At 67.2% G+C, this 57,105-nt stretch carries 47 protein-coding genes and 1 pseudogene; 20 read left to right on the plus strand and 28 right to left on the minus strand.

The annotated features are described in order from the left end of the window. Positions 1-100: 100 nt before the first annotated feature. Positions 101-382 (minus strand): annotated as a pseudogene (locus tag QMO14_RS20160) (LysR family transcriptional regulator); the annotation flags it as partial. A 94-nt stretch (positions 383-476) separates the two neighbouring features. Here QMO14_RS20160 and QMO14_RS20165 point away from each other — a divergent pair. After that, on the plus strand, positions 477-1,667 hold the full coding sequence (locus tag QMO14_RS20165) for an MFS transporter (RefSeq protein ID WP_301509244.1): 1,191 nt from the start codon (positions 477-479) through the stop codon (positions 1,665-1,667). Between the two features lie 38 nt (positions 1,668-1,705). On the opposite strand, the gene QMO14_RS20170 is transcribed toward QMO14_RS20165, so the two are convergent. After that, positions 1,706-4,471: a diguanylate cyclase gene (locus QMO14_RS20170; protein WP_301509246.1), complete on the minus strand. Its 2,766-nt coding sequence runs from the start codon at positions 4,469-4,471 to the stop codon at positions 1,706-1,708. 252 nt (positions 4,472-4,723) lie between these two features. Next, entirely contained in the window at positions 4,724-5,476 is a 753-nt protein-coding gene (locus QMO14_RS20175; RefSeq protein ID WP_301509248.1) for an FMN-dependent NADH-azoreductase, read from the minus strand. 99 nt (positions 5,477-5,575) lie between these two features. On the opposite strand from QMO14_RS20175, the gene QMO14_RS20180 reads away from it, so the two are divergent. Then, positions 5,576-6,502 (plus strand): LysR substrate-binding domain-containing protein, encoded by a 927-nt coding sequence (locus QMO14_RS20180; protein WP_301509250.1) that lies wholly within the window; start codon positions 5,576-5,578, stop codon positions 6,500-6,502. Between the two features lie 120 nt (positions 6,503-6,622). Here QMO14_RS20180 and QMO14_RS20185 read toward each other — a convergent pair whose 3' ends face one another. Next, positions 6,623-6,823, minus strand: coding sequence for a hypothetical protein (locus QMO14_RS20185; RefSeq protein WP_301509252.1), 201 nt, complete (start codon positions 6,821-6,823; stop codon positions 6,623-6,625). Between the two features lie 173 nt (positions 6,824-6,996). Here QMO14_RS20185 and QMO14_RS20190 point away from each other — a divergent pair, with 173 nt between their 5' ends. Then, positions 6,997-7,728 carry a hypothetical protein gene (locus QMO14_RS20190; RefSeq protein ID WP_301509253.1) on the plus strand — a complete coding sequence of 244 codons (732 nt, stop codon included), beginning with the start codon at positions 6,997-6,999 and terminating at the stop codon, positions 7,726-7,728. 10 nt (positions 7,729-7,738) lie between these two features. Here the strand turns inward: QMO14_RS20190 and QMO14_RS20195 are convergent, their stop codons facing one another. From QMO14_RS20195 to QMO14_RS20205, 3 genes are all read right to left on the minus strand, one after another. Next, positions 7,739-8,011: a general secretion pathway protein GspL gene (locus QMO14_RS20195; RefSeq protein WP_301509254.1), complete on the minus strand. Its 273-nt coding sequence runs from the start codon at positions 8,009-8,011 to the stop codon at positions 7,739-7,741. Positions 8,012-8,032: 21 nt separating this feature from the next. Next, complete coding sequence (locus tag QMO14_RS20200) at positions 8,033-8,281, minus strand: hypothetical protein (RefSeq protein WP_301509255.1); 249 nt, start codon at positions 8,279-8,281, stop codon at positions 8,033-8,035. Positions 8,282-8,559: 278 nt separating this feature from the next. Then, on the minus strand, positions 8,560-9,462 hold the full coding sequence (locus QMO14_RS20205; protein ID WP_301509256.1) for a LysR substrate-binding domain-containing protein: 903 nt from the start codon (positions 9,460-9,462) through the stop codon (positions 8,560-8,562). A 135-nt stretch (positions 9,463-9,597) separates the two neighbouring features. Here QMO14_RS20205 and QMO14_RS20210 point away from each other — a divergent pair, with 135 nt between their 5' ends. Continuing rightward, a complete protein-coding gene (locus QMO14_RS20210; RefSeq protein ID WP_301509258.1) occupies positions 9,598-10,266 on the plus strand; it encodes an FMN-dependent NADH-azoreductase in 669 nt (222 codons plus the stop codon). Between the two features lie 10 nt (positions 10,267-10,276). Here the strand turns inward: QMO14_RS20210 and QMO14_RS20215 are convergent, their stop codons facing one another. From QMO14_RS20215 to QMO14_RS20310, 20 genes are all read right to left on the minus strand, one after another. Further along, positions 10,277-11,182 carry an SDR family oxidoreductase gene (locus QMO14_RS20215; RefSeq protein ID WP_301509259.1) on the minus strand — a complete coding sequence of 302 codons (906 nt, stop codon included), beginning with the start codon at positions 11,180-11,182 and terminating at the stop codon, positions 10,277-10,279. Between the two features lie 81 nt (positions 11,183-11,263). Continuing rightward, positions 11,264-12,202, minus strand: a complete 939-nt coding sequence (locus QMO14_RS20220) for a glutathione S-transferase family protein (RefSeq protein ID WP_301509260.1) — start codon at positions 12,200-12,202, stop codon at positions 11,264-11,266. 29 nt (positions 12,203-12,231) lie between these two features. Then, positions 12,232-13,875 carry an isovaleryl-CoA dehydrogenase gene (locus tag QMO14_RS20225; protein ID WP_301509261.1) on the minus strand — a complete coding sequence of 548 codons (1,644 nt, stop codon included), beginning with the start codon at positions 13,873-13,875 and terminating at the stop codon, positions 12,232-12,234. A 38-nt stretch (positions 13,876-13,913) separates the two neighbouring features. Next, complete coding sequence (locus QMO14_RS20230; protein ID WP_301509263.1) at positions 13,914-14,930, minus strand: NADP-dependent oxidoreductase; 1,017 nt, start codon at positions 14,928-14,930, stop codon at positions 13,914-13,916. Positions 14,931-14,962: 32 nt separating this feature from the next. Beyond that, a complete protein-coding gene (locus tag QMO14_RS20235) occupies positions 14,963-15,427 on the minus strand; it encodes a PaaI family thioesterase (RefSeq protein WP_301509264.1) in 465 nt (154 codons plus the stop codon). Between the two features lies 1 nt (position 15,428). Continuing rightward, a complete protein-coding gene (locus QMO14_RS20240; RefSeq protein ID WP_301509266.1) occupies positions 15,429-16,226 on the minus strand; it encodes an SDR family oxidoreductase in 798 nt (265 codons plus the stop codon). A 28-nt stretch (positions 16,227-16,254) separates the two neighbouring features. Beyond that, complete coding sequence (locus tag QMO14_RS20245; protein ID WP_093306839.1) at positions 16,255-16,557, minus strand: Dabb family protein; 303 nt, start codon at positions 16,555-16,557, stop codon at positions 16,255-16,257. 11 nt (positions 16,558-16,568) lie between these two features. Further along, on the minus strand, positions 16,569-16,832 hold the full coding sequence (locus tag QMO14_RS20250) for a hypothetical protein (RefSeq protein WP_301509271.1): 264 nt from the start codon (positions 16,830-16,832) through the stop codon (positions 16,569-16,571). Next, entirely contained in the window at positions 16,832-18,685 is a 1,854-nt protein-coding gene (locus QMO14_RS20255) for an acyl-CoA dehydrogenase (RefSeq protein WP_301509273.1), read from the minus strand. The genes QMO14_RS20250 and QMO14_RS20255 overlap by 1 nt, the downstream gene beginning before the upstream one ends. 170 nt (positions 18,686-18,855) lie before the next feature. Then, positions 18,856-20,031, minus strand: coding sequence for an acetyl-CoA C-acyltransferase (locus QMO14_RS20260; RefSeq protein ID WP_301509274.1), 1,176 nt, complete (start codon positions 20,029-20,031; stop codon positions 18,856-18,858). Positions 20,032-20,086: 55 nt separating this feature from the next. Continuing rightward, positions 20,087-21,562, minus strand: coding sequence for a M20 family peptidase (locus tag QMO14_RS20265; protein WP_301509276.1), 1,476 nt, complete (start codon positions 21,560-21,562; stop codon positions 20,087-20,089). A 39-nt stretch (positions 21,563-21,601) separates the two neighbouring features. Further along, a complete protein-coding gene (locus QMO14_RS20270; RefSeq protein WP_301509278.1) occupies positions 21,602-23,707 on the minus strand; it encodes a 3-hydroxyacyl-CoA dehydrogenase NAD-binding domain-containing protein in 2,106 nt (701 codons plus the stop codon). Positions 23,708-23,950: 243 nt separating this feature from the next. Further along, positions 23,951-24,646, minus strand: a complete 696-nt coding sequence (locus tag QMO14_RS20275) for an ABC transporter ATP-binding protein (protein ID WP_301509281.1) — start codon at positions 24,644-24,646, stop codon at positions 23,951-23,953. Between the two features lies 1 nt (position 24,647). Further along, on the minus strand, positions 24,648-25,418 hold the full coding sequence (locus tag QMO14_RS20280) for an ABC transporter ATP-binding protein (RefSeq protein WP_301509283.1): 771 nt from the start codon (positions 25,416-25,418) through the stop codon (positions 24,648-24,650). Next, positions 25,415-26,743, minus strand: coding sequence for a branched-chain amino acid ABC transporter permease (locus QMO14_RS20285; RefSeq protein ID WP_301509285.1), 1,329 nt, complete (start codon positions 26,741-26,743; stop codon positions 25,415-25,417). Before QMO14_RS20285 ends, QMO14_RS20280 begins: the two co-directional genes overlap by 4 nt. Positions 26,744-26,747: 4 nt before the next feature. Beyond that, positions 26,748-27,701, minus strand: a complete 954-nt coding sequence (locus QMO14_RS20290; protein WP_301509286.1) for a branched-chain amino acid ABC transporter permease — start codon at positions 27,699-27,701, stop codon at positions 26,748-26,750. A gap of 233 nt (positions 27,702-27,934) precedes the next feature. Then, positions 27,935-29,167, minus strand: a complete 1,233-nt coding sequence (locus QMO14_RS20295) for a branched-chain amino acid ABC transporter substrate-binding protein (protein WP_301509287.1) — start codon at positions 29,165-29,167, stop codon at positions 27,935-27,937. 198 nt (positions 29,168-29,365) lie between these two features. After that, complete coding sequence (locus QMO14_RS20300; protein ID WP_301509289.1) at positions 29,366-30,595, minus strand: branched-chain amino acid ABC transporter substrate-binding protein; 1,230 nt, start codon at positions 30,593-30,595, stop codon at positions 29,366-29,368. 143 nt (positions 30,596-30,738) lie between these two features. After that, positions 30,739-32,382, minus strand: coding sequence for a 3-(methylthio)propionyl-CoA ligase (locus QMO14_RS20305; RefSeq protein WP_301509291.1), 1,644 nt, complete (start codon positions 32,380-32,382; stop codon positions 30,739-30,741). 114 nt (positions 32,383-32,496) lie between these two features. Then, the gene (locus QMO14_RS20310) at positions 32,497-34,254 is read right to left on the minus strand and encodes a carboxylesterase/lipase family protein (RefSeq protein WP_301509313.1); all 1,758 of its coding nucleotides are present in this window, start codon (positions 34,252-34,254) and stop codon (positions 32,497-32,499) included. Positions 34,255-34,490: 236 nt separating this feature from the next. Here QMO14_RS20310 and QMO14_RS20315 point away from each other — a divergent pair, with 236 nt between their 5' ends. The 6 genes from QMO14_RS20315 (at position 34,491) to QMO14_RS20340 (ending at position 39,292) form a co-directional block, all read left to right on the plus strand. Then, positions 34,491-35,570 carry an AraC family transcriptional regulator gene (locus tag QMO14_RS20315; RefSeq protein ID WP_301509314.1) on the plus strand — a complete coding sequence of 360 codons (1,080 nt, stop codon included), beginning with the start codon at positions 34,491-34,493 and terminating at the stop codon, positions 35,568-35,570. A gap of 63 nt (positions 35,571-35,633) precedes the next feature. Beyond that, the gene (locus tag QMO14_RS20320; protein WP_301509292.1) at positions 35,634-37,115 is read left to right on the plus strand and encodes a YdiU family protein; all 1,482 of its coding nucleotides are present in this window, start codon (positions 35,634-35,636) and stop codon (positions 37,113-37,115) included. Beyond that, on the plus strand, positions 37,112-37,522 hold the full coding sequence (gene msrB / locus QMO14_RS20325; RefSeq protein WP_301509294.1) for a peptide-methionine (R)-S-oxide reductase MsrB: 411 nt from the start codon (positions 37,112-37,114) through the stop codon (positions 37,520-37,522). Before QMO14_RS20320 ends, msrB begins: the two co-directional genes overlap by 4 nt. 21 nt (positions 37,523-37,543) lie before the next feature. After that, positions 37,544-38,089 carry a septation protein A gene (locus tag QMO14_RS20330; protein ID WP_301509296.1) on the plus strand — a complete coding sequence of 182 codons (546 nt, stop codon included), beginning with the start codon at positions 37,544-37,546 and terminating at the stop codon, positions 38,087-38,089. Positions 38,090-38,091: 2 nt separating this feature from the next. Beyond that, entirely contained in the window at positions 38,092-38,370 is a 279-nt protein-coding gene (locus QMO14_RS20335) for a BolA family protein (protein WP_301509316.1), read from the plus strand. A 136-nt stretch (positions 38,371-38,506) separates the two neighbouring features. Next, the gene (locus QMO14_RS20340) at positions 38,507-39,292 is read left to right on the plus strand and encodes a peptidylprolyl isomerase (protein WP_301509299.1); all 786 of its coding nucleotides are present in this window, start codon (positions 38,507-38,509) and stop codon (positions 39,290-39,292) included. Between the two features lie 73 nt (positions 39,293-39,365). Here QMO14_RS20340 and purL read toward each other — a convergent pair whose 3' ends face one another. Beyond that, positions 39,366-43,334 carry a phosphoribosylformylglycinamidine synthase gene (purL, locus tag QMO14_RS20345; RefSeq protein WP_301509317.1) on the minus strand — a complete coding sequence of 1,323 codons (3,969 nt, stop codon included), beginning with the start codon at positions 43,332-43,334 and terminating at the stop codon, positions 39,366-39,368. A gap of 156 nt (positions 43,335-43,490) precedes the next feature. Here purL and map point away from each other — a divergent pair, with 156 nt between their 5' ends. The 10 genes from map to QMO14_RS20395 form a co-directional block, all read left to right on the plus strand. After that, the gene (gene map, locus QMO14_RS20350) at positions 43,491-44,315 is read left to right on the plus strand and encodes a type I methionyl aminopeptidase (protein WP_081269432.1); all 825 of its coding nucleotides are present in this window, start codon (positions 43,491-43,493) and stop codon (positions 44,313-44,315) included. 22 nt (positions 44,316-44,337) lie between these two features. Continuing rightward, complete coding sequence (locus QMO14_RS20355) at positions 44,338-46,944, plus strand: [protein-PII] uridylyltransferase (RefSeq protein ID WP_301509300.1); 2,607 nt, start codon at positions 44,338-44,340, stop codon at positions 46,942-46,944. A 27-nt stretch (positions 46,945-46,971) separates the two neighbouring features. Next, on the plus strand, positions 46,972-48,009 hold the full coding sequence (locus QMO14_RS20360; protein ID WP_301509302.1) for a sensor domain-containing diguanylate cyclase: 1,038 nt from the start codon (positions 46,972-46,974) through the stop codon (positions 48,007-48,009). Positions 48,010-48,236: 227 nt separating this feature from the next. Then, the gene (gene bcsD / locus QMO14_RS20365; protein ID WP_301509304.1) at positions 48,237-48,710 is read left to right on the plus strand and encodes a cellulose biosynthesis protein BcsD; all 474 of its coding nucleotides are present in this window, start codon (positions 48,237-48,239) and stop codon (positions 48,708-48,710) included. Then, on the plus strand, positions 48,707-49,114 hold the full coding sequence (locus tag QMO14_RS20370; RefSeq protein WP_301509305.1) for a hypothetical protein: 408 nt from the start codon (positions 48,707-48,709) through the stop codon (positions 49,112-49,114). The genes bcsD and QMO14_RS20370 overlap by 4 nt, the downstream gene beginning before the upstream one ends. Before the next feature lie 2 nt (positions 49,115-49,116). Continuing rightward, positions 49,117-49,917, plus strand: a complete 801-nt coding sequence (bcsQ, locus tag QMO14_RS20375) for a cellulose biosynthesis protein BcsQ (RefSeq protein WP_301509306.1) — start codon at positions 49,117-49,119, stop codon at positions 49,915-49,917. An 8-nt stretch (positions 49,918-49,925) separates the two neighbouring features. After that, positions 49,926-52,094, plus strand: a complete 2,169-nt coding sequence (gene bcsA / locus QMO14_RS20380) for a UDP-forming cellulose synthase catalytic subunit (protein ID WP_301509307.1) — start codon at positions 49,926-49,928, stop codon at positions 52,092-52,094. Next, complete coding sequence (gene bcsB / locus QMO14_RS20385) at positions 52,091-54,409, plus strand: cellulose biosynthesis cyclic di-GMP-binding regulatory protein BcsB (RefSeq protein ID WP_301509309.1); 2,319 nt, start codon at positions 52,091-52,093, stop codon at positions 54,407-54,409. Before bcsA ends, bcsB begins: the two co-directional genes overlap by 4 nt. A gap of 7 nt (positions 54,410-54,416) precedes the next feature. Next, entirely contained in the window at positions 54,417-55,679 is a 1,263-nt protein-coding gene (bcsZ, locus tag QMO14_RS20390; RefSeq protein WP_301509311.1) for a cellulose synthase complex periplasmic endoglucanase BcsZ, read from the plus strand. Continuing rightward, positions 55,655-57,105: tetratricopeptide repeat protein (locus tag QMO14_RS20395; protein WP_301509312.1), on the plus strand; the 1,451-nt coding region annotated here is incomplete at its 3' end. The genes bcsZ and QMO14_RS20395, both read left to right, overlap by 25 nt.

Consider the following 57,105-nt stretch of genomic DNA (forward strand, 5'->3'; position numbering starts at 1 on the left):
CTTCCCGAGGCCCTGTACGCCGAAGCGGACAGGTCGGACTTCTTCATCAATCTTTCGAGGCTCTCATGCAACTCCTTCATCTCGACTCCAGTGTGCTCGGCGGCGCGGCGCCGGCGGCGGCGCAGCGCTCGGCCTCGTCCATGTCGGCCAGCACGCGCAGGCTGCGCTCGTAGAACTCGGTGCCCTCGGGCGTGAGTTGCAGCTTGCGTGTCGAGCGGTGGACCAGCTGGATGCCCAGGCGCAGCTCGAGCCGCGCCACAAGCTTGCTCACGGCCGAGGGCGTCATGCCCAGCAGGCGCGCGGCGGACGAGAAACCGCCCGACTCCACCACCTGCACGAAGGCTTCCATTTCGCCGGAGCGGTTGACCTCGATGCGTGGCATGGCTCCTTCTCCATTCTGTGACTTCAAATCACAAGTCTATGTAGCCGTGGCATTCTAGTCATCGATGGCATTCGTCCTCACAGTACAGGGCATCATGCCAATCGCTCTACTCGCCCTCACCGCCGGTGCCTTCGGAATAGGCACCACCGAGTTCGTCATCATGGGCCTGCTGATGCAGGTCTCGACGGATCTTCACGTCTCCATCACGGCCGCCGGCCTGCTGATCTCGGGCTATGCGCTCGGGGTGGCGGTGGGCGCGCCGGTGCTCACCATCGCCACCCGCAAGCTGCCGCGCAAGACGGTGCTGCTCGCGCTGATGGCGATCTTCACGCTCGGCAATCTCGCCTGTGCCCTCGCGCCCAACTACGAAATGCTGATGGCCGCGCGCGTCGTCACCTCGCTGGCGCACGGCACCTTCTTCGGCGTCGGCTCGGTGGTCGCCACCGGGCTGGTGGCGCCGGAGCGCCGCGCCTCGGCCATCGCCATCATGTTCACCGGCCTGACCGCCGCCACGCTGCTCGGCGTGCCGGCCGGCGCATGGCTGGGCCTGCATTTCGGCTGGCGTTCGACCTTCTGGGCCGTCACGCTGATCGGCGTGCTGGCCTTCGCGGTGCTCTCGATGTTCGTTCCGCGCGTCAAGGACGAGGCCAAGGCCGTGCCGCTGCGCGAGGAACTGGGCGTGCTGGCGCGTCCGCAGGTGCTGCTCGGCCTGGCGATGACGGTGCTCGGCTTTGCCGGCGTGTTCGTGGTCTACACCTACATCCAGCCGCTGCTCACCCAGGTCACCGGCCTGTCGGAATCGGCGGTGTCGCCGATCCTGCTTGTGTTCGGCGGCGGCCTCGCGGTCGGCAACCTGCTCGGCGGCAAGCTGGCCGACCGCGCGCCGATGGCGGCCGTGTTCGGCACGCTGGTGGCGCTGGCGGTGGTGCTCGGCGCGATGCAGTTCACCATCGGCACGCCCTTCACCGCAGTGGTGTTCGTCGGCCTGCTGGGCGTGGCTTCCTTCGCCACCGTGGMGCCGATGCAGCTGCGGGTGTTKGAGAAGGCTTCCGGAGCCGGCCAGAACCTGGCTTCGAGCCTGAACATCGCGGCGTTCAACCTGGGCAACGCGCTCGGCGCCTGGGTCGGCGGCGTGGTGATCGACCATGGCCCCGGCCTGCGCGCACTGGGCTGGGTGGCCGCGCTGCTCACGCTGATGGGGCTGGCCATCGCGCTGTGGAGCCGCGCGCTCGACAGGCGCGAGCCGCGCAACGCGCCGGCCGATTGCGCCTCGGCCCAGGCCTGAGCTTTGCGGCGGTCGCAGCGATGAGCAGGAAAGCCCGCTCAGTGCTCCAGCCGCGTCGGCGAACCGCTGTGCGAGCCGCCCGACTGCATGAAGAACGCGAACCTGTCGCGCCCCGCCGCCTTGGCGTTGTAGAGCGCGACGTCCGCGCGCGCCAGCAGTTCCTCGGCCGTGGCCGACGAGCCGGTCGCACGGTGGAAGGTGATGCCGATGCTGGTCGTGACGTCGACACGCTGGCCGTCCACCACGAAGGGCGGCGTGTGCACGCGGTCCACGATCTTTTCCGCGACCACGGCCGCCGCCTCCGGCGTGCCCAACCCTTCCAGCACCAGCACGAATTCGTCGCCGGCCAGCCGCGCGACCATGTCGGTGCCGCGCACGCAGCCCCGCAGCCGCTGTGCATATTCGGTGAGCACCGCGTCGCCCACCGCGTGGCCCATGGTGTCGTTGATCGCCTTGAAGTGGTCGATGTCGAGGAACATCAGCGCCATCGCGTGGCCGGTGAGCTGGCTGCGCAGCACCGCGTCGGGCAGGTATTCGTTGAAGGCGAGGCGGTTGGGCAGGCCGGTGAGCGTGTCCAGCCGCGCCAGCTCGATGAGCTTGTGCTCCACCACCTTCAGCGCCGTGATGTCCAGCGCCAGCGAGAAGATGCCATGCGTCAGGCCGTCGGTGCGCACGTCGGGCACGTAGATGACCTGCGCGACGCGCTCGCTCCCGCCGCGCTGCATGCGCGCCTCGAACTCCACGCGCTCGCCGGCCAGTGCGCGCGCGAGCATCGGCTGGCGCGACACGTACACCTCGCGGCCCGACACCTCCTGCATGTGGCGCCCCAGCACCTGCGCCGGGTCGAGCCCGAGCCATTCGCGGCTGGTGGCGTTGGCGAAGGTGATCTTCTCCTCGCGGTCGATGTAGGTGATGAGCGCCGGCATGTTGTCGGTGATGGCGCGCAGGCGCAGCTCGCTCTCGGCCTGGCGCAGCTCGGCCTCCTTCAGCGCCGTGATGTTGAAGGACATCAGGTAGAAGCCCACCACTTCGCCGCGCAGGTTCTTGTCGGGAATCAGGTTGACCTGGAAGTAGCCCTGGCGGCCGTGCAGCGGCGCGCGCACCGGAAAGCGCACCTTCTTGCCCGAGAACATGACCGGAAGGTACGGTTTGAGCTGGGAATAGATCGTCCGGCCCAAGGCCGAGCGCAGCGTCGTGCCCAGCAGCGGCGCCTTCTCGCCAAGGCCCGCCATCTGCCGCGCCCGGATGTTGGCGAACAGGCAGTTCTGCTGGCGATCGAAGTAGCCCACCAGCGCCGGGATGCTGTCGGTCACATCGCGCAGGCGTGTTTCCTGTTCACTCAGGGCGCGGCGGATGTTGGCTTCCTCGGTGATGTCGAAGGTCATCGAGAACACGCCGCACACCTTGCCCTCGGCGTCGAGGTCGGGGATGTAATGCGCCTTGAAGGTGCGCTCGCCGATGCCCAGCGCCGGGTCGCCGGATTTCTCGAGGATCACCGTCTCGCCAGCCAGCGCGCGCACGATGTGCGGCTGCACGACCGCGAAATCGGCCGGCCCGCGCACCTCCGGCATCAGGCGGCCGACGAGCGGACCGCTGCCGCCGTGCAGCGCCCGCACATGCGCATTGACGAAGGTGTAGCGCAGGGACGCATCGATGTGCGACACCATCGCCGGAATGCTGTCCGCGATGATGCGCACCCGCGCCTCGCTGTGCGCCAGGCTGCGCTCGATGGCCCGCCGCTGCGCCATCAGGTCGTCGAAAGTGCGCGCGAGATCGCCGATCTCGTCGGCGGCATAGCTGCGGTGCGCCACGGGTGTCTCTTCTTCGATCTGAGAGCCCCCCCGCTGGGTGGACTGCATGTGCCGGTGCAGGTCCGTAAGCGGCGTCAGCTGCCGGCGCACCACGGCCAGCGTCAGCGCGCCGGCGCACAGCGCGAGCACGAACGCCCCGATCCACGCACCGCGCTCGATGGCGTTGATGCTCGCGAAAGCCTCGCTGCGCGGGTACATGGCGCCGACGATCCAGTTCGCCTGCACCATGCGGTCGAAGGCGTAGAGGCTGGGCACKCCGGCTTCGTTGACGCCCTCGCTGGAGCCCTGGAAGCCGGCCATCGCGCGAAGGATCTGGGCGTCGCCGCCGCCACCGTTGGCCTGAACGTGGATCAGGATGCGCGAGGCGTTCGGATGGTCGACCACGATGCCGTCCACCGTGGTCACGAACAGGTAGCCGGTCTTGCCGAACTTCACGTCGGCAAGCGAGCCCAGCACGCTGCGGTCCTTCAGGTTGATGGCGCCGGAGATCACGAATCTCACCTGGCCGGCGCCATCGAACACCGGTTCGGTGATGGCCACCTGCGCCAGCCCATTGAGCCGGTTGCGGTACGGCTCGGACACAAGGCCGGTCCTGGAGGCGACCGTCTGCTGGAAATAGGGCCGGTCCTTGACGTTCACCTTGCCGATCGCCTGCGCGCCGTTCAGGTTTGCCACCAGGTTGCCTTCCATGTCGAGGAAGGCGACGTTGTCGAAGGCCTGGCGCAGCGAGGCGTGCCGCTCGACGAAGGCCTGCAGCGCCGCCGAACCCTGGAAGTCCTGCGCCTCCACGCTGCCGCTGAAGGTCTGCAAAAGGATGCGGCGGCTGCCGAATTTCTGGTCGATCGCGTCCGCGATGGCGTCGACCCGGGCGAACTCCTCGGCCGCGATCGAGGCACGCATGCTGCTCTTGACCAGATGGAGCGCGAAGGTGGCGATCGCGAAGGTGGCCAGCAGGACCACCGCCGCCACGCCCAGGCTCAGGCGTGTGTGCAATCCGAACCGGAATTTCGAGGGACCTGTTTGATTCATTGAACTTGCTCGGGGCCGGTACGTTGCCGGCGGCGGGTTTCCCGCCCTCCGAGTATCGGTGGGTTCGGGTTGCCGCGGAAGATGCAGGATTTGCGCCGCGCGGACACGGGCGACCTCAGCCGCCGCTGCGACGCTTCTCGCTCCCGGCAGCGAGACTGCGCCGTACCACTCGGTCCGGTAGAGGAGCCCGAGCCATGCAATCCCGCCCCTCGACTTCTACAAGGCCGCTGCCGACGCACGCAGGGCGATGGTCGGCTTCGAAGAGGCCATCGACAGCAAAGCTTCGGCAGGCTCGAGCAGCGCGTCGACCAGTTCGTCCACGCGCCGCTCCGCGCGGCGCATCGACTGTGCGAGTTGCTCGCCGCCGAACTCGTCGGACTCCACCGCCGCCTCGTACACCTGCGTGATGCCGAGGTAGCCGAGCGCCGAGCGCACGCTGTTCTCGGTGTGGTTGAGGTGCGCGATGCGCCCGCCTTCTTCGTAGCCATGGTCGCCGCGCGCGCCCAGCAGAACCACGCGCTTGCCCGCGTCCGCCAGCATCGGCCAATACGGCACCGCGCCGCGAGAGCGGTCGAAGCCGAAGGTGCGGCCCACGCGCACGATGTTGTCGATCCACGCCTTGAACTGCGCGGGCACGCTGAAGTTGTACATGGGCAGACCGACCACGATCAGATCGGCCGCGACGAGTTGATCGACCAGCCGGTCGCTCTCGGCGAGCACCTCGGCCATCCACGGCTCGCGACCGCCGGGCGGCGTGAAGGCCGCGTGGATCCATCGCCCGCTGACGTGCGCGGGCGGCTGCTGGCCCACGTCGAGGTAGTCGACGCGATCGTCTGGCCGCGCCTCGAGCCAGCGCTCGACGAAGCGCGCGGAAAGGCGGCGGGTGTGCGAGCCGTGCAGGTCGGTGTCGGAGCGGCCCGGCCGGGCGCTGGCGTCGATGTGGAGGATGTTCGTGATTGCGCTCTTCATGGGTGAGTTTCCTTCTTTCGTTTTGCGCTGCCAGAATGGTGCGCAGGCCACGAATCTAGGATTGCAGGACTGATTCTACAAACGATCATTTCTCTACACATGAACGAGATTGGCTCATCTGTACGCAGGGTGCGCAGACTGCCTCCGCTGCTTTCGCTGCGCGCCTTCGAGGCCGCGGCGGCCCACCTGAGCTTCCAGCGCGCGGCGCAGGAGCTTTCGGTGACGCCATCGGCCATCAGCCACCAGGTGCGCGCACTCGAAGCGTCGCTCGGGCAGCCGCTCTTTCGCAGGCTCACGCGGCAGCTCGCACTGACGCCCGCGGGGCAGCGGCTCTTCGACGATCTGCGCACTGGCTTCGACCTGCTGGAAGCCGGCATCGACAGGCTGCGCCGCCCTTCCGCCTCGCAGGCCGTGACCCTGAGCACCAACACCGCCTTCGCCGCGCGCTGGGTGCTGCCGCGCGTGGAAGCATTCCGCAAAGCCTGCCCCGGCATCGAACTGCGGCTGCATGCGAGCGACACCCTGGTCGACATCGCGCGCGGCGAGGCGGACATCGCGGTGCGCTCAGGCAACGGCAACTGGCCGKGGCTCGTGTCGCGCGAACTGATGCGCGAGCGCTACGCGCCGCTGTGCAGCCCAATGCTGGGCCTGAACGACGTGGCGGACCTGCCGAAGCACCGCCTGATCCACTGCGACTGGCAGCCGCAGGCGCTGGCCCCCGCCGTATGGCCGCGATGGTTCCGCGAAGCCGGCATCGCACCGCCCAGGGGACGTGCGATGAAGGCGTCGGGCCTGTCGTTCTCCGACGAAACGCACGCCATGCTGGCCGCGCTCGCCGGGCACGGCGTGGCGCTGCTGAGCCTCACGTTGTCCGCCGAGGAACTGCGCGGTGGAGCGCTCGTGCAGCCCTTCGGGCCTGCGCTGGACACGGGCAGCTACTTTCTGGCCGTCGCCAATGGCAGGGAGGACGAGCCGGCGATACGTGCCGTCTGGGAGTGGATCTCGTCGCAGGCTTCGGCAGGCTGAACCAGCCTTCGCAATGCGCTGACGCTGACGCTGCCGGTGCAGGCGATGCCCGCGTCCTCGTGGAAATGAACAAAAGCCTCCCAAGGAGGCCTTCATGGCGAAACGACACCCGGCGCGGACTCAGCGCGTCTTGCTAAGCAGCGTCGGCACCACGTAGCCGTCTCGGTAGACCGCCTCGATGGTCCCGTTGACCTGGTCGGAGGAATGCGCGGTCACGAATTTTTCCTCGGTCACGCGGTAGACCACCATGGTGCAGGACGAGTGCTTGCTCAGCGTGCGGGCCACGCCGGTGGCCTGCCTCAGGGTGGGGTAAGTCTCCATGGGGGCGCTTTCTCGTCTGCTTGATATCCACTCAAATGTTAACTCTTAGGTACTCAAATATTCCTAAGGGTATTTTCCGAGCGCCAACAACGCGGATTTTCCTCAAGGCATTGACAACGGAGGCCCGCAACGCCCCGGGGCACGGGCAGCGCGCTCACTACACTGCCCTTCCGATGTCCCGCCCAGCCACCTTGCAGCCCGTGCCGATCTCCTTCTTCCAAAGCGGCGAACTGCTGCGCAGCCGCAGCGTGAGCGACGTGGTGCTGGCCGGCATGGTGGACGTACCGATGCCTCCCACCCGTCTGCTCGCCGACTGGGACCGGGAGATCTCAGCGCAGCTCGCGCTGGAGCCCGGAGACGTGGAGCCTCTGCCCCTCGCACGGGCCCGCACGCGCTGGCCGGACTACCGGCTCTGCGTCCAGGCCGCGTCCGACTGGGCGCAGGCGCAGGGCCTGCCCGGGGTGCTTGCCTCCAGCGACATCGCCCTGATGGCCTGCCGCGGCGCGAAGTACCACCACGACGGCATGCAGTACGGCTTCGCGGCGTTCTGCAATCTCTTCATGAGCGAGGACAAGGGGCTGGACCTGCACTTTCCCTTCGCAGGCCGGCGCATTCCGCTCAGGCGCGGGACGATGGCGATCTTCGATACCGGCCAGCCTCACGCGGTGATCCGGCGCGGCAGCAGCGGCTTCGACGCAGCCGGCTTCGCGCATGGCAGCGACGGCAATCTGGTCTTCCTGACATGGGAGCTCCCCATCGAGGACGCCTCCGTGGCGAAGGCGTTGCGGATCGAGTTCGACATCGCTGCACCGAATGCGGCGCAGCCTGATGAGGCATCGCTCATCCTGGACGGCAAGCCGGCCGTCGTACACCCTGCTTCCGGCCAGTGGATGCGCGACGACTGACCGATTTCGCTCAGCGCTCCTGTGAAACGGCAGCAGCACTGGCGGCAAGCCCGGCCAGGCATTCCCTGACCGCCTGAAGCGGCGTCTTCTCATGGCAACGCGCCGCGGCCTCGCGCGCGACGGCTTCGCTCAGGCGCCGCTGCTGCGCGGCCTCGACCTGCAGTTCGACGATCCCTTTCATGAGCAAGGCCAGCACGATCAGCAGCCCGATCGCCGCACCGAGGAATGTCAGGCGCCAGTTGCCCATGCGAAGGCTGGGGGCCGTGCCAGGCTCGCCGGCCATGCGTTCTTCCGCCGGGGCCATCTATTGCGGCAGGCCCGGGAAGAGCCACATGCTCAGCCCGAGGATCAGCCCGATCCCGAGGAGCACGATGGCGGCCGTGGTGAACACCGATGCCGCGACGATGTTCTGGACGAAGAGAGCCATCAGCACGAACCCCACGGCCGCGACGAAGCACACCACGACCGGCAACACCGCCCTGAAGGCAGCGCCGCGCCCGGGCACGGACGGTTGTTCGTCCGGGCCGCCTTCGCGCAGGAACGGGGTTCGCATGGGTTTCCTCCTCTTCGCGATATCTCGCGTGTATGTGTGTCGTGTGCGATGAGGAAGGCGGGCTGTTCGGGACAACCTTTTCTGACCTTCATCAAAGAAAGTTTTGGAAGGTTAGGGAAAAGATTCAGCGGGGCTAAGGGATTACTGCGCGAACGTTGCGCATGAGAAGAAGCTCGGCGAACAAAGCTCGACGGCCTGCGCAATAGTTGACAACCAGCAGGCCAACTCTAGAAGCGCAAGCTGGCAGCCGCCAGTGCCGAAAGTCACTGCGGGCGGAGTCAGGCGCTGTCGCCTGGCGGCTGCAGCGCCCTCACCCAGTCGAAAACCGCCGCCACGGCCGGCTCGTCGCGCCGCTCCTTCGGGCAGACGAGATGGAACGGCAGCCCCGGCAGTTCCGGCCCGAAGGGCCGCACGAGATTGCCCGCGCGCAGTTCGTCGGCGATCAGCGCAAGGCTCATCAGCGCGACGCCCTGTCCCTGCAGCGCGGCCGACACAGTGTGCGTCTCGTCGGAGAACACCGGGCCGGCCGACACGTCGAGACCCGGCACCTGCGCCTCCTGCTGCCATGCGGGCCACGTGCCCGGCTGGGTCTTGCTGCCCGGCACCTCGAAGTGCAGCAGCGTATGCCGCACCAGATCGCCGGGGCGGCGCAGCTCGAGCGCGGGGCTGCACGCCGGTGCGAAGACGTTGTCGAACAGCTTCTGCGACACCATGCCCGGCCACTGCCCGCGGCCGTAGCGGATGGCGATGTCGGCGGTGGTGCCGTCGAGCGGCACCGCGTCGTGCGATGCATGGATGCGCAGGTCGAGCCGCGGATGCAGCGCGCGCAGTGTGCTCACGCGCGGCAGCAGCCATCGCGCCGCGACCGCCGGCGTGGTCGACAGCGTGATGGCGGTTCGCCCGGATGGCGCACGCAACCGTGCGACTGCATTCGCCATCGCGTTGAACGATTCACCGAGCACCGCCTGCAGTTCCCTGCCCTGCGGCGTGAGCACCAGTTGCCTCGGCTGCCGGATGAAGAGCGCCACGCCCAGCGCATCCTCGAGCTGGCGCACCTGGTGGCTGATGGCCGTGGGCGTCACCGACAGCTCATTGGCCGCGAGCTTGGCGCTGCAGTGCCGCGCGGCGGCCTCGAAGGCGCGCAGCGCCGCCAGCGGAGGGAGTTGGCGAAGGTTGGCCATGGATGAATCTATTTTTCAGCAGCGCAAAGAAATCGTCGTTTGTCGCCTTGACGGTGCGTCGATAAATTTCTCTCCATGCCAGGCAGACAGCTGAATTCTCTTCATCCAACCCTTCATGTCAAAGAGGACCGCACCATGACCACACTGCTCCACATCGATGCCAGTGCCCGCCCCGGCCGTTCGGGCACGCACGTTCACGGCTCGCATTCGCGCCGCCTCAGCCATCACTTCGTGTCGACCTGGCGCGCAGCCCGGCCCGGCGACGAAGTGATCTACCGCGACGTCGGCGCCACGCCGCCGGGCAACGTCACCGGCGAATGGATCGCCTCCGGCTATTCGCCGGCCGAGCAGCGCGAGCCATGGATGCACGCGGTGCTCGCCGAAAGCGACGCGCTGATCGCCGAGGTCCGCCGCGCCGACGTGCTGGTGATCGGCGTGCCCATGTACAACTTCGGAATGCCYGCGCCGCTGAAGTCATGGATCGACAACATCGTGCGCATCGGCTCCACCTTCGACTTCGACCGCGCTCGCGAGAACCCCTACGTGCCGCTGCTGGCCGAGCGCCATCGCCGCACGGTGCTGCTCACTTCATGCGGCAGCAGCGGCTACGGGCCGGGCGGCTTCCAGGCGCGGATGGACCTGCTCACGCCGGGCGTCACGAGCCCGCTGGCGCTGCTGGGATTGACCGAGGTCCACAGCATCGCGATCGAGCATGCGGAGGATCACGGCGATCTGCTCGACCGCTCCATCGCCAGCGCGCTTGCCAGTGTCGAAGCGCTCGTGGCCGAACTGCAGGCCGGCTGAACGCCCCGGCTCAGGCCGAGCGCAACTGCTCGCGCAGCTTCTGCCCGATTTCGGGCCGCTCGAGGAACGGGTCCGCGGGATTGGTGATGGAGACGATGTTCTCCATCCGGCTGCGCACGTTGCCCAGCGCCTTGGGGTGGCTGAACACGTAGAACTGGTTGTCGCTGATGGCTTCGAACACCTTGGCGGCCACTTCGGCGGCCGTGATCTTGCCGCTGCTGACTGCCTTGTTGCTCATCGCCTGGCCGATCAACTGGCTCTTGGTGAGTTCGCTTTCCTTCGGCGCATCCGGACGATTACGCTCGCTGCTCGTGATGCCCGTGGGCACGAAGTACGGGCACAGCAGGCTCGCGCCGATCTGGTCGGTGACGAGGTTCAGGTCCTGGTACATCGTCTCGGTGAGGCTCACCACCGCGGCCTTCGCGGCGTTGTAGATACCCATGTTGGGCGGCGTGAGCAGGCCGGCCATGCTGGCGGTATTGGTCACGTGGCCACGGTAGGACGGGTCTTTCGCGGCGGCTTCCAGCATCATCGGCACGAACAGGCGCACGCCGTGGATCACGCCCCACAGGTCCACGCCCAGCACCCAGTCCCAGTCGGCCACGGTGTTCTCCCACACCAGGCCGCCGGCGCCCACGCCCGCGTTGTTGAACACGAAGTGCGGCGCACCGAAGCGCTCCTTCACGGCAGCGGCCAATGCCTCCATCTGCGCCGCGTCCGACACGTCGACCTTGCGCGCCAGCACCTGCACGCCGGCCGCTTCCATCTCCGCCTGGGCCTTGTCGAGCGCATCCTGCTGCACGTCGACCAGCACGAGGTTCATGCCGCGGGCGGCGCCGATGCGCGCGCACTCCAGGCCGAAGCCCGAACCCGCGCCGGTGAGAACGGCGGTCTTGCCCTTGAAGTCCTGAATCATTGGGTGCTTTCCTTTGGTTGACTCTGTGCCGTCTATTGGACCGCTTCAGACGGAGAACGGCTGTCGTTCGCGTGACGCGAGTCAGCCCTCGGCCTTCTTCAGCACATACCCGATCCGCGGAAAGTGCACATGCACCGTGCCCACGCGCTCGCTGCTGCGCTCCAGCGTGTAGTGCGTGCGCGTGGCGGCCACCAGCGTGCCGGGCGTCTCCTCGAGGCCGAAACTCTCGGCGCGGATAGTGACGGCGCTGCCCAGCGGAATGCCGTGGTCGTCCTGAAAGGTGCTGTCGGTCAGCAGCGAGTGCGGCGTGGAGGCCTTGGCGATCTCGATGGCCTCCGCGCTCGTGAATTTCTCGGGCACGCCGTGGCCGATGGCGGCCATGCGGTCCATCCAGTCGACCACCGCGGGCGTGAGGTCGAGGATGGTTCGCACCGACTCGATGCGCCGCGTGTACCACAGCGGGTGGTAGGCCGAGAAGTCGGCGATGCTGGGCACCTCGCCCAGCAGGTAGGGCTTCTCGTCGAGCATGTCGGAGAGCCTGCGCAGGTACGACTTGTAGGCGCTGGTGGCATCGGCCGGGCGCAGGCGGGTCATGTTGCCGGCGCTCATCCTGCCGCGGTCTTCGCCGAAGGCCTTTGCGGCTTCCGGCGGTGCCTTGGCGAACACTTCGGCCGCGCCCCTGGGCTGGAGGTTCCATGCCATGGCGGCCCAGAACAGCGTGGTGTCGGCCCATTGGGCGAGGATGCGCGACATGCCCTTCTCGGGCTCTGGGTAGAGCGTGGGCGTGGGCTGCAGGTGCTCCAGCACGTCGGCGATGAGCGCGCTGTCGCAGTAGATGTCGGCGCCGATCTGCAGGAATGGCGTCTTGCGGTAGCCGCCGGTGAGCGCCTCCACGTCGGGCTTGGGCATGATCGGCGGGATGAAGACCGACTTCCACGGCAGCTTCTTCGCGCCGAGGATCAGGCGCACCTTCTCAGAGAACGGCGAGGTGAGGTAGTGGTGGAGGATCAGGTCGGCCATTGTGTTTCCCGTGGGGTTGTCGTTGTGTTTCAGTGCGGCTGGGCGCGCTGGATGATCGAATCGAAATCGGTGCCTGTTCCCAGCGTACCGAAGGCATTGCCCCAATCGCCGCCGAGCCTCGACGCACAGAACGCGCCGGCAACCGCAGGCGGCGCGGTCTGCACCAGCAGCGCCGCCTGCACGGACAGCGCGACGTCCTGCGCGAGGCGGCGGGCCTCGGTTTCGGAGGCCATTGCTTCGATGCGCGCCGGTAGCGCGTCGGTGAGGCGATCGAGCGCGGCGTGCTGGCCGCGCGCCGGTGCCAGCTCCTTCGCCAGTGCGGCCACCGCGTCACCCTTGCGCAGCCCGCGCAGCAGGTCAAGCGCCATGATGTTGCCCGCGCCCTCCCAGATGGAGTTGAGCGGCATCTCGCGGTAGATGCGGGCCATGACGCCTTCGCCGCCCTCCTCCACGTAGCCGTTGCCGCCAAGGCACTCCATGGCTTCCTGCGCGAAGGCGCTGCCGCGCTTGCAGATCCAGAACTTGGCGACCGGTGTGAGCAGCCGGGCCATCAGGCGCTCGTGCTCGTCGGCCTGGTTGTCGAAGGCCCTCGCGAGGCGGATGGCGAGCGCGGTGGCGGCCTCGCTCTCCAGCGCCAGGTCGGCCAGCACGTTCTTCATCAGCGGCTGGTCGATCAGCGGCTTGCCGAAAGCCATGCGCTGCGCGGCGTGGTTGAGCGCGAGGGCCAGCGATTGCCGCATCAGCCCGCTGGTGCCCAGCGCGCAGTCGAGCCGCGTCATCGTGCCCATCTCGAGGATCTGCGGGATGCCGCGCCCCTCCTCGCCCACCAGCCATGCGGTGGCCCCGTGGAACTCGACCTCGGAGCTCGCGTTGGCCTTGTTGCCCAGCTTGTCCTTCAGCCGCTGGATGCGGATCGCGTTGCGCGAGCCATCGGGCAGCACGCGCGGCAGGAAGAAGCACGAGAGCCCGGCCGGCGCCTGAGCGAGCACCAGGAAGGCATCGCACATCGGCGCCGAGAAGAACCACTTGTGGCCGGTGATGGCGTAGCGCTCGCCCCAGGCGTCGCTGGTGCCTTCACGCACGGCCTGCGTGGTGTTGGCCCGCACGTCGGAGCCTCCCTGCTTCTCGGTCATGCCCATGCCCATGGTCACGCCGGGCTTGTCGCCGAAGGGCTTGAGCGCCGGGTCGTACCAGAGGCTGCCGAGCTTCAGGCCCCAGTCGGCATGCACCGCCGCATTGCCGCGCAGCGCGGGCGTGACGGCGTAGGTCATGGAGATGGGGCAAAGGATCGACGGCTCCAGCTCGGTGAAGAGCATGAAGCCCGCCGCGCGCAGCACATGCGGCGAGGCCGAGGTGCCCGTCCAAGGCGTGCCGTGCAGCCCGGCGCCCACGGCGGCGCTCATCAGCGCGTGGTAGCTCGGATGGAACTCCACCTCGTCGATGCGCCGGCCGAAGCGGTCGTGCGTGTGCAGCTCGGGTGTGTGGACGTTGGCCAGCCGCGCATGCGCCTGCATGCCGGCCGAGCCGAGGGTGGCGCCAAGTTCGTGCAGTTGCGTGGTCTGCAGCGCGGGCGCGTTGAACTTCAGTGCATCGCGCAAGGGCCGGTTGGTGTCGAAGAGGTTGTAGTCCACCAGCGGCGTGGGCTGGTTGAAGACCTCGTGTGTCGCTTCCATTTCCGGCCTCCTTGCCGTGCGTTCAGTTCATCGATGGATCAGAAGACCTTGACGAGCTGCTTGCCGAGATTCCTGCCCTTGAGCAGGCCCAGGAAGGCTTCCGGCGCCGACTCGATGCCCTGCGCGATCGACTCGCGCGGCTTGAGCTTGCCGGTGGCCACCAGCGTGCCCAGCTCGGTCAGCGCCTCGGGCCACACTTCCATGTGTTCGCTGACGATGAAGCCTTCGATCTTCATGCGGTTGATGAGGATCAGAGCCGGGTTCGCCAGCGGCAGCGGCTGGCCGTCGTAGCCCGCGATCATCCCGCACAGCGCCACGCGCGCGAAGGCGTTGGCGCGCAGCAGTACCGCGTCGAAGATGTAGCCGCCGACGTTCTCGAAGTAGCCGTCGATGCCGTTCGGGCAGGCTTCCTTGAGCGCCGCGCTCATCGACTTGACGTCGGAGTGCTGGCGGTAGTCGATGCAGGCGTCGAAGCCAAGCTCGTCGGTCACGTACTTGCACTTGTCGGGGCCACCGGCAATGCCGACCACGCGGCAGCCGCGCGCCTTGGCCAGCGCACCGAAGGCGCTGCCCACCGCGCCGCTGGCGGCGGTGATGACCATGGTTTCACCGGCCTTGGGCGCAATGATCTTCACCAGCCCGTACCAGGCCGTGACGCCAGGCATGCCGACCGCGCCCAGGTAGTGCGACAGCGGCACGTGCGTGGTGTCGACCTTCTTCAGCGCGCCGGGCTGCGAGGCATCGACCACGCTGTATTCCTGCCAGCCGCCGAAGCCGACCACCTTGTCGCCCACGGCGTACTTGGGATGCTTGCTCTCGACCACTTCGCCGACGGTACCGCCCTGCATGGTCTGGCCCAGCGGCTGCGGCTGCGCGTAGCTCTTGGAGTCGTTCATGCGCCCGCGCATGTACGGGTCGAGGCTCAGGTAGTGGTGGCGCACCAGGACCTGGTTGTCCTTGAGCGCGGGGGTCTCGGCGGTGACGAGCTTGAAGTTGCCGGCAACGGCCTCGCCTTCGGGGCGGTTGTCGAGATGGATCTGCTTGTTGATGGGCACGGAAGTCTCCGGAAAAAGTTCAGTCTGTAACGTCAGTCAGTCGAAGGCGGACGCATCTCGTTGGCGCTGGCCGGGCCGGTCGGCAGCCGGCGCTTCACGTACTTGAAGGTGCCGGTGGCGTGGGCGCACACGCGTTCCTGCTCGTCGTAGATTCTGGCTTCGGTGAAAGCCAGCGTCGCCGTCCTGTGAATGAGCGTGCCGCGCGCGTGCAGCGGGCCGACCGAGGGCTGCATGAAGCTGGTCTTCATCTCGATGGTGACCACGCCCGTCTCGGGCGCCACGCTGCGCGCGGCTGCTGCCATGGTGATGTCGAGCAGCGTCATGCAGGCGCCGCCGTGCGTCACGTCGAAGGTGTTCAGGTGCTCGGGCTTCGCCGTGTAGATGATCTCCGACTCGCCGCCCTCGAACTTCGTCAGCTCGAAGCCGAGGTGGCGCGCGAAGGGGATCTGGCTCGTGTACGAGCGGATGTTGATGTCGCTGGAGTCTGGAGAAGACATGTCAGGCCGCACCCAGCACCACGCTCACGCCGCCGTCCACGGCCAGCCACTGGCCGGTGATGTGCTTGCCGGCGTCGCTCGCGAACAGCAGCGTCAGGCCCTTCAGGTCTTCCTCGTCGCCCAGGCGTCCCAGCGGCGCCTGCGCCGCCATCTTCTCCTCGCCCAGCGACTTGATGAGGCCGGCGGCCATCTTCGTCATGAAGAAGCCCGGGCAGATGGCGTTCACGTTGATGTTGTACTTGCCCCATTCGGCGGCCAGCGTGCGGGTGAAGCCGATGACCGCGGTCTTGGAAGTGTTGTAGGCCAGCGTCTGCATCTCGGGCGGGTTGCCGTTGAGGCCGGCGATGGAGGCGATGTTGATGATGCGGCCCGCCTTCTTCGGGATCATGTAGCCGTTGGCGATCTGCTGCGACAGGATGAAGTACCCGCGCACGTTGAGGTTCATCACCTTGTCCCAGGCCTCGACCGGGTGGCTTTCGGCCGGCGCGCCCCAGCTGGCGCCCGCGTTGTTGATGAGGATGTCGACCGCGCCCATGCGCTGCAGCGTCTCGTCGGCCAGGCGGCGGGTGTCTTCCTCCTTCGAGCAGTCGGCGGCAATCCAGCGCGCGTCGATGCCTGCGGCCTGCAGCTCGGCGGCGGCCTGCTCCAGGTCGTCGGCCTTGCGCGAACTCAGCATGATCTTCGCGCCAGCCTCGCCCAGCGCATGGGCCATCTGCAGGCCCAGGCCGCGCGAGCCGCCAGTGATGAGGGCGGTCTTGCCGGTGAGGTCGAAGAGTTTCTGGACGGTGCGGGCGGTCATGGGTTGTCTCCGGGGTTCGGGTTTTGGATCAGATCTCGTAGTCCATGCATTGACGGGCTTCTCTGACTGCGCCGATGAACGGCTTCAGGGCCACGTGCTGCGGATGGTCCGCATAGGCCGCAAGTGCGGCGGCGTCGGTGAATTCCGAGTACAGGACCAGGTCGTAGGTGGCTTCCAGCCCGGGCTGGGCGATGGCCACCTCGAAGCGCAGCGTGCCGGGCGACAGCTTCGCGCAGGCATCGAGCAGCGCCTTGGCCTTGAGCAGGTTGGTCGCCTTGTCGGCGCCCTCGGCGTGCTCCTTGAACTTCCACATCACGATGTGCTTGAGCATGGCGGGCCTCGTTACTTGCCTGGAGGAGTGTTGGGAAGGCGCGAGCGCACGTAGATCAGCACGAAGCCGACCAGCGCCACGATGCCGCCGGGCACGGAGATGGACCAGCCCAGCGCCGCGTCGGTGCGGCCGGTGGCGATGCCCAGGATCACGACGAACAGGCCGCCGTAGATCAGGATCCAGATCCATTTCTCGAGCCGCGCATGCGGCTTCGGCGGCTTGGCGGCAGGGGTGTTGCTGCTGGGGGTGGGGTTCGGCGAATCGGTAGTGGCCATCAAAAGGCGTCCTCGGGCAAAGCTGTACAGGTCGGATCACGGGTTTCGACCACGTTGAGCCATGCGCCGATTTTCGGCAGCTCGTAGTGGAAGAAATAGTCCGTGGCGCCGATCTTGCCAGCTGTTACCGCCCTCGCCTTTTCCGCGTCGGTTTCCAGGGCCCGCGCCGCCACGTCCAGCCAGATCCAGGCCAGCACCGTGTGGCCGAAGGCCTGCATGTAAGGCACCGCATTGGCCAGCGCGTCAGCCGGGTCGCCCGTGGACCAGGCGGCCTCGGTGGCGCTGCCGATGCGCTGCAGCGCGGCGCCCAGCGCCTTGGCGTGGGCCGCCAGCGCCGGCACCTTGGCCGCACGGCCGATGGTGCCGGTCATGCGCGCGGCCAGCAGCTGCAGGCCGCGGCCCTTTTCCATCAGCACCTTGCGGCCCAGCAGGTCGGCCGCCTGGATGCCGTGTGTGCCCTCGTGGATCATGTTCAGGCGGTTGTCGCGCCAGTACTGCTCCACCGGAAAGTCGCGTGTGTAGCCGTAGCCGCCATGCACCTGGATGGCCAGCGAATTGGCCTCCAGGCACCACTCGCTGGGCCAGCTCTTGGCGATGGGCGTGAGCACCTCCAGCAGCAGGCGCGCGTCGTCGGCGGACTGGGCGTCGCCGGTCTTCTGCTCGTCGACCAGGCGGGCGCAGTAGAGCTCCAGCGCCAGCGCGCCTTCGCAGTACGCCTTCTGCGCCAGCAGCATGCGGCGCACGTCGGCGTGTTCGATGATGCGCACCTGCGGCGCGGCCGAGTCCTTGGCAACGGCCGTGCCTGCGGCCTCGGGCTTCTTGACCAGGCGGCCCTGCGGCCGGGTCTTCGCGTATTCGAGCGAGGCGTGGTAGCCGGCCATGCCGAGCATGGTGGCGGCGGTGCCGACGCCGATGCGTGCCTCGTTCATCATGTGGAACATGCAATGCAGGCCCTTGCCGGGCTCGCCCACCAGGTAGCCCACCGCGCCGGCCTTGCCGTCGACCGGGTACTTGCCCTCGCCGAAGTTCAGCAGCGTGTTGGTGGTGCCGCGCCAGCCCAGCTTGTGGTTGAGGCCCGCGAGCGCCACGTCGTTGCGCTGGCCTGTGAGCTGCCCTTTCGTGTCGACCATGCGCTTGGGCACGATGAACAGCGATATACCGCGCGTGCCGGGCACCAGCTTGCCGTTCTCGTCGGGAATCTTGGCCAGCACGATGTGCACGATGTTCTCGGTCAGCTCGTGGTCGCCCGACGAGATCCACATCTTGTTGCCCGTGAGGCGGTAGCGCGGGCCCAGCGGGTCGTTGCGGAAGTCGTCGCCATCAGGCACGGCGCGCGTGGCCACGTCGCTCAGCGAGGAGCCTGCCTGCGGCTCCGACAGGCACATGGTGCCCGCCCAACGGCCCGAGAACTCGTTCTTGGCGAACACTTCCTTTTGCATCTCGGTGCCGTGCACCATCAGCAGGTTGGCGTTGCCGCTGGTGAGCATGTTGGAGCCGATGCTCACCGAGGCCATCGCGAAGAAGCTGTTGGCCGCCGCCTGCAACGTGTAGGGCAGCTGCATGCCGCCGATGTCGTAGTCCTGCGCCGCGCTCATCATTCCCGACTCGACGAAGGCCTTGTGCGCATCGTGCGTGGCCTGCGGCAGCACGACCTTCTCGCCGTCGAAATGCGGCTCCTGCGTGTCCACCGTGCGGTTGAACGGCGCGTACTTCTCGCGCGCGATGCGCTCGCAGGTGTCGAGCACCGCATCGAAGGTTTCGCGCGAATGGTCGGCGAAGCGCTCGCGCTGGTTGAGGGATTCGGCGTCGAGCCAGTCGTAGAGCAGGAAGTCAAGAGTGGAACGCAGGCTCATGGTCGGGTCTTGATGTTGAGACTACCGACTTCCACCGGCAGCGCTCGTCGGCCGGCGAAGCCGGGCCCATTCGTGGAACACCGCGGAACCGGCTCAGCCGGGCCGCTGGTGTTGCCCCCGGAAGGGGGTTGGCGAAGGCGACACGCAGTGCGCCGCAGACTGGGGGAGAGTCAGAGAACTTCGAAGACGCCAGCGGCGCCCATGCCGCCGCCGATGCACATCGTGACCACGACCTTCTTCGCGCCGCGGCGCTTGCCTTCGATGAGCGCGTGGCCCGTGAGGCGCTGGCCGCTCACGCCGTAGGGGTGGCCCACGGCGATGGCGCCGCCGTTCACGTTCAGGCGGTCGCCCGGAATGCCCAGCTTGTCGCGGCAATAGATGACCTGCACGGCGAAGGCCTCGTTCAGCTCCCACAGGTCGATGTCGTTGACCGTGAGGCCCAGGCGCTTGAGCACCTTCGGAATGGCGAAGACCGGGCCGATGCCCATCTCGTCGGGCTCGCAGCCGGCCACGGCGAAGCCGAGGAACCGGCCCAGTGGCTTCAGGCCCTTCTGCTCGGCATACTTCTCGTCGACCACCACGCAGGCGCCGCCGCCGTCGGAGAACTGGCTGGCATTGCCGGCCGAGATCACGCCGCCAGGGATGGCAGGACGAATGCCGCTGATGCCTTCCTTCGTGGTGCCCGGACGGATGCCTTCGTCGTTCTCGACGGTGACTTCCTTGGTGCGCAGGCCCATCACGGGGTCGGCCACGCCGGCCAGCACGGTGATGGGAGCGATCTCGGCCTTGAAGAGACCGGCTTCCAGCGCGGCGGTGGCACGCTGCTGGCTCTGCGCGCCGTATTCGTCCATGGCGTCGCGGCCGATGTTGTAGCGCTTGGCGACCTGCTCGGCCGTCTGCAGCATGTTCCAGTAGATCTCCGGCTTGTGCTTCACGAGCCACGGGTCGGCCAGCATGTGCTTGTTGGCTTCGTTCTGCACGCACGAGATGCTCTCGACGCCGCCGGCCACGTACACCTCGCCCTCGCCCGCGATGATGCGCTGGGCGGCGGTGGCGATGGTCTGCAGTCCCGACGAGCAGAAGCGGTTGATGGTCATGCCCGAGGTGGTGATCGGCAGGCCGGCGCGCAGCGCGATCTGGCGAGCGATGTTCGAGCCGGTGGCGCCTTCGGGCGTTGCGCAGCCCATGATGACGTCATCGACCGTGGCGGGGTCGATGCCGGCGCGCTGCACGGCGTGCTGCACCGCGTGGCCGCCGAGCGTGGCGCCGTGCGTCATGTTGAAGGCACCCTTCCAGCTCTTCGCGAGCGGCGTGCGGGCAGTGGAAACGATGACGGCGCTGGTCATGGTGAGGTCCTTTGAAGCAGATGGAAGGGAAAAGAGATTGCTGTGGCGGTTGTCGTCATTGCGCCGGAGCAGTGTTGGCGTTGCTCAGGAGCTGGCGGTAGAAGCCGATCATCTCGCCGTAGTTCGAGATGGCCAGGCGTTCGTTGTTGCCGTGGAAGCGCGCCAGGTCTTCGTTCTTCATGCGAAACGGCGAGAAGCGGAAGACGGCGTCGCTCACGATGCTGAAATGGCGCGAGTCAGTGGCGGCGGTCATGAGGCCGGGGGCCACCACCGCATCGGGGAAGCTCTGGCGCACGGCCTGCTGGATCGCGCGGTAGCCGGTGCTGTCGGTCGGCGACACTGGCGAGGGCTCGGAGTTGCCCGGGTAGGCCTTGATCTTGATGTCGTCGTTGCCCAGCGCCTTGCGCAGGTGCGCCTCGGTGCTGGCGATGGTGTCGCCCGGCAGGATGCGGAAGTTGACAGCGGCCTCGGCGCGGCCGGGCAGCACGTTGTCCTTGTTGCCCGCGCGCACGATGGTGAGCGCGGTGGTGGTCCGCAGCATGGCATTGCTGCTCGGGCTCTTCTCGAGGATGCCACGCACCAGCGGCTCGGTGAGCCACAGGTTGGAGAGCATCACGCGGTTGACGCCGCTCATTTCGGGCGCGAGCGTGCCGAACATCTGGCCTGCGACACCCTTGATGCCGCCGGGCATCGGGTTGGCTTCGAGCCGCGCCAGCGCCGCGCTCATGCTGCCGATGGCGCTGTGCTGCGGCGGCATCGACGAATGGCCGGGAACCGTGTCGAGCGACAGGAAGAAAGTGGCGTAGCCCTTCTCCGCCAGGCCGATGAGCGCCGCCGGCTGCTTCASGCCCGGCAGCACGCCGTCGAGCACCAGCAGGCCTTCGTCGAGCACCCAGTCCAGGCGCACGTTGCGCGACTTGAGCAGCTCGGCGATGGGCAGCGCGCCGCGCAGGCCGCTCACCTCCTCGTCGTCGCCCATCACTAGATAGACGGTCTGCCTCGGCTTGAAGCCGCTGCCGATGAGCAGCTCGATGGCTTCCATCTGCGCGAACAGGTTGCTCTTGTTGTCGAGCGTGCCGCGGCCCCAGATGAAGCCGTCCTTGATCTCGCCGGAGAAGGGGTCGACCGTCCAGGCTTTTTCAGTGCCCGGAGCGATGGGCACCATGTCCTGGTGCGCCATCAGCGCGATGGGCTTGGCCTGCGGGTCGGTACCGGTCCAGGTGTAGAGCAGCGCCTTGTTGCCCACCACTTCCTTCTTCAGGGTGGCGTGAACCTTCGGGAACTGCTGCTCCAGGTAGGCATGCAGCTTGTCGAACTCGGCCGCGTTGGCGGCCGGGTCGTCGAGGCCCGACACCGTGCGGAACGTGATCGCGGTGGACAGCCGCTTGGCGGCCGCCTGCAGGTCGATGTCCAGCTTGGGCGCGGGCGCCACCGCCAGCTGCTGCGACGGCGTGGTCCAGGTCTTGACCGCCACTGCGGCCACCAGCAGCACGATGGCCAGCAGCAGCCCGAGGAAGATGCGTTTCAACATTGGCGGTCTTGATCCCGGCTCAAGTTCAGCGCGTCGCCATCAGCCGAAGGACTTGCCTTCGGCCACCAGCTTCTGGATCAGCGGGGCGGGCTGCCAGAACTCGGCGTCGTCTCGCGGGTTCTTGGCGAAGCGCTTCATCGTCTCGGCCACGTTGTACAGGCCGATCTGCGACGCGTAGTGCATCGGACCGCCGCGATAGATCGGGAAGCCGTAGCCGGTGAGATACACCATGTCGATGTCGCCCGACTTGGAGGCGATGCCGTCTTCCAGGATGTGCGCGCCTTCGTTGACCAGCGCGTACACCAGGCGCTGCACGATTTCATCGTCGGAGATCTTGCGCGGCGTGATGCCCAGTTCCTTGCGGTGGTCCTCGATCATCTTGTTGACGAGCTCCGACGGAATGGCGTCGCGCTTGCCGGCCTGGTAGTCGTACCACCCTGCCCCGGTCTTCTGGCCGAAGCGGCCCAGTTCGCAGAGCTTGTCGGCCGTGCGGCTGTACTTCATGTCGGCACGCTCGACGGCGCGGCGCTTGCGGATCGCCCAGCCGATGTCGTTGCCGGCCAGGTCGCCCATGCGGAACGGGCCCATGGCGAAGCCGAATTTCTCGATGGCCTTGTCGACCTGCTGCGGCGTGGCGCCTTCGTCCAGCAGGAAGCCGGCCTGGCGGCTGTACTGCTCGATCATGCGGTTGCCGATGAAGCCGTCGCACACGCCCGAGACCACGGCCGTCTTCTTGATCTTCTTGCCAATGGCCATGACCGTGGCCAGCACGTCCTTGGCGGTGGCCTTGCCGCGCACCACTTCCAGCAGTTTCATCACGTTGGCGGGGCTGAAGAAGTGCATGCCGACCACGTCCTGCGGACGCTCGGTGAACGATGCGATCTTGTCGACGTCGAGCGTCGAGGTGTTCGAGGCCAGGATCGCGCCCTTCTTGGCGACGCGATCGAGTTCCTTGAACACTTTTTCTTTCACGCCGATTTCCTCGAACACGGCCTCGATGATGAGGTCGGCGTCCTTCAGGTCGTCGTAGCTGAGCGTGGTGCTCAAGAGCGCCATGCGCTGCTCATATTTGTCCTGCTTGAGCTTGCCCTTCTTGACCTGGGCTTCGTAGTTCTTCTTGATGGTGGCGATGCCGCGGTCGAGCGCCTCCTGCTTCATCTCGAGGATCTTCACGGGGATGCCCGCGTTCAGGAAGTTCATCGAGATGCCACCACCCATGGTGCCGGCGCCGATCACGCCGACCGACTTGATCTCGCGCTTGGGCGTGTCTTCGGGCACGTCGGGGATCTTGCTAGCGGCGCGCTCGGCCATGAACAGGTGGCGCAGCGCCAGCGATTCCGGCGTGAACATCAGCGAGGTGAAGATGCGGCGCTCTTCGGCCATGCCCGCGTCGAACTTCATCTTGGTGGCGGCCTGCACGGCATCGACGCACTGCAGCGGCGCGGGATAGTTCTTCGACATGCCGCCAACCATGTTCTTCGCGAACTGGAAGTAGGCATCGCCCTGCGGGTGCTTGCACGGGAGGTTGCGCACGAGGGGCAGATCCTCGCCCGTCTTGCCGGCCACGCTCTTGGCGAAGGCCACGGCCTCGTCGAACACCGACTCGGCGGAAGCCGCGAGCTTGTCGAACAGCTTCTGGCCGGGCACCGATGCGAGTAGTTCGCTCTTCACAGGCTCGCCGCTGACGATCATGTTCAGGGCCGTCTCGACGCCGAGCACGCGGGGCAGGCGTTGCGTGCCGCCCGCGCCGGGGATCAGGCCCAGCTTGACTTCGGGCAGCGCCACGCTGGTACCGGGAGCAGCCACGCGGTAGTGGCAGCCCAGGGCCAGTTCGAGGCCGCCGCCCATGCACACCGAGTGGATCGCGGCAACGATGGGCTTGGGAGAGGCTTCGAGCGCAAGGATCACGCTCAGCAGGTTGGGCTCCTGCAGCGCCTTGGGCGTGCCGAACTCCTTGATGTCCGCGCCACCCGAGAACGCCTTGCCGGCGCCGGTGATGACGATGGCCTTGACGGCGTCGTCGGCATTGGCCTTCGACAGGCCGTCGGTGATGCCGATGCGCGTCGAGAAACCGAGACCGTTGACCGGAGGGTTGGTCATTGTGATCACGGCGATATCGCCGAGCACTTTGTATTCAGCCGTCATGCTGCGTTCCTTGGTGTGTGAAGAAAAAGAAGAAAAAGCACGAGTGTTCTTTTTCAAGGGATTCTAGGCGTTTCGCGTGGCCCAACAATGGCACGCAGTCGCTGTAGAGACAAGGCCGCCCACCGAGAGCGGTGCGGGACTTATCGGGAAACACCGCGGAACCGGCTTTGCCGGGCCGCTGGTGTTGCCCCCTGCAAGGGGGTTGGCGAAGCGACACGAAGTGCGCGAAGCCTGGGGGTTGGCCTAGACCTCCAGCCACTCCTTGCGGGTGGTGGCATCTGCGCGGAGGCTGTCCGGCGTGCCGTCGAACACGATGCTGCCGTGGCCCATGACGAGCGCGCGGTCGGAAATCTGCATCGCGATGGTGAGCTTCTGCTCGATCAGCAGCACCGAGATGCCCTTGTCCTTGAGCGTGCGCAGGTACTGCCCAACCAGTTCGACGATCTTGGGCGCGAGGCCCTCGGTGGGCTCGTCGATGATGATGAGGTCGGGGTCGCCCATCAGCGTACGGCACAGCGTGAGCATCTGCTGCTCGCCGCCCGAAAGCACGCCGGCCTCGGTGTGCTGTCGCTCCTTCAGGCGCGGAAACATGCCATACATGTCGTCGAAGGACCAGCGGCTGCCCTTGCCCGAACCCTTCTGCCCCAGCAGCAGGTTCTGGTGCACCGTGAGCTTGGGGAAGATGTCACGGTTCTCCGGCACGTAGCCGATGCCGCAGTGCGCGATCTCGTAGGCCTTGCGGCGCAGGATGTCCTGGCCCTTCCAGTGCAGCCCGCCCTCGGCATGCACCAGGCCCATGATGGCCTTGGCGGTGGTCGAGCGGCCAGAGCCGTTGCGGCCCAGCAGCGCGACGATCTCGCCCGGGTTCACGTCGAACGAAACGCCATGCAGCACATGGCTCTTGCCATAGTAGGCGTGGATGTCTTTGAGCTTCAGCATGTCAGTGTCCCGCTCCCTGTGCGTCGGCGACCGACGATCCGAGATACGCCTCCTGCACGCGCGCGTTGGCGCGAACGGCCGCGGGCGTGTCGAAGGCGATGACCTCGCCATAGACCACCACCGCGATCTTGTCGGCCAGGCCGAAGACAACGCCCATGTCGTGCTCCACCGTGAGCAGCGTCTTGCCGACGGTCACGTGCTTGATGAGCGAGATGAAGTGCGAAGTCTCGGTCTTGCTCATGCCGGCCGTGGGCTCGTCCAGCAGGATCACGCTGGCGCCGCCAGCGATGGTCACGCCGATCTCGAGCGCGCGTTGTTCGGCGTAGGTGAGGTTCACCGCGTGCACGTCGCGCTTCTTCTCCAGGCCGATCTGGCGGATGAGCTCTTCCGTGCGCTCGTTGGCGTCGTCGAGGTTCGAGAGGAAGCGCAGGAATGTGTACTTGTAGCCCAGGCTCCACAGCACGCCGCAGCGCAGGTTCTCGAAGACGGTGAGCTTCGGGAAGATGTTGGTGATCTGGAAGCTGCGCGACAGCCCCATGCGGTTGATCTCGTACGGCTTCATGCCGTCGATGCGCGTGCCGTTGAGCAGCACCTCTCCGCTGCTGGGCGCGAGCCGCCCGCTGATCAGGTTGAACAGCGTCGACTTGCCCGCGCCGTTCGGCCCGATGATCGCGATGCGCTCGCCGGCCGTCACGGCCAGGTCCACTCCGCGGATGATGTCGGTCTTGCCGAAGCTCTTGCGCAGCCCCTTGAGTTCGAGTGAATAGGTCATGCCGTCTCCCGCCGCTTGATCTCGGCTTCGATTTCTTCCTGCACGTGGCCCCAGAGCTTCGCGAAGCGCCTGCGGAACACCTCGAACACACCCAGGCCCACGGCCAGCAGGGCCACGGCGACGATCCAGGCCGTGGCCGAGGATGTATCGAGCTGCAGGCCCGCGAACGGCACCACCGGCCCGAGCGCGGCGTTGAGCTGCATGTGATAGATCATCTCGACGATGGCCGCCGCGCCCGCGAGCATGATGGCCGAGCCGATGAAGAGGCCCACGTACAGCAGGTAGAAGCGCTTGATCTTGCCGAACAGCGCCACGCGCACGTTCATCATGATGAGGCTGGCAACACCGCCGGGCGCGAACATCACCATCAGCAGGAACACCAGGCCCACGTACAGCAGCCAGGCCTTGCTGAGTTCCGACAGCAGCACCAGCGCGAACACCAGCAGCGCCGCGCCGATGATCGGCCCGAAGAAGAAGGTCGCGCCGCCCAGGAAGGTGAACAGCAGGTAGCTGCCCGAGCGCAGCCCGTTGAGGCTGTCGGCCGCGTTCACGATCTCGAAGTTGATGGCCGCCAGCCCGCCGCCGATGCCCGCGAAGAAGCCCGCGATGATGAAGGCGTAGTAGCGCACGCGCTGCGTGTTGTAGCCGATGAACTCCACGCGCTCCGGGTTGTCGCGCACCGCGTTCAGCATGCGCCCGAGCGGTGTGCCCGTGAAGGCGAACATCAGCCCGGTGCAGATGAAGCAGTAGACGGCGATCAGGTAATACACCTGGTTCTGCGGGCCGAAGTTGAGGCCGAAGAACGAGGCGCCGTACACGCGGTTGGTGGTAATGCCGCCCTCGCCGCCGAAGAAGCTGGGGAACATCAGCGCCATGGCGGCGACCAGTTCGCCCAGGCCCAGAGTGATCATCGCGAAGGTGGTGCCCGACTTCTTGGTCGACACGTAGCCGAACACCACGGCGAAGAACATGCCGCCGAGGCCGCCCACCATCGGGATGAGTACAAGAGGAATCGGCAGCTTGCCGGCGCTGGCCAGGTTCATCGTGTGGATGGCGATGAACGAGCCCAGGCCCACGTACACCGCATGCCCGAAGCTGAGCATGCCGCCCTGCCCCAGCAGCATGTTGTAGCTCAGGCAGATGATGATGAGATAGCCGATCTGCGACAGCATGGTGAGTGCCAGGCTGCTGGTGAAGACCATCGGCGCCACGATCAGCAGCAGCGCGAAGAAGGACCAGATCAGGATGCGGCCGATGTTCAGCGGCTTGAACCGGTAGTACCGGACGGACGAGGAGGTCGAAGCGTTTGTCGTTGCGGTATTCATCGCGTCAGTCCTCCCGGGTTCCGAGAAGACCCTTGGGTCTGAAGATGAGGATCAGCACCAGGAAGAGGTACGGAAGGATCGGCGCGACCTGCGAGATCGTCAGCTTGAGCAGCTCGTAGCCGAAGGTCTGGTCTGTCACCGCCACGCCGAAGGCCTGCAGGCCGGTGGCGAGCGATTGGTCCATGGCCACGGCGAAGGTCTGCACCACGCCGATGATGAGCGAGGCGAGGAAGGCGCCCGCCAGCGAGCCCATGCCGCCGACCACCACCACCACGAAGATGATGGAGCCCACCGACGCAGCCATGGCCGGCTCGGTGACGTAGGTGTTGCCGCCCACCACGCCGGCCAGCCCCGCGAGCGCGGCGCCGCCGCCGAACACGAGCATGAAAACGCGCGGCACGTTGTGGCCCAGCGCCTCGACCATCTCGGGGTGCTTCAGCGCCGCCTGGATCACCAGGCCGATGCGCGTGCGCGTGAGCAGCAGCCACACCGACACCAGCATCAGCACCGCCACCAGCATGATGAAGGAGCGAGACTTGGGAAACTGCGTGCCATAGAGCGTGAAGAGCGGCCCCTGCAGCGCCGACGGCAGGCCATAGGGCACCGTGGAACGGCCCCACGCCAACTGCACCACTTCGAGGATCAGGTACGAAAGGCCGAAGGTCACCAGCAGTTCGGGCACGTGGCCGAACTTGTGGACACGGCGCAGGCAGTACCGTTCGAAGGCTGCGCCCAGCACGAACACCAGCAGCGGCGCGATGAAAAGCGCCGGCCAGAAGCCCACGATGCCCGACAGCGTGTAGGCGAAGTAGGCGCCCAGCATGTAGAAGCTCGCGTGCGCGAAGTTGAGCACGCCCATCATGCTGAAGATCAGCGTGAGGCCGGAGCTCAGCATGAACAGCAGCAAGCCGTAGCTCACGCCATTGAGCAGCGAGATGACGAAGAATTCGACGTTCATCGGTCTTTCGTGTCAGTTGAAAAAGAAAAAGGCCCGAGTGTTTAAGTCGGGCCTCGACCAACAAGCAGGCTGCCGGGCTCAGTCCCTCGCCGTGCGTTGCACGGCACAAGCTGAAGAAGCAACAAGTGCCTCTTCGCGGAACACCGCGGAACCGGCTTTGCCGGCCCGCGGGTGTTGCCCCCGGAAGGGGGTTGGCGAAGCGGCACGAAGTGCGCGCAGCCTGGGGGCGAACCTCATCCCGGACGCTTCATCTGGCAGGAAGTCGGCGTGCTGGCCACGTAGGCGTCGTAGAACTTCACCGGCACCAGCGTGTAGCCGGTGTTCTCGGGGCTGTAGGGGTACTTGGCGGTGGCCTTCTCCCAGCGGGTGATGTACAGGCCCTGTTGCGCCTGGTGGTCGGTCTTGCGCAGCTCGATGTCGCCGTTGAAGCTCTTGAACTTCAGGCCCTCCATCGCGGCAGCCACCTTGACGGGGTCGGTCGACTTGGTCTTCACGAAGGCTTCGGTGAGCGCCTGGAACACCGTGTAGATGTCGGTGGTGTAGAGGTCGTCGTTGAACTTCTTCTTGAAGTCGTCAGCGTACTTCTGCATGTCGCCGCCCATGTTGTAGTGGGCGTAGCCGACCTGGTAGACCTTGCCGGCGGAAGCCGCGCCCATGGCGGTCGGCGTGCCGGTGGTCACGGCGTAGTAGGTATAGAACTTGACGTTCAGGCCCGAGTCGTTGGCCGCCTTGATGAGCAGCGCAAGATCGGAGCCCCAGTTGCCGGTGATGACGGTGTCGGCGCCCGAAGCCTTGATCTTGGCGATGTACGGCGCGAAGTCACGCACCTGCGCGAGCGGGTGCAGGTCGTCGCCCACGATCTGGATGTCGGGGCGCTTGTGCTTCAGGTCTTCCTTGGCGAACTTGGAGACCTGCTGGCCGTGCGAATAGTTCTGGCCGATGATGTAGACCTTCTTGATCTCGGGCTGATCCTTCATGTAGGTGGTCAGCGCCTCCATCTTCATGGACGTGTCGGCATCGAAGCGGTACTGCCAGTAGCTGCACTTGCTGTTGGTCAGGTCGGGATCGACCGCGGCATAGTTCAGGTACAGCGCTTCCTTGCCTGGATTTCGCGCGTTGTTCTTCTCCAGCGCGTCGATGATGGCCAGCGCCGGGCCCGAGCCGTTGCCCTGCACGATATAGCGCGCGCCCTGGTCGAGAGCCGAGCGCAGCGCGCTGGTGGTTTCCTGCGGGCTGAGCTTGTTGTCGATTCCGATGATCTCGAACTTCACGCCCGCCGCGTTCTTCTTGTTGAACTCTTCGGCGAAGAACTGGAAGGTCTTGAGCTGGTTGGTCCCGACCGCGGCCATGAGGCCCGACAACGGGTCCAGCCATGCGATCTTGACGGTTTCACCCTTCTGGGCAAAGGCACCGGTGGCGGTGGCAGCGATGACGGCTGCGGCGGCGATTTTCAGAGCGAAGTTCAATCTATATCTCCTGGTCAAACCGATTCAAAACGCCGCACGAGAGTACAAGCGTTTGCAGCCCCTCCCCTCAGGGAATGCCCGTAAGAGGGGCACTGCAAAGGCCCGTTTCTATCGCGCATGCGACACCGCGTTTCTCCAATTTGCTACCCGTCGGTAGACAGCTGCTACCGACGGGTAGGAAACGCGTTCACAAAGCGCCTAGGGGCGCTTCATCTGGCACGACGTGGGCGTGCTCGCCACGTACGATTCGAAGTACTTCACGGGAACGTTGGTGTAGCCGGTGTTCTCCGCGTCGTACGGGTACTTTGCGCTCGCCTTCTCCCATCTCGCGATGTAGAGGCCCTGCTGCAACTGGTGGTCGGACTTGCGCATCTCGACCTCGCCGTTGAAGCTCTTGATCTTCATGCCCTCCAGGGCCGCCGCCACTTTCACCGGATCGGTCGAGCCGGTCTTCGCAAAGGCGGCATCGAGAAGCGCGAACACGTGATAGATCGACGACTGCGTGAGGTCGTCGTTCATGCGCTTCTTGTAGCCCGCGAGCAGCTGCTGGATCTCGCCGCCCATGTTGTAGTGAGCGTAGGCGACGGTGTAGACCTTGCCTGCCGAGGTGGCGCCCATTGCCGTGGGAGTGCCCGCACCGGGCGCGTAGTAGGTCAGGAACCTGACGTTCAGCCCCGAGTCGTTGGCGGCCTTGATCAGCAGCGACAGGTCGGAGCCCCAGTTGCCGGTGATGACGGTGTCGGCGCCCGATGCCTTGATCTTCGCGATATAGGGAGAGAAGTCGCGCACCTGCGCCAGCGGATGCAGGTCGTCGCCCACGATCTGGATGTCGGGGCGCTTCACCTTCAGGTCTTCCTTCGCGTACTTCGACACCTGCACGCCGTGCGCATAGTTCTGCCCGAGGATGTAGACCTTCTTGATGTCGGGCTGGTCCTTCATCCAGGTGGTCAGCGCCTCCATCTTCATGGAGGTGTCGGCGTCGAGCCGGAAGTGCCAGTAGCTGCACTTGCTGTTGGTCAGGTCGGGGTCGACGGCCGCGTAGTTCATGTACAGCAGCTCCTTGCCCGGATTGCGCGCGTTGTTCTTCTCGATGGCATCGATGATCGCGAGCGCAGGGCCGGAGCCGTTACCCTGCATGATGTAGCGCGCGCCCTGGTCCTGCGCGGAGCGCAGCGCCGCGGTGGTCTCCTGCGGGCTGAGCTTGTTGTCGAGCGCGATGATCTCGAACTTCACGCCCGACTGGTTCTTCTTGTTGAACTCTTCGGCAAGGAACTGCGTGGTCTTCAGCTGATTCGTGCCAACCGCCGCCATCAGGCCCGAAAGCGGGTCGAGCCAGGCGATCTTGACGGTCTCGCCCTTCTGGGCGAACACGGTCGCGGCGCTCACCAACATCGCACAGGCAGCTACTGACTTGACGGCAAATTGCATGAAGAGTCTCCAATGGGAAAAGCTGACTGCCAGCGTACAAGCGGCCCTTTTTTCGCCGCACAGGGATTGCCCGCAAGGAAGGCCGCCGGGGTGGCTTTGCTATCGCATACGCGACAGCGCGGCGCCCGGGCGGGCCCTGGCGGTCATGCCGTGGGCAGCTTGTAGTCCTTGAGCAGCTCCCGCAGCTTCGTCTTGAGGAACTTTCCGGTGGCGCCGATCGGAATGGCTTCGACGAACACCACGTCGTCGGGGATCTGCCACTTGGCGGTCTTGCCCTCGTAGAACTTCAGCAGCTCCTCGCGCGTGACCTCGGCATTGGGCTTCTTCACGACGGCGATGATCGGACGCTCGTCCCATTTCGGATGGAACACGCCGATGCACGCCGCCATGGCCACGCCCGGATGCGCGACCGCGATGTTCTCGATGTCGATCGAGCTGATCCACTCGCCGCCGGACTTGATCACGTCCTTGCTGCGGTCGGTGATCTGCAGGTAGCCCTCGGCGTCGATGGTGGCCACGTCGCCGGTGGGGAACCATCCGCGGTTGCGCTCGTCGGGAATGAGCGGATCGCCGCCCTCGCCCTTGAAGTACTCCTTGACGATCCACGGGCCCTTGACCAGCAGGTCGCCGTAGGCCTTGCCGTCCCAGGGCAGTTCCTTGCCGTCGCCGTCGACGATCTTCATGTCGACGCCGAAGATGGCGCGGCCCTGCTTCATGCGGATCTGCAGCTGCGCATCGGGCGGCAGCGACAGATGCTTGTTCTTGAGCGTGCACAGCGTGCCCAGCGGGCTCATCTCGGTCATGCCCCAGGCGTGCAGCACCTCAACGCCGTAGAGCTCCTGGAATGCCTTGATCATGGCCGGCGGGCAGGCCGATCCGCCGATCACCGTGCGGTTGAGCTTGCTGAACTTCATGCCGCCCGCCTGCATGTGGCCCAGCAGCATCTGCCACACGGTGGGCACGCCGGCGGCGAAGGTCACGCCTTCGGCCTCGATCAGCTCGTACACCGACTTGCCGTCGAGTGCCGGGCCCGGGAACACCAGCTTGCAGCCCACCAGCGCCGCCGAATACGGAATGCCCCAGGCATTGACGTGGAACATCGGCACCACCGGCAGCACCGAATCGCGCGCCGACAGGTCCATCACGTCGGGCAGCGCCGCCGCGTAGGCGTGCAGCAGCGTCGAGCGGTGGCTGTAGAGCGCGGCCTTGGGGTTACCCGTGGTGCCGCTCGTGTAGCACATGCTCGAGGCGGAGTTCTCGTCGAAGGTGGGCCACTCGTACTCGGTGGACTGCGTGCCCATCCAGCTTTCGTAGCTCACGAGGTTGGGCACGCCGCTGTCGGCCGGGAGCTTGTCGGCATCGCACAGTGCAACCCATTTCCGGATCGTGGGACAGCGTGCATGCACCGCCTGCACCAGCGGCAGGAAGGTGAGGTCGAAGCACAGGATCTGGTCTTCGGCATGGTTGGCGATCCACGCGATCTGGTCGGGGTGCAGGCGCGGGTTGATGGTGTGCAGCACGCGCCCGCTGCCGCTCACGCCGTAGTACAGCTCCAGGTGGCGATAGCCGTTCCAGGCCAGGGTGGCGATGCGGTCGCTGAACAGCAGCTGCTCGCCGTCCAGCGCGTTGGCCACCTGCCTGGCGCGCGATGCGATGTCGCCCCATGTACAGCGGTGGATATCGCCTTCGACACGGCGCGAGACGATCTCGCCGTCGCCGTTGTGGCGCTCGGCGAACTCGATCAGCGACGAGATCAGAAGCGGTTGGTCTTGCATCAAACCCAGCATCTACGGACTCCTATGTGAAATGACTTCTTGAAAGCTTGGGGACAACGGATTCACGCAAGCTTCAGCCATTTCCACAATGACACAAACCCGCACTGCACGATTGAACGAAGCGGCTCATTGCATGAGCGTGATCTTTGTGGCCGTGGGGGTGGCGTCGAGCAGCAGCTGCGACGGCCATGTCGCCCAGGTTGCACCAAGTTCGGGCGTGTTCGGATCGCCCGTGCGCATGAAGGCGCCCACGCTCGCCATGACCGCGTTCGACAGCGCCAGCCGCCCCTTCTCGTTGGCCTTGCCGCGGATCACGTTCGACAGCACCGAGGGGCCGAAATTGCCGAATACGAACGGCAGGTCGAAGGCGTGCGCGGCGCCGTAGACGTCGTTCCAGGGAGCGGCCTCCTGTGCCCAGTCGAGGCGGTAGTGCCAGATGTTCGACTGGCGTGTCTTCATCGTGTCGAGCAGGTTGTCGCGGTTGGCTTCGAACAGCCCCTTGGTGATGAGCGCGGTGGCCGCGTCGTAGCCGGTGCCGGCCTTGTCTACCGGAAGGTAGAACGGGTCGATGATGTCGGCCACCGTGAGCGTGGGCGGCGCGTCGGGGTCGAAGTTGAACATCATCGAGAAGCGCTGGGCGTCGCTGACGATCCAGCCCGACTTGGGCAAGCCGATGGTGCCCAGCAGCGACGCGAAGAGCTTGCCCTCGTCGCGCGTGTTGCCCGAGAGCATCGGCACCTTCACGTACTGGTCGGCGGCGATGGCGCCGATGGGGTCGGTCGGGAGCACCGCGCCATCCGGAATGGGCCCGACCGCGCCGAGGCCGGCCGCAACCACGGTGGTCAGCATCTTGCCGCCGTCCTGCGAGCGCAGGTACTCGGCGATCTGCGCCGGCGTGCGTCCGGCGATGTAGGCCTTGGCGGCCGTCGCATCGGCTGCGGTGCCGTCGGCGACGAGCAGCTTCTCGAGGATGGATTCGCCCTGCGCCAGCGAGGCCGAGGCCGGAGACAGCGAGGGCAGCGTGCCCGGCGGCAGGTTGCTAGCGAGCGAGATGCCGCCGCTCATCTCGAAGGCCTTGTGGAACAGGCCCTTGGCCATCGGCGAGGTCATCACCGACAGCAGGTTCGTGGCACCGGCCGATTCGCCAGAAAGCGTGACGTTGCCCGGGTCGCCCCCGAAGCTGGCCACGTTGTCGCGGACGAAGCGCAGCGCCGCCATGTTGTCGAGCAGCGCGAAGTTGCCCGAATCGTCGCCTTCGCTGCCGCCCGGGCGCAGCTGCGGCACGTTCAGGAAGCCCAGGATGCCCAGCCGGTAGCTGGCGGTGATGACCACCGCGTTGGCGGCCTTGGCCAGCGCGGCGCCGTCATACAGCGGGTCGGCCGTGTAGCCCGAGATGTTGCTGCCGCCGTGGATGAAGAGCAGCACCGGCAGGTTCTTCTCGCCAGTGGCCGGTCGCCAGATGTTGACGAACAGGCAATCCTCGCTGCCGCTGGGCTTGCCCAGCATGGTGCCGATGGTCTCGTCGTAGGTGTTGTTGGCGCCGGGGCTGAAGATGCGGCCGATCTGCAGGCAGGCGTTGTCGAACTTGGTGGCCTGGCGGATGCCGCTCCAGGGCTCGGGCGCCGCCGGTGCACGCCAGCGCAGCGCGCCGACCGGTGGCTTGGCGAACGGAATGCCCTTCCAGAACCAGGTGCCGGTCCTGGCGCTGTCGTCCACGCCCTCGACCTTGCCGGCAACTGTCTGGCGGACCATGGGGCCATCCGCCGCGGGCGGGGCCGGCGCCGGAGCCGGTGCGGGCGGCGGGCTCGGAAGGAAGGCGAAGCCGGACGAGCCGGAGCCGCCACCGCCGCAGGCCGAAAGAGCCGCCAGGGCGGCCGCGGCCATCGCCAGGGCGACGGCCCTGGCCGTTGCCGTCTTCTTTGCTGCCGCCGGACCTTGCCGGTCTCGTGCGTTTGTCTCTGTCTTCATGTTTTTTGTCTCCACACCGGGTTAATCGGAATTCCTGGTCTGACGCGCCGCGCCCATACTCCGGGCCGCCGAACGCGTAAAAAAATTCTAGAAACCGGCACGGTTTTCATCGCTATCGCAACAAAGCCAAACGAATGACTTCAGGAGCCTCCATGCCGCAGCGCCAGCGCGGCACCCAGCGCCGGGCGGGCTGCATGCCGCAGCCGGAGCTGCGCACCAGCTCGGCCGCCTGGCTCGAAGGCGTCCTGTCGATGTTCGAGGCCGAGGGGCTGGACGTGCCCTCGCTGCTGCGCGAGGCCGGCTTCGACCCCGATTCGCTGCACCGGCAGAACACGCGCATCCCGGTCGACGAGATCTCGGTGCTCTGGCAGCTCGCCGTGGCCCGTGCCGGCCGGCCCACGCTGGGCCTGCACCGCGACCTGGCCTCCACCCACAGCAAGCTGGGCACGGTGGGGCATGCGATGTCATGCAGCTCCAGCCTCGAGTCGGCTCTCGTGCGGCTGACCCGCTACATGGCCGTGATCTCGGATGCGACAGCCTTCTCGCTGCACCCCGATCCGCGCGGCTGCTGGATGGTGATGAAGCACACCGGCGGCAGCCTGCCCATTCCGCGCCAGCGCGTCGAGTACGCCCTGCTGACCGTGCTCATGCAGTGCCAGTGGCTCACGCGGCGCGAGCTGCAGCCGCTGGCCATGGAGTTCATCTACCCCGCGCCGGCCGACGACCGGCTGCACCGCGAGGCCTTCGGCTGCGAGGTGCGCTTCAACGCCGAGGCCAACCGCCTGCTGCTGTCTTCAGCCGATATGGCGACGCCGCTGCCCACCTTCCACGAAGTGCTCGGCGAGATGCAGGAGCACCTGCTGGACGACCAGCTCGACCTGCTGGGCCAGACCACCACCAGCACGCTGGTGTGCGCCGAGATCGCGCGCCGTCTGCAGCACGGCGAACCGCGCCGGCAGGACGTGGCCTCGGGCCTCGGGCTGGCCGAACGCACGCTGCAGCGGCGGCTGCAGGAGGAGTCGGTGTCTTTCCAGTCGCTGCTCGACCGCACCCGCCGCGAGCTGGCCAGGCAATACCTGGCCGAAGACCGCCATACGCTGACCGACGTGGCCGACATGCTGGGCTTCGTCGACACCAGCAACTTCTTTCGCGCCTGCAAACGCTGGTTCGGCGTGCCGCCGGCGCAGTACCGGGCCCGCATCTGGGACGCGCCGGCCGCCCTCGCGGCCTGATCCCACCGGGGCCCCGATGGCCCGCTTGGCCAGGGGTTACGCGCGGTGCCGGACAATCCGGGCATGAGCTTGCTTGCTGAAGACACCGGGGCCGCGGACCTGGGCTTGCGCTGGAAACCTGGTTTCCACACCCTGGGCCCGGCGTTTCTCACCGACCTGCGGCCGACACCCCTGCCCGATCCCTACTGGGTCTGCCGAAGCGAAGCAGTCGCCCGCGAGCTGGGGCTGCCGGCCGGCTGGTACGAGTCGGACACCACCCTGGCGGCGCTGGCCGGCAGCCTGCCGATTGCCGGCACCAGCCCCTTCGCCACCGTCTACAGCGGCCACCAGTTCGGCGTATGGGCCGGCCAGCTCGGTGACGGGCGCGCCATCATGCTTGGAGAGACCGAGGGCGGGCTCGAAATGCAGCTCAAGGGCGCGGGGCGCACGCCCTACTCGCGCGGCGGCGACGGCCGCGCGGTGCTGCGCTCCAGCATCCGCGAATTTCTCTGCAGCGAGGCGATGCACGGCCTCGGCATCCCGACCACCCGGGCGCTGTGTGTGACCGGCTCCGATGCCCCCGTGTACCGCGAAGAAGCCGAAAGCGCCGCCGTTGTCGCCCGCGTCGCGCCCAGCTTCGTGCGCTTCGGCCACTTCGAGCACTTCGCGGCCAACCAGCGCGAAGACGAGCTGCGCGCGCTGGCCGACTACGTCATCGACCGCTACTACCCGGCCTGCCGCACCACCGAGCGCTTCAACGGCAGCGCCTACGCCGCATTCCTGGAGGCCGTGAGCGAGCGCACCGCCGCCCTGCTCGCCCGCTGGCAGGCGGTGGGCTTCTGCCACGGGGTGATGAACACCGACAACATGAGCATCCTCGGGCTCACCATCGACTACGGCCCGTTCCAGTTCCTCGACGGCTTCGACCCGCGCCACATCTGCAACCACAGCGACACCAGCGGGCGCTACGCCTTCAACCAGCAGCCCAACGTGGCCTACTGGAACCTGTTCTGCCTGGCGCAGGCGCTGCTGCCGCTGATCGGCGACCAGGAAATCGCCGTGGCCGCGCTGGAGTCTTACAAGACGGTGTTCCCGAACGAGTTCGAGGGCCGCATGCGCGCCAAGCTGGGCCTGCACGGGGCGGCCGAAGGCGACCGCACGCTGATTGAAGGCGTGCTCAAGCTGCTGGCCGCGGGCAAGGTCGACTACACCATCTTCTGGCGCCGGCTCTCTGACTACATGGCCGACGGCAACCTGGAACCGGTGCGCGACCTGTTCCTGGACCGCGCGGGCTTCGACGCCTGGCTGCTATCGTTTTCGGAGCGCCATGCCGGCACCGGCCGCGCCGAGGCCGCCGAACTGATGCGCCGGTCCAACCCGAAGTTCGTGCTGCGGAACCACCTGGGCCAGCAAGCCATCGAAGCAAGCCGGAAAAAGGACCACGCGGCTGTGGCAACCTTGCTGGCCGTGCTCGAGGCCCCATTTGAAGACCATCCCGACGCCGACGCATTCGCCGGTTTCCCGCCCGACTGGGCTTCCACGATCGAAATCAGCTGCTCATCATGACCACTCCAGTACAGAAAACCGACGCCGAATGGAAAGCCCTGCTCGCTGAGAAAGGCGCCGAACCCGCGGCCTTCGAGGTGACGCGCCACGCGGCCACCGAACGCCCCTTTACCGGCAAGTACGAGGCGCACTGGGAAGACGGCACCTACCACTGCGTCTGCTGCGGCGCCAAGCTCTTCGAGTCGGCCACCAAGTTCGACGCCGGCTGCGGCTGGCCCAGCTTCTCGCAGGAGGCCGTGCCCGGCGCCATCCGCAACATCATCGACCGCTCGCACGGCATGGTGCGCACCGAGAATGTCTGCGCCAATTGCGGCGCCCACCTGGGCCACGTGTTCCCCGACGGCCCGACCGAAACCGGCCTGCGCTACTGCATGAACTCGGCATCGCTCGACTTCCAGAAGAAATAAGCGAAACAGGCACCCAGCTCAATGAAACTGCTCCTCGACTTCTTCCCGATCCTGCTTTTCTTCGTTGCCTACAAGATGGGCAACATCTACACCGCCACCGGCGTGCTGATGGCCGCCACGGTGGTGCAGATGGCGATCGTCTACGCCACGGAGCGCAAGCTGCAGGCGATGCAGAAGGCCACGCTGGTACTGATCCTGCTGTTCGGCACGCTCACGCTGGCGCTTCACGACGACCGCTTCATCAAGTGGAAGCCGACGGTGCTGTATGGCGCCATGGCCGTCGCGCTCGCGGTGGCGCTGTGGGCGCTGAAGAAGAACTTCCTGAAGATGCTGCTGGGCTCGCAGCTGGAGTTGCCCGACCGCATCTGGGGCAGGCTCAACGTTGCGTGGATCGGCTATTGCGTCTTCATGGCCGTCATCAACGGCTACGTGGCGGCGTACTTCACGACGGAAGCCTGGGTCAACTTCAAGCTCTGGGGCTACGTGTTCCCCATCGTCTTCCTGGTGGCACAGGGCCTGTACATCGCGCCGCACCTGAAGAACGAAGAAGACAAGCCGGCGGCATGACGATGAACACTACCGCTGCACTGCTGCCCACCGCCGCCGGCCTCGAGGCGGCACTGCGCCAAGCGCTTGCGCCGACCGCGCTCGAAGTGATCGACGAGAGCGCTGCCCACGCGGGCCACGCGGGCGCCAACGCCGAGGGCCGTGGCACCCATTTCCGGGTGCGCATCGCCTCCCCGCTGTTCGAGGGGAAGCCCCGCGTGGCGCGGCATCGGCTTGTGTATGATGCCCTCCAGATTTTTATCGCACAGGGTCTGCACGCCATCGCCATCGAGGTGCTCTGAGTCGGTCGTCCAACGCATCGCGAGTACCGCGTCTCGCATCGGCCGCTGCCCCCCTTTCCTTCCTTCTCCACCCCCCGCTTTCATTACCGCGCAACTTCTACACGCGCATTTCCTTCCCAGTTCGACCATTCATTCCATGAAAAAACAAATCTTGCAGGCCGTCGCGGCCGCAGCGCTGCTCGGTGCCATCCCCATGGCGGCCCTGGCGCAGAACGCAGCCATCGTGAACGGCAAGCCGGTGCCCAAGGCCCGCATGGACGTTCTGGCCCAGCAGCTGGCAGCCGCAGGCCGTCCGGTGACGCCTGAAATGCAAGGCCAGCTGCGCGAGGAAATCGTGGCGCGCGAAGTGTTCATGCAGGAAGCCCAGAAGCAGGGCCTGGACGCCACCGAGGACTACAAGAACCAGCTCGAACTCGCCCGCCAGGCCATCCTGATCCGCGCCCTGTTCGAGAACTACCGCAAAACCAACCCTGTCTCGGACGCCGACGTGAAGGCCGAGTACGACAAGTTCGTGGCTGCCAACGGCGGCAAGGAATACAAGGCCCGCCATATCCTGGTCGAGACCGAGGACCAGGCCAAGAAGATCATGGCCGACCTGAAGAAGGGCGCCAAGTTCGAAGACATCGCGAAGAAGCAGAGCAAGGACCCGGGTTCGGGCGCCAACGGCGGCGACCTCGACTGGGCCAACCCCGCGAGCTTCGTGCCCGAGTTCTCGGAAGCCATGATCAAGCTGAAGAAGGGCGAAACCACCCCCGCCCCGATCAAGACCCAGTTCGGCTGGCACATCATCCGCGTCGACGACATCCGCCAGGCCCAACTGCCGAAGCTGGAAGAAGTAAAGCCGCAGATCACGCAGCAACTGCAGCAGCAGCGCCTGCAGAAGTACCAGGAAGAACTGCGAGCAAAGGCCAAGGTCGAGTAATCGATACTGGCAAAAGAGAAAGCGGCCTTCGAGGCCGCTTTTTTTTGCCGTCTTTCCTGGCCGATGCCGGGCTTCAGCCCACCCAGCGGCGCGCGTTGCGCCAGATCTGCATCCAGGGGCTCAACTCGCTCTTGTCGCCCGAGGTCCAGCTCATCTGGATGTTGCGGAACACGCGCTCCGGGTGCGGCATCACGGCAGTGAAGCGGCCATCGGGTGTGGTCACCGAGGTCAGGCCGCCGGCGCTGCCATTGGGGTTGAACGGGTACTGCTCGGTCGGCTTGCCGTGGTTGTCGACGAAGCGCATCGCCGCGATGGCCTTGTCGGCGTCGCCGCGGTACTTGAAGTTGGCATAGCCCTCACCGTGCGCCACCGCGATCGGCAGGCGGCTGCCGGCCATGCCCGCGAAGAAGATGCTCGGCGACTCGAGCACTTCGACCATCGACAGGCGCGCCTCGAAGCGTTCGCTCTGGTTGGTGGTGAAGCGCGGCCAGGCTTCGGCGCCCGGGATGATGTCGGCCAGCTCGGCAAACATCTGGCAGCCGTTGCACACGCCCAGGCCGAAGGTGTCGGCGCGGCCGAAGAAGGTCTTGAACTGCTCGGCCAGCTTCGGGTTGAAGGTGATGCTGCGCGCCCAGCCGATGCCGGCGCCCAGCGTGTCACCGTAGCTGAAGCCGCCGCAGGCGACCACGCCCTTGAAGTCGGCGAGGTCCGCGCGGCCGGACTGCAGGTCGGTCATGTGGACGTCGAAGGCTTCGAAGCCGGCTTCGGTGAAGGCGTAGGCCATCTCGACGTGCGAATTGACGCCCTGCTCGCGCAGGATCGCGACCTTGGGGCGCGACTGCAGGATGGCCGGAGCAGCGGGCTGGGCGTTCGGCAGGAACACATGCATGCCCGGGTCAGCCGGATCGCCGGCTGCCGCGTGCTCGGCATCGGCGCAGGCGGGGTTGTCGCGCTCGCGGGCGATCTTCCAGCTGACCGAGTCCCACACCTGCTGCAGGTCGTGCAGGCTCGCGCTGAACACCGACTTGGCATCACGCCAGACTTCGACCTTGCCCTTGCCCGCATCCATCGGCGAGCTGGCGGGGCGCGTCTTGCCCACGAAGTGGCTGTGCGTGCTGAGGCCGTGGGCGCGCAGCACCTGCATGACGTCGTTGCGCTCGGCGGTGCGCACCTGCAGCACCATGCCCAGCTCTTCGTTGAACAGCGCCTTGAGCGTGAGCTCCTCGCGCCGCGCGCTGACCTGCTGCGCCCAGTTCTTCGCGTCGCCAGTTTCCATGCGGCTGTCGGAAATGCCGTCGCCTTCGGTGACCAGCATGTCGACGTTGAGCGCCACGCCGACGTGGCCCGCAAAGGCCATCTCGCAGGCGGTGGCGAACAAGCCGCCGTCGCTGCGGTCGTGCATCGCGAGGATCTTGCCGTCGGCGCGCAGCGCGTTCACCGCATTGACCAGCGCCACCAGCTGCGCCGGGTCGTCCAGGTCGGGCACGGTGTCGCCGCTCTGGTTGAGCGTCTGCGCCAGGATGCTGCCGGCCATGCGGTGCTTGCCCTGGCCCAGGTCGATCAGCACAAGGGTGGTGTCGGCTTCTTCGGCGTCGAGTTGCGGCGTGAGCGTGCCGCGCACGTCGGCCAGCGTGGCGAAGGCGCTGACGATCAGGCTCACGGGCGACGTGACCTTCTTGGCCTCGGCGTCGTCCTTCCACTGCGTGCGCATCGACAGGGAATCCTTGCCGACCGGAATCGACACGCCCAGCGCCGGGCACAGTTCCAGGCCCACGGCCTTGACGGTCTCGTACAGCGCGGCGTCTTCGCCGGGCTCGCCGCAGGCGGCCATCCAGTTGGCCGAGAGCTTCACGCGCGAGAGCTCGATGGGCGCGGCCAGCAGGTTGGTGATGGCTTCGGCCACCGCCATGCGGCCCGAGGCCGGCGCGTCGAGCGCGGCCAGCGGCGTGCGCTCGCCCATGCTCATGGCTTCGCCGGCAAAACCCTTGTAGTCGGCCAGCGTCACGGCGCAGTCGGCCACGGGCACCTGCCACGGTCCGACCATCTGGTCGCGATGGCTCAGGCCGCCCACGGTGCGGTCGCCGATGGTGACGAGGAAACGCTTCGACGCCACGGTCGGGTGCGCGAGCACGTCGATGGCGGCCTTCTGCAGGTCGACGCCCGTCAGGTCGAGCGGCTTGAAGCTGCGCGTCACGGTCTTCACGTCGCGGTGCATCTTCGGCGGCTTGCCGAGCAGCACGTCCATCGGCATGTCGACCGGCTGCACCTGTGCGCCCTCGTCGGCCACCAGCAGCTGGCGTTCTTCGGTCGCCACGCCGACCACGGAGAACGGGCAGCGCTCGCGCTCGCAGAAGGCCTTGAACTGTTCGAGCGACTCCGGCGCGATGGCCAGCACGTAGCGTTCCTGGCTCTCGTTGCACCAGATTTCCTTGGGCGCCATGCCCGACTCTTCCAGCGGCACCGCGCGCAGGTCGAATCGCGCGCCGCGGCCGGCGTCGTTGGTCAGCTCGGGGAATGCGTTGCTCAGGCCGCCAGCGCCCACGTCGTGGATCGCGAGGATGGGGTTGGCCGCGCCCTGCTGCCAGCAGTGGTTGATGACCTCCTGCGCGCGGCGCTCGATCTCGGGGTTGCCGCGCTGCACCGAGTCGAAGTCGAGCTCGGCCGCATTGGCGCCGGTGGCCATCGAGCTGGCGGCGCTGCCGCCCATGCCGATGCGCATGCCGGGACCGCCGAGCTGGATCAGCAGCGAACCGGCGGGGAACTGGATCTTCTTCGTCTGCGCCGCGTCGATGCTGCCGAGGCCGCCCGCGATCATGATGGGCTTGTGGTAGCCGCGCTGCACGGTGTCGACGTCGCTCGCCACGGTCTGCTCGTACTCGCGGAAGTAGCCCAGCAGGTTGGGACGGCCGAACTCGTTGTTGAACGCGGCGCCGCCCAGCGGGCCCTCGGTCATGATCTGCAGCGGGCTGGCGATGTGTTCGGGCTTGCCGTAGCTGCCCTCTTCCGGCCACAGCTTCGAGACGGTGAAGCCGGTCAGGCCGGCCTTGGGCTTGGAGCCGCGGCCGGTGGCACCCTCGTCGCGGATCTCGCCGCCGGCGCCGGTGGAAGCGCCCGGGAAAGGCGAAATGGCGGTCGGGTGGTTGTGCGTCTCGACCTTCATCAGCACATGGCTCAGGGCGCTATCTTTTTGATAGCTCTGCGAGCCGTTGGCCGGAATGAAGCGCTCGATGGTCGCGCCTTCCATCACCGAGGCGTTGTCGGCGTAAGCGATGACCGTGTGCTGCGGGTTCTGCTTCTCGGTGTGGCGGATCATCGAGAACAGGCTCTGCGGCTGGGCCTTGCCGTCGATGGTGAAGTCGGCGTTGAAGATCTTGTGGCGGCAGTGCTCGCTGTTGGCCTGCGCGAACATCATCAGCTCGACGTCGCTGGGGTTGCGGCCCAGGCGGGTGAAGGCATCGACCAGGTAGTCGATCTCGTCCTCGGCCAGTGCCAGGCCGAAGCCGGTGTTGGCCGCCACCAGCGCGGCGCGGCCGCCGCCCTGCACGTCGACCTGTGCCATCGGCTGGGCCGGCAGTTCGCTGAAGAGGCTGGCGGCCTGCTCGACGGTGGCCAGCACCGATTCGGTCATGCGGTCGTGCAGCGGGCCGGCCACCGCGGCCAGCGCGTCGCCCTCGAGCGCGGGGGCCTTGCCGATCAGCGGCGTCTTGAGCTTCAGGTGGTATTGGGTGACCCGCTCGACGCGGCGCAGCGCCAGGCCGCAGTTGTGGGCGATGTCGGTGGCCTTGGAAGCCCAGGGCGACACGGTGCCCAGGCGCGGCGTGACCACCACGCTGGCGCCCGCCCTGGCCGGTGCCTCGAAGGGCTCGCCATAGGTCAGCAGCGCGGCGAAGCGCTCATGGCCCGCCGGATCGAGCGCCGAGTCGGTCACCACCAGGTGCACGAAGCGGGCCGAGATGCCCTCGATGCGCGGCTCGATGGCCTGCAGCTTCGGCAGCAGTTGCCGTGCGCGGAAGTCGCTGAGCGCGCTGCCGCCCTCGAACATGGTTACGACAGGAAGGGCTTGAGGTGCGGGCTGCGTCACGGTCGATGGGGCCTCGGGGGCCGCGTTGGGAATCAAGGAATAAAGGCGAATGACCGCTGACTGGGGTCATCCGCGTTAACCCGGGATTTTAGCCGGGCCGATGGGATAATTCGGGGCATGAGCATTAACTACAAAGACGCTGCAGGCATCGAAGCCATGCGGGTCGCCTGCCGCCTGGCCTCCGAGGTGCTGGACTACCTCACGCCCTTCATCAAGCCCGGTATCACGACCAACGATGTCGACCGGCTGGCCGCCGAATACATGGTCAAGCAGGGCACCACCTCGGCCACGGTGGGCTACATGGGCGCCAGCAGCGTCCCGTTCCCGAAGTCGCTGTGCACCTCGGTGAACCACGTGGTGTGCCACGGCATCCCGAACGACAAGCCCCTGAAGAAGGGCGACATCATGAACGTCGACGTGACCGTCATCAAGGACGGCTGGTTCGGCGACAACAGCCGCATGTACGTGATCGGCGACGCCTCCATCGCCGCCAAGCGCCTGTGCAGCATCACCTTCGAGGCCATGTGGCACGGCATCCTGCAGGTACGCCCCGGCGCGCACCTGGGCGACGTGGGCCACGCGATCCAGAAGTTCGCCGAAGGCCAGGGCTTCTCGGTGGTGCGCGAGTTCTGCGGCCACGGCGTGGGCCAGCGCTTCCATGAAGAGCCCCAGGTGCTGCACTACGGCCGCCCGGGCACCATGGAAGAGCTCAAGCCCGGCATGATTTTCACGATCGAGCCGATGATCAACGCCGGCAAGCGCGACGTGAAGGAAGACTTCAAGGGCGGCCAGTACGACGGCTGGACCATCGTCACGCGCGACCATTCGCTTTCGGCCCAATGGGAGCACACCGTGCTCGTCACCGAGACCGGCTACGAAGTGCTGACGCTGTCGGCCGGCAGCCCGCCGCTGCCCTCCTTCGTCACCTCGACCAAGACCTGACGCGGCATCGCGTCCCTCTGCCGTGATCGAAGCAGCCAACATCGACGTGGCGACGCTGCGCGAAGCCTATCGCGCCAAGAAGCTCGCACTGTTCGACACCCTGCGCTTCGCGCGCGCCCCGACCCGCAGCGTCCACACGGTGCTGCGCCAGCTCTCGGCGCTGGCCGACGAAACGCTGTGCACCCTGTGGCGCGAAGCCGGCTTCGGCGATTCGCTCGCGCTGGCGGCCGTGGGCGGCTTCGGGCGCGGCGAGCTGTTCCCGTATTCCGACGTCGACGTGCTGCTCCTGCTGCCCGCCGAGGGCGAGACGGGCGGCGTCGAGCCGGCGCGCATCGAGGCCTTCATCGGCCACTGCTGGGACGCGGGCCTCGAAATCGGCTCCAGCGTGCGCACCGTCGACGAGTGCCTTGCCGAGGCCGAGAAGGACGTCACCGTCCAGACCTCGCTGCTCGAGGCCCGCCTGATCGCCGGCGACAAGAAGCTCTTCACGGGTTTTCGCCGCCGCTTCACCCGCGCCATCGACCCGCAGGCCTTCTTCGTGGCCAAGTCGCAGGAGATGCGGCACCGCCACCAGAAATTCGACAACACGCCCTACGCGCTCGAGCCCAACTGCAAGGAATCGCCCGGCGGCCTGCGCGACCTGCAGACCATTCTCTGGATGACCAAGGCTGCCGGCTACGGCAGCCGCTGGGACGACCTGGCCAAGAACGGCCTGGCCACCTCCTTCGAGGCGCAGCAGATCAAGCGCAACGAGGCGCTGCTCTCGCTGATCCGCGCCCGGCTGCACGTGATCGCCAACCGGCGCGAAGATCGCCTCGTGTTCGACCTGCAGACCGCCGTGGCAGCCAGCTTCGGCTACGAAAGCGAGTCGCAGCGCAAGTCGAGCGAGGCGCTGATGCGGCGCTACTACTGGGCCGCCAAGGCGGTGTCTCAGCTCAACCAGATCCTGCTGCTCAACATCTCCGAGCGGCTGCAGCCCAGCGACGAGCCGCACACGCCCATCAACGAGCGCTTCTACGAGCGTGCCGGGCTGATCGAGATCGCCAGCGACGACCTCTACGAGCGCGAGCCGCATGCGGTACTCGAGACATTCCTGCTCTACCAGAAGACCATCGGCGTGAACGGCCTGTCGGCGCGCACGCTGCGTGCGCTCTACAACGCGCGCCACGTGATGGACAGCAAGTTCCGCAACGACCCGGTCAACCACCAGACCTTCATGCGGATCCTGCTGCAGCCCTACGGCATCACGCATGCCTTCAGGCTGATGAACCAGACCTCGGTGCTGGGGCGCTACCTGCGGGTGTTCCGCAGCATCGTGGGGCAGATGCAGCATGACCTGTTCCACGTCTACACGGTGGACCAGCACATCCTGATGGTGCTGCGCAACGTACGGCGCTTCTTCATCGCCGAGCACGCGCACGAATACCCGTTCTGCTCGCAGCTCGCGGCCGGCTGGGACAAGCCCTGGATCCTGTACGTGGCCGCCCTCTTCCACGACATCGCCAAGGGGCGCGGCGGCGACCACTCCACGCTGGGCGCGCGCGACGTGCAGCGTTTCTGCAAGCAGCACGGCATCGCCCGGGAAGACGCCAAGCTCATCGAATTCCTCGTGGCCGAGCACCTGGTGATGAGCCAGGTCGCCCAGAAGCAGGACCTGAGCGACCCCGAAGTCATCGGCGCCTTCGCCAGGCGGGTGGGCAACGAGCGCTACCTCACTGCCCTCTACCTGCTGACCATCGCCGACATCCGCGGCACCTCGCCGCGCGTGTGGAACGCCTGGAAGGGCAAGCTGCTCGAGGACCTGTACCGCTACACCCTGCGCGCGCTGGGCGGCCGCATGCCCGACCCGGACGCCGAGGTCGAGTCGCGCAAGCGCGAGGCGCTGGTGCAGCTCGCCCTGCACGCCCAGCGCTTCGAGGCGCACAAGGCGCTGTGGGACACGCTGGACGTGGGCTACTTCATGCGCCACGACGCCGGCGAGATCGCCTGGCATGCCAAGCAGCTCTCGCGCTTCGTGCCGCCGCCCGACGTGCCGGTCGACCCGAAGGCGGCGCCGGTGGTCCGGGCGCGCCTGTCGCCGGTGGGCGAAGGCCTTCAGGTGGTGGTGTACACGCCCGACCAGCCCGACCTGTTCGCGCGCATCTGCGGCTACTTCGACCAGGCCTCCTTCAGCATCCTGGACGCCAAGGTGCACACCACGAGCAACGGCTACGCGCTCGATACCTTCCAGGTGGTGACCACCTTCCTGCCGGACCACTACCGCGACCTGATCAGCATGGTCGAGTCGGGCCTGGCGCAGACGCTCACCGAGGCCGGCGCCCTGCCGCCGCCCAGCATGGGCCGGGTGTCGCGCCGGGTGCGCAGCTTTCCGATCAAGCCGCGCATCAGCCTGCTGCCGGACGACAAGGCGCAGCGCTGGCTGCTCAGCATCTCCGCCAGCGACCGCGCCGGCCTGCTGTACTCGGTGGCCCGGGTGCTGGCGCGCCATCACCTGAACCTGCAGCTCGCCAAGGTCTCGACGCTGGGCGAGCGGGTGGAAGACACCTTCCTCATCAGCGGCCCCGAGCTCCAGGGCCAGAAGACGCAGCTGGCCATCGAAACGGAATTGATGGAAGCACTGGCCTCCTGAATCCCGGGAGCCCTCAGAATGTCGGCCATGGAATTTTTGATCGAACAGCTATCCGAAACCGTCTCCTCGGCCACGACGCTGGAAGACCTGGCTCGCCCGATGCTCGAAATGCTCGAGGCGGCAACCGGCCTTGAATCGGCCTACCTCACGGTCATCGAGCCCGAAAAGGCCCGCCAGCACATCCTCTACGCCCACAACACGGGCGAGCTGGCCATTCCCGAAGGTGCCTACGTTGCATGGGCCGACACGCTGTGCCGCCATGCGCTGGAAGAAGGCCGCATCTACGCCGACGACGCCGGCGGCTGCTGGGGCGATGCCGATGCCGCCCATGAACTGGGCATCCGGACCTGCGCGAGCGCGCCCATCAAGATCGACGGCGGCAGCCTGCATGGCGCGCTGTGCGCCGCCAGCGCCGGGCAGATCTCGCTGCCGGCCATCGCCGAACCGGTACTGCGCCTATTCGCCAGCCTGATCGCCCAGCAGGTGGAACGCGAGCGGATGGTCGCGAAGCTCGACAAGGCCGGCATCGAACTCTCGGTCAATGCAGCGACCGACACCCTCACGGGCCTGCCGAACCGCCGTGCACTCGTCGACGCGCTGCAGCGCATGCTCGCCCAGGGCGCACGCAGCGCCCAGAGCGTGCTGGTCGGATTCGTCGACATGGACGGCTTCAAGAAGATCAACGACGCGCACGGCCAGGAAGTCGGCGACGAATTCCTGGCGGCCATGGCGAAGCAGCTGTCGAACTGCGTGCGCGCGAGCGACATGCTGGCGCGCTTCGGCTCCGACGAGTTCGTGGTAATCGGCCTGGGGCCTGGCCTGGGCGAATCGCCGCGCACGGGCGCCATGGCGCTCGGCGACCGGCTGGCGGAAAACACCAAGGGCGAGTTGCGGCTCGAGAACATGACGATCGACTACGCGGGAGCGAGCGTCGGCGTGGTGGCGGTCGACCCACGCACCACTTCCGCCGAGGAAGCCTTGCGGCAGGCCGATGCCGCCATGTACGCGGTCAAGCACAGTCGCCGCAACATGTTCCAGCACGCGGGCGAAGCCGTCTCGGACTGAGCTTTCGCGTGGGGCGCCCGCAGCGGCGCCCCGGGGCTGAAGTCGCCCTTCTCAAAAAAACTGAATCCGGTCGCCCCCGCGCGCCGTACTTGCCCGTTGCCCGACGAAGGCTCGGGGATGGACTCGTCACCGAATTCAGACAGTTGGCCAATCCAAACCCAGTCCTTTCGTACTAATTAGTTCACATTTATTGTCAATAGTTAACCGATCCAAGAGAATGCTTCGGCATGGAACTTGGTGCGACGTTCATTGACTATTACGAAAAGAAATCCTGCAGCGCGCAATGGCTGGAATTCAACCGCGGCATGGCTGCCGAGTTGAGCGCCGGATTGCCACCCGAGGACTTGCGGCAGCTTTTCTTCCGCATCGGCCAGCGTCTCGCGCATGCCCTGCCGATTGCTCCCTGCCGCACGCTAGGCGAGCTTCAGGACCAGTTCAATGCCCGCTGGGACGGCATCGACTGGGGCTTCACCGAATTGAGCGAAGAGGACGACGGCGTCGCCATCACGCACGCCTGCAGCCCGGTCGCCGCCGCCTTCGGGCCAGATTCGACCGGCTGGAGCGTCGGCTTCTTCGAGGGCGCCTACCAGACCTGGTTCGAGGCGCAGCACATGCCCTCCACGCTGCGCGTGTACGCGTTGCAGCCCGAGGGCCGGACGGGCCCGCGTGTCGACCTTCGGCTGTCGAGGGTGGGCGCATGAGCTCGAAGGAACACACACCCGAGGACATCGCCGGCCTCTTCGGCAAGTTCGGCGGCAACGGCAACGGTTACAAGGAATTCGCCGCGCCCGACGCAGAAGCGCCGCGCGTCTGGCCATTGCTGTCCGGCGAGAAAATCGCGCACCCGCCGGCACCGTCTGCACCGGTGTCCATCCCGGTCGGCGGCGCTGCGCCGCCCTCGCCAACGCCCGCACCGCTCCCGGTCTTCGCGCCGGCGCCCGCGGCCACGTTCACTCATGAACCCGAACTGCATGCGGCCACCGTCGCCTCTGCCGGCTCGGGCTCGGCACCCACACCGCTCGAGCAGCTTTTCGCACGCCTGGCCGCGCCGCACAGGCCGCCCACGGCGCCCGGCCCCATGTCACGCTGGCGAAGGCCGACGTGACGATGGTTGTCATCCCCGTAATTTCCTCCAAGGGCGGCGTCGGCAAGACGACGATTGCCGCCAATCTCTGCACCGCCTTCGCGCAGCGCGGCCGGCAGGTGCTGGCCATCGACCTCGATCCGCAGAACGCCCTGCGCTTCCACATCGCCAACGAGCCGCAGGCCTGCGACAGCGGCCTGCTCGAGGCCGCCACCGGGCTGATGCCGTGGGCGCGTGCGATCCGCCCCGCGCACGGCGGCGTGATGCTGCTGCCCTTCGGCGACGTCGACGACGAGCGCCAGATCGCGTTCGAGCAGCAGCTGGCGCGCACGCCCGGTTGGCTGGGCGACACGCTGGAGCGCTTCGGCCTGCCCGCCGATACGCTGGTAGTGCTCGACACCCCGCCCGGGCCTTCGGTCTACCTGCAGCAGGCCCTGCGCGCGGCCAGCTTCGGCGTGGTCGCGGTGCTGGCCGATGCGGGCTCCTTCGCCACGCTGCCGATCGTCGAGCGCATGCTCGACAAGTACGCCCGACCGCGCACCGCCTACATGGGCACCGGCTACGTGGTGAACCAGATCGACCCGGGCAAGCGGCTCAACCACGACGTCTTCGAGCTGCTGCGCCAGCGGCTGCGCCCCGAACTGCTGGGCATGCTGCACATGGATCAGGCGGTGCCCGAGGCGCTGGCCTCGGCCGCGCCGGTGCAGAGCTACGCACCCATGAGCCAGGCGACGCAGGACATCGCCTCCTGCGCCGAGCGCCTGCTCGAACGCATCGACACCGCCCGGCAGGCGGCGTCCTTCCCGACCCTGCGGACCACGTAGACGAACCGATGAAACACGCCCAGTCCGCTCCACCACCCCAGCCCGAACCCCGGCCCGCGCCAGCGATCCTGCGGCTGCTGCCGGTGCGCATCCTCGGCTGGATCGTGGCGCTCACGATGCTGCCGGCGCTGATCATCGCGCCCATGACCTTCGAGCAGCAGATCGCGCTGTCGGTGGGCATCTTCGCGGCGGCGCTCGTCACCAACCGCTTTCGCGGCCGCTTCGCCAGCCTGGTGCTGATCTTCCTGTCGGTGGTCGTGTCCTCGCGCTACACCTACTGGCGTGTGACCGAGACCATGTTCATGGACAACCCGGTCGACCTGGTGCTGGGCGTGGGACTGCTGATGGCCGAGCTCTACGCCTTCGTGGTGCTGCTGCTGGGCTACGTGCAGACCGCCTGGCCGCTGGAGCGCAAGCCGGTGCCGCTGCCCGAGGACCCGGCCGAGTGGCCGACCATCGACCTGTTCATTCCGACCTACAACGAGTCGCTGTCGGTGGTGCGCTCCACCGTGCTGGCCGCGCAGTTGATCGACTGGCCGCGCGACAAGATCAAGATCTTCGTGCTCGACGACGGCCGGCGCGAGGAGTTCCGGGTGTTCTGCGAGCAGGTCGGTGTGACGCACGTCATCCGCGACAACAACCGCCACGCCAAGGCCGGCAACATCAACGCCGCGCTGAAGAACACCTCCGGCGAGTTCGTCGCGATCTTCGATTGCGACCACATCCCCACGCGTTCGTTCATGCAGATCGCCATGGGCTGGTTCGGGCGCGACCCCAAGCTGGGCATGGTCCAGCTGCCCCACTACTTCTTCTCGGCCGACCCCTTCGAGCGCAACCTCGACACCTTCGGCACGGTGCCCAACGAGGGCGAGCTTTTCTACGGCCTGATCCAGGACGGCAACGATCTCTGGAACGCCACCTTCTTCTGCGGCTCCTGCGCGGTGCTGCGCCGGACCATCGTGGAAGAAGTGGGCGGCATCGCGGTCGAGACCGTCACCGAAGACGCCCACACCGCGCTGAAGATGCACCGCCTGGGCTACAACACCGCCTATCTCGCGCTGCCGCAGGCCGCGGGCCTGGCCACCGAAAGCCTCTCGGGCCACGTGGGCCAGCGCATCCGATGGGCGCGCGGCATGGCGCAGATCTTCCGCATCGACAACCCGCTCTTCGGGCGCGGGCTGCACTGGGCGCAGCGCCTTTGCTACGTGAACGCGATGCTGCACTTCCTGTACGGGCTGCCGCGGCTCATCTACCTGACGGCGCCGCTGGCGTACCTGTACTTCGGCGCGAGCGTGATCCACGCCTCGGCCTCGATGATCTTCGCCTTCGCGCTGCCGCACATCCTGCACGCCAACCTGACCAACAGCCGCATACAGGGGCGATTCCGCTACCTGCTGTGGAACGAGGTCTACGAGGCGGTGCTGGCCTGGTACATCTTCCGCCCGACGCTGGTGGCGCTCATCAACCCCAAGCTCGGCAGCTTCAACGTGACGGCCAAGGGCGGCCTGATCCAGGAAGAGTATTTCGACAGCACCATCGCCAAGGCCAGCCTGGTGCTGCTCGCGCTGAACTTCGTGGGCGTGTGCCTGGGCGCATGGCGGCTGACCTGGGTCGACTCGCAGCACATCGCCACCGTGTGGCTGAACCTGGCCTGGACGGTCTACAACCTGATGATCCTGGGCGCCTGCGTGGCCGCGGCCAACGAGTCGCGCCAGCTGCGCGGATCGCACCGCGTGGAACTCAACCTGCCGGCCACGCTGTACTTTCCCGACGGCCGCTCCCTGCGCTGCAACACCTTCGACTTCTCCAGCGGCGGCCTGGGCCTCGAATTGCCGCAGGACATGAAGCTCGACCTCGAAACGCCCGTCGAGGTGGCGCTGTACCGCAACGACCAGGAATCGCGCTTCGCCTCCACCGTGCGCTTCAGCAGCGGCAAGCGCCTGGGCCTGAGCTTCGTGCCGATGAGCTTCGCGCAGGAGCGCGCGCTGGTGCAATGCACCACCGCCCGTGCCGACATCTGGGCCGCGCGCTGGGGCAACCACCCGCGCGTGCCGATCCACCGCGTGCTCGGCCACATCATCAGCATCAGCGGCACCGGTTTCCGAGACATGTTCAGCCATTACTACCGTGCGGCCGCCTCGCGGCTGCGTCCCGTCAAAGCGAAGGAATCCACGTGACGCCCCCCCAGTGCGCGCATCGCCGCGCCGAGCATCCTGTCAGCGCGGCTTCGTCCTCGTTCGTCTTCCGCACCGTGGCGCTTGCCGTCGCATTTGCCGCAGCCGGCGCCGCCTTCGCCCAGCCCCGGCCGCCCGAGCCTCAGGCTCTGGCCGTCGCGGCCGCGGCGCCCGCCGGCGGCGCGGTGCGCGAGCTCAACCTCACGCAACTGGGCATCGACTACGCGGTGCAGCTGCGCGGCATCAGCGGCACGGTCGGCATCCCGTTCAACGTACGCGCCGACGAGCTGGTGACGGCCGCGTCGTTCAGGCTGAACTACGCCTATTCGCCCTCGCTGATCCCGGAGCTCTCGCACCTGAAGGTCACGGTGAACGACGTGCTGGTCGCCACGCTGCCGGTGCCCACCGCCGGCGCGGGCCGCCCGCAGACGGCCGAGATTCCGATCGACCGGCGCCTGATCACCGAATTCAACCGCATCAACGTCGAGCTCATCGGCCACTACACCCGGGAGTGCGAAGACCCCGCGCACACCAGCCTGTGGGCGCGCGTCGACGCCTCCAGCACGCTGAAGCTGACAGTGGCGCCGCTGAAGCTGGTCAACGACCTCGCCGCCCTGCCCCAGCCCTTCTTCGACCGCCGCGACGTGCGCCGCGCGCGCATTCCCTTCGTGTTCGGCACGGCCGCCTCGGGCCCGGTGCTGGAGGCGGCGGGCGTGGTGTCGTCATGGTTCGGCGCGCTGGCCGACTACCGGGGCGCGACCTTTCCGGTGTCGGGCGGCGACCTGCCCACGGGCCACGCGGTGGTGTTCGTCACGCCCGATTCGAGCATCCCCGGCCTCACGCTGCCGGCGATCCGCGGGCCGGGCATCGCGATCGTCGACAACCCGCGCGACCCCAACGGCAAGCTGCTGCTGGTGATGGGCAGCACGCCCGCCGACCTGCGCACCGCCGCCGCGGCGCTGGCGCTCAACGCGAAAGCCTTCGCCGGCGCGACCGCCTCGATCACCGCCTTCCAGGAGCCGCCCGCGCGCAAACCCTACGACGCGCCGCGCTGGGTGCCGAGCGACCGTCCGCTGCAGCTGGGCGAGCTGACCACGGCGGCCGACCTGTCGGTGACGGGCTACAACCCCGACGTGGTCCGCGTGAACCTGCAACTGCCGCCAGACCTCTTCACCTGGCGCAGCCGCGGCATTCCGCTCGACCTGCAATACCGCTACACGCCGCGCGTGCGGCCCGACCAGTCGACGCTGAACGTCAACGTCAACGAGAACTTCGTGGGGGGCCTGCCGCTGCGCTCGGCCAACCCGGCCGGCGACCGCTGGTGGAACCCGCTGGCGGTGAAGCTGATGCCCGACGGCACGCTGGCCGAACGCAAGGAAGTGATCCTGCCGCCGCTGGCCATGGGTCCGCGCAGCCAGCTGCGGCTGCACTACTACTTCGAGCCGGTGGGCGGGCGCTGCGTGCCGCAGCTGGACAACGTGCGCGGCGCCATCGACCCGACCTCGACGATCGACGTGTCGGGCTTCCCGCACTTCATCGCGATGCCCGAACTCGCGGCTTATGCCAACGGCGGTTTCCCCTTCTCGCGCATGGCCGACCTGTCGGACACCGCCGTCATCCTGCCGGACCAGCCAAGCGGCAGCGACACCGAGATGTTCCTCGGCCTGCTCGGCCAGATCGGCCGCTCCACCGGCTATCCCGCACTGCGCGTGAAGGTGGGCCGCGCCGCCGAAGCGCAGCAGTGGGCCGACAAGGACCTGCTGGTGATCGGCAGCCTGCAGAACCAGCCCCTGTTCACCCAGTGGGCCGACAGGATGCCGCTCAAGCGCAACGGCAACGCGCCCGAGTTCAAGCTCGACAGCTGGATCGACAACGCCATCGACTTCGTGATCGGCGCGCGCACCCGCGAGGATCTGCCGGGCTCGATGCAGATCTCGGTGAGCGCCGACGGCCGCGACGGGGTGCTGGCAGGCTTCCAGTCGCCGCTGCGCAGCGGCCGCAGCGTGGTCGCCGCCATCGCCAACGCAGAGTCGAAGGACGCGCTGCTCAACGCGCTGATGACGCCCGACCTGCTCAAGAGCGTGCAGGGCAGCATGACCATCGTGCGCGACACGCAGGTCAACAGCGTGCTGGGCCAGGACACCTACTACGTCGGCCGCCTGCCGCCCATCGCCTGGGTGCAGTGGCATCTCTCGCGCAGCCCGCTGATGCTGGCCGGGCTGGTGATCTTGCTGGCGCTGCTGGGCGCGGCCGTGTCGTACGCGGGCCTGCAGCTGCGCGCACGCCGGCGGCTGTCGGTCAAGGCCAAGGGCAAGTAAGGGACTCATGCAACGTTCGAAAACCGTGCCCCTGCCCGAACGGCCTGCGAGCCGGCGCGCCCTGCTGGGCGCGGCGGGGCTCGTGCTGGCCCTGCCCCGGCTGGCCGCTGCCGCACCGGCCGCCTCGCCCCCGGCGCAGGCCGCCGCTCCAGCAGCAGCACCTGCCTGCCACCCCGCCACCGACTGGACGGCCTTCGCCGCCCGCCACATCCAGCCCGACGGCCGGGTGATCGACTTCAACACGCCGCAGCAGCAATCGACCTCCGAAGGCCAGTCGTACGGCCTGTTCTTCGCGCTGGTCCACAACGACCGCGCCACCTTCTCCCGCGTGCTGGCATGGACCGAGGCCAACCTTTCGGGCGGCAGCCTCGCAAAGCAATTGCCGGCCTGGCAGTGGGGCCGCAAGCCGGCCGGCGGCTGGGGCGTGCTCGATGCCAACGCCGCATCCGACGCCGACCTGTGGATCGCCTATTCGCTCATGGAAGCGGGCCGGCTCTGGAACGACGCCGGCTATCGCACGCTCGGCCGCGAGGTGCTGGCGCAGGCGGTGCGCGAGGAGATCATCAACGTGCCCGGCCTCGGACGCATGCTGCTGCCCTGGCCCAAGTCGGTGGCGAGCGGGCCGTTGTGGCGCCTCAATCCGAGCTACATGCCTCTGCAGCTGCTGCGGTACTTCCAGCAGGCCGATGCGGCCGGCCCGTGGGGCGAGGTCATCGACAACACGCTGCGCATGTTCGGCGCCGTCACGCCCAAGGGCTTCGCGCCGGACTGGTGCGCCTGGTCGCAGGATGCGCGCGCCTTCGTCGCCGATCCGCAGAAGGGCGCCACCGGCGGTTACGACGCGATCCGCGTCTACCTCTGGGCGGGCATGCTCTCGGCGCGAGACCCGGCCCGCAAGATGCTGCTGCTGAACCTGCGCGGCCCCCGCCAGGCGCTGGCCGAGAACCACGCGGTGCCGGAGTACGTCGACACCGTCACCGGCCAGGTCCGCGGCATGGCGCCGCTGGGCTTCTCCGGCGCGATGCTGCCCTACCTCAAGGCGCTGGACGCCACCGATGCGCTGGCCGACCAGGTCGCCCGCGTACCCGGCGGTCGCGCGGCGCCCCCTGCCGCCGGCGCGACCACGCCGCCCGTGGCGCCCTTGCCGTACTACGAACAGTGCCTGTTGCTTTTCGGACAGGCGTGGCTCGACGGCCGATATGAATTCGGCCCCACCGGTCAGCTGCAAACCTCATGGAGAACGCTATGCCGTCCCAATCGACCGGCTTGAAGCCGCGGCGCTCGTCCGGCGTCGTCCCCGGCTCGCGTCTTTTCCCGAGCCCCTTTTCGCTCTCGCCGCAATCCCGTCAATGGACGGCCTGCCTCGGCATGCTCGTCGCGCTGTGCGCCGCCAACCCCGCCCATGCGCAGGCCGATGCAGCCAGCGCCGCGCTGATCGAGCAAGGCAACTACTGGCAGGCCCAGGGCCGCGCCGACCTCGCCGAGGAAAGCTGGAAGAAGCTGCTGAGCGTGCAGCCCCAGTCGACCGACGCGATGTACGGCATGGCGCAGGTCGAGCTCTCGCGCGGCAACTCCGAGGCCGCGCGCACCTGGATCGCCCGCCTGCGCACCGCGAACCCGAACGACAGCCGACTCGCTCGCCTGCAGCAGCTGTCGCAGCAGCCCGCCGGTACGCAAAGCACGCTGCAGCGCGCCCGTGCYGCCGCGCGCGCCGGCCGCGCCGCCGAGGCGGTTGAGCTGTACCGCAGCCAGTTCGACAACCGCCCGCCGCCCGAGGCGCTGGCCCTTGAGTACTACCAGGTGCTGGCCAGCACGCCCCAGGGCGCCGACGAAGGCCGCCGCGGCCTCGAACAGCTGGTGAAGGACCATCCGGAGAACGCCAACTACAAGCTCGCGCTGGCGCAGCAGAAGACCTACAGCGAATCGACGCGCCGCGCCGGCATCCGCGAACTGGTCGAGCTGACGAAGCAGCCCGCCGTGGCTGGCGCCGCGCGTGCCGCATGGCGCCAGGCGCTGATCTGGCTGGACGCGCGCCAGCCCGACGCCGCGCTCTACCAGGAGTACCTGAGCAGCAACCAGACCGATGCCGCCGTGGCCGCGCGGCTGGAAAGCCTCACCACCGCCAAGACCGCCGCCGCCAACTCGCCCGGTGTTCCAGTGGGCGAAGGCTTCAAGGCGCTGGACCGCGGCGACGCCAGCACCGCCGAGCAGCGCTTCCAGCAGGCGCTGCGCACGAAGGCCGACGACACCGAGGCGCTGGGCGGACTGGGCCTGGTGCGTTTGCGCCAGGAGCGCTTCGCCGAGGCGCAGGAGCTGCTGGAGCGCGCGGTGCGCGGCGGCGGCAGCAAGTGGAACTCGGCACTGCAGAGCGCCAACTACTGGGTGCTGGTCGGGCAGGCCCGCGCCGCCCAGGGCAAGAACGACCTGCGCGGCGCGCAGTCGCTCTACGAGCGCGCGGTACGCATCGATCCGCGCGAGCCCGTGGGCCAGAACGCGCTGGCCGACCTGCGCGCCGCCGCGGGCGACTACGCGCAGGCCGAACAGGGCTACAAGCGCGTGCTCGAAGGCCGTCCGCAGAACATGCAGGCGCTGCGCGGGCTGATCTCGGTCTACGGGCAGACCGGCCGCCCCGACACTCGGATCAGTCGGTGTTTGCTTTTGTGCGGCGGGGGCGGGGTGGGGAGTTTGTTGTGGTG

The sequence above is a fragment of the Variovorax sp. CAN15 genome, from assembly GCF_030462475.1.
Lineage (GTDB): Bacteria > Pseudomonadota > Gammaproteobacteria > Burkholderiales > Burkholderiaceae_C > Variovorax.

Bases quoted from the DNA above. Each gene is read 5' to 3' on its own strand.
- QMO14_RS20190 (WP_301509253.1), top strand. From the start codon at position 6,997: ATGTCCCGCCCAGCCACCTTGCAGCCCGTGCCGATCTCCTTCTTCCAA.
- QMO14_RS20370 (WP_301509305.1), top strand. From the start codon at position 48,707: ATGAGCTCGAAGGAACACACACCCGAGGACATCGCCGGCCTCTTCGGC.
- QMO14_RS20330 (WP_301509296.1), top strand. From the start codon at position 37,544: ATGAAACTGCTCCTCGACTTCTTCCCGATCCTGCTTTTCTTCGTTGCC.
- QMO14_RS20315 (WP_301509314.1), top strand. From the start codon at position 34,491: ATGCCGCAGCGCCAGCGCGGCACCCAGCGCCGGGCGGGCTGCATGCCG.
- bcsA (WP_301509307.1), top strand. From the start codon at position 49,926: ATGAAACACGCCCAGTCCGCTCCACCACCCCAGCCCGAACCCCGGCCC.
- QMO14_RS20340 (WP_301509299.1), top strand. From the start codon at position 38,507: ATGAAAAAACAAATCTTGCAGGCCGTCGCGGCCGCAGCGCTGCTCGGT.
- purL (WP_301509317.1), bottom strand. From the start codon at position 43,334: ATGTTCGAGGGCGGCAGCGCGCTCAGCGACTTCCGCGCACGGCAACTG.
- QMO14_RS20290 (WP_301509286.1), bottom strand. From the start codon at position 27,701: ATGAACGTCGAATTCTTCGTCATCTCGCTGCTCAATGGCGTGAGCTAC.
- QMO14_RS20235 (WP_301509264.1), bottom strand. From the start codon at position 15,427: ATGTCTTCTCCAGACTCCAGCGACATCAACATCCGCTCGTACACGAGC.
- QMO14_RS20250 (WP_301509271.1), bottom strand. From the start codon at position 16,832: ATGGCCACTACCGATTCGCCGAACCCCACCCCCAGCAGCAACACCCCT.
- bcsD (WP_301509304.1), top strand. From the start codon at position 48,237: ATGGAACTTGGTGCGACGTTCATTGACTATTACGAAAAGAAATCCTGC.
- QMO14_RS20310 (WP_301509313.1), bottom strand. From the start codon at position 34,254: ATGGCCGCGGCCGCCCTGGCGGCTCTTTCGGCCTGCGGCGGTGGCGGC.
- QMO14_RS20360 (WP_301509302.1), top strand. From the start codon at position 46,972: ATGGAATTTTTGATCGAACAGCTATCCGAAACCGTCTCCTCGGCCACG.
- QMO14_RS20335 (WP_301509316.1), top strand. From the start codon at position 38,092: ATGAACACTACCGCTGCACTGCTGCCCACCGCCGCCGGCCTCGAGGCG.
- QMO14_RS20305 (WP_301509291.1), bottom strand. From the start codon at position 32,382: ATGCTGGGTTTGATGCAAGACCAACCGCTTCTGATCTCGTCGCTGATC.
- QMO14_RS20225 (WP_301509261.1), bottom strand. From the start codon at position 13,875: ATGGAAGCGACACACGAGGTCTTCAACCAGCCCACGCCGCTGGTGGAC.
- QMO14_RS20215 (WP_301509259.1), bottom strand. From the start codon at position 11,182: ATGATTCAGGACTTCAAGGGCAAGACCGCCGTTCTCACCGGCGCGGGT.
- QMO14_RS20200 (WP_301509255.1), bottom strand. From the start codon at position 8,281: ATGCGAACCCCGTTCCTGCGCGAAGGCGGCCCGGACGAACAACCGTCC.
- QMO14_RS20240 (WP_301509266.1), bottom strand. From the start codon at position 16,226: ATGACCGCCCGCACCGTCCAGAAACTCTTCGACCTCACCGGCAAGACC.
- QMO14_RS20275 (WP_301509281.1), bottom strand. From the start codon at position 24,646: ATGCTGAAGCTCAAAGACATCCACGCCTACTATGGCAAGAGCCATGTG.
- msrB (WP_301509294.1), top strand. From the start codon at position 37,112: ATGACCACTCCAGTACAGAAAACCGACGCCGAATGGAAAGCCCTGCTC.
- map (WP_081269432.1), top strand. From the start codon at position 43,491: ATGAGCATTAACTACAAAGACGCTGCAGGCATCGAAGCCATGCGGGTC.
- QMO14_RS20270 (WP_301509278.1), bottom strand. From the start codon at position 23,707: ATGACGGCTGAATACAAAGTGCTCGGCGATATCGCCGTGATCACAATG.
- QMO14_RS20280 (WP_301509283.1), bottom strand. From the start codon at position 25,418: ATGACCTATTCACTCGAACTCAAGGGGCTGCGCAAGAGCTTCGGCAAG.
- QMO14_RS20205 (WP_301509256.1), bottom strand. From the start codon at position 9,462: ATGGCCAACCTTCGCCAACTCCCTCCGCTGGCGGCGCTGCGCGCCTTC.
- bcsQ (WP_301509306.1), top strand. From the start codon at position 49,117: ATGGTTGTCATCCCCGTAATTTCCTCCAAGGGCGGCGTCGGCAAGACG.
- QMO14_RS20245 (WP_093306839.1), bottom strand. From the start codon at position 16,557: ATGCTCAAGCACATCGTGATGTGGAAGTTCAAGGAGCACGCCGAGGGC.
- QMO14_RS20260 (WP_301509274.1), bottom strand. From the start codon at position 20,031: ATGACCAGCGCCGTCATCGTTTCCACTGCCCGCACGCCGCTCGCGAAG.
- QMO14_RS20320 (WP_301509292.1), top strand. From the start codon at position 35,634: ATGAGCTTGCTTGCTGAAGACACCGGGGCCGCGGACCTGGGCTTGCGC.
- QMO14_RS20285 (WP_301509285.1), bottom strand. From the start codon at position 26,743: ATGAATACCGCAACGACAAACGCTTCGACCTCCTCGTCCGTCCGGTAC.
- QMO14_RS20175 (WP_301509248.1), bottom strand. From the start codon at position 5,476: ATGAAGAGCGCAATCACGAACATCCTCCACATCGACGCCAGCGCCCGG.
- QMO14_RS20195 (WP_301509254.1), bottom strand. From the start codon at position 8,011: ATGGCCGGCGAGCCTGGCACGGCCCCCAGCCTTCGCATGGGCAACTGG.
- QMO14_RS20185 (WP_301509252.1), bottom strand. From the start codon at position 6,823: ATGGAGACTTACCCCACCCTGAGGCAGGCCACCGGCGTGGCCCGCACG.
- QMO14_RS20255 (WP_301509273.1), bottom strand. From the start codon at position 18,685: ATGAGCCTGCGTTCCACTCTTGACTTCCTGCTCTACGACTGGCTCGAC.
- QMO14_RS20220 (WP_301509260.1), bottom strand. From the start codon at position 12,202: ATGGCCGACCTGATCCTCCACCACTACCTCACCTCGCCGTTCTCTGAG.
- bcsZ (WP_301509311.1), top strand. From the start codon at position 54,417: ATGCAACGTTCGAAAACCGTGCCCCTGCCCGAACGGCCTGCGAGCCGG.
- QMO14_RS20300 (WP_301509289.1), bottom strand. From the start codon at position 30,595: ATGCAATTTGCCGTCAAGTCAGTAGCTGCCTGTGCGATGTTGGTGAGC.